At 65.6% G+C, this 57,671-nt stretch carries 42 protein-coding genes, 1 tRNA gene, 1 other RNA gene and 1 pseudogene (2 of these 45 cut by a window edge); 30 read left to right on the forward strand and 15 right to left on the reverse strand.

What is annotated here, in order from left to right:
• On the forward strand, positions 1–206 hold the end of the coding sequence (locus B9N93_RS16180; protein WP_085215294.1) for a UvrD-helicase domain-containing protein. It extends 1,804 nt beyond the left edge of the window; only the last 206 of its 2,010 coding nucleotides appear in the window; its start codon lies off the left edge, out of view; the stop codon is at positions 204–206.
• 23 nt (positions 207–229) lie between these two features.
• Positions 230–306: transfer RNA gene (locus B9N93_RS16185), tRNA-Arg, on the forward strand.
• A 66-nt stretch (positions 307–372) separates the two neighbouring features.
• Here B9N93_RS16185 and fcl read toward each other — a convergent pair.
• From fcl to B9N93_RS16205, 4 genes are read right to left on the reverse strand one after another with little or no spacing between them, the layout of a single operon-like run.
• Positions 373–1,317 carry a GDP-L-fucose synthase gene (fcl, locus tag B9N93_RS16190; protein ID WP_085215295.1) on the reverse strand — a complete coding sequence of 315 codons (945 nt, stop codon included), beginning with the start codon at positions 1,315–1,317 and terminating at the stop codon, positions 373–375.
• 13 nt (positions 1,318–1,330) lie between these two features.
• Positions 1,331–2,422, reverse strand: coding sequence for a GDP-mannose 4,6-dehydratase (gene gmd, locus B9N93_RS16195; RefSeq protein WP_085215296.1), 1,092 nt, complete (start codon positions 2,420–2,422; stop codon positions 1,331–1,333).
• Between the two features lie 35 nt (positions 2,423–2,457).
• Positions 2,458–3,822, reverse strand: coding sequence for an HlyD family type I secretion periplasmic adaptor subunit (locus tag B9N93_RS16200; protein WP_085215297.1), 1,365 nt, complete (start codon positions 3,820–3,822; stop codon positions 2,458–2,460).
• A complete protein-coding gene (locus B9N93_RS16205; protein ID WP_085215298.1) occupies positions 3,795–5,936 on the reverse strand; it encodes a peptidase domain-containing ABC transporter in 2,142 nt (713 codons plus the stop codon). The genes B9N93_RS16200 and B9N93_RS16205 overlap by 28 nt, the downstream gene beginning before the upstream one ends.
• 703 nt (positions 5,937–6,639) lie before the next feature.
• Between B9N93_RS16205 and B9N93_RS25600 the strand changes: the two genes are divergently transcribed.
• The 15 genes from B9N93_RS25600 to B9N93_RS16285 all read left to right on the forward strand — a co-directional run bounded on the left by B9N93_RS25600 (position 6,640) and on the right by B9N93_RS16285 (position 32,650).
• Positions 6,640–14,715, forward strand: coding sequence for a ribonuclease E domain-containing protein (locus tag B9N93_RS25600; protein ID WP_176225286.1), 8,076 nt, complete (start codon positions 6,640–6,642; stop codon positions 14,713–14,715).
• A 61-nt stretch (positions 14,716–14,776) separates the two neighbouring features.
• Entirely contained in the window at positions 14,777–16,621 is a 1,845-nt protein-coding gene (locus tag B9N93_RS16220; RefSeq protein ID WP_085215299.1) for an O-linked N-acetylglucosamine transferase, SPINDLY family protein, read from the forward strand.
• A 170-nt stretch (positions 16,622–16,791) separates the two neighbouring features.
• The gene (gene rfbF, locus B9N93_RS16225; protein WP_085215300.1) at positions 16,792–17,562 is read left to right on the forward strand and encodes a glucose-1-phosphate cytidylyltransferase; all 771 of its coding nucleotides are present in this window, start codon (positions 16,792–16,794) and stop codon (positions 17,560–17,562) included.
• Positions 17,559–18,659, forward strand: a complete 1,101-nt coding sequence (gene rfbG / locus B9N93_RS16230) for a CDP-glucose 4,6-dehydratase (RefSeq protein WP_085216303.1) — start codon at positions 17,559–17,561, stop codon at positions 18,657–18,659. Before rfbF ends, rfbG begins: the two co-directional genes overlap by 4 nt.
• The gene (rfbH, locus tag B9N93_RS16235) at positions 18,619–19,938 is read left to right on the forward strand and encodes a lipopolysaccharide biosynthesis protein RfbH (protein ID WP_085215301.1); all 1,320 of its coding nucleotides are present in this window, start codon (positions 18,619–18,621) and stop codon (positions 19,936–19,938) included. Before rfbG ends, rfbH begins: the two co-directional genes overlap by 41 nt.
• On the forward strand, positions 19,935–20,519 hold the full coding sequence (locus B9N93_RS16240; protein WP_085215302.1) for a dTDP-4-dehydrorhamnose 3,5-epimerase family protein: 585 nt from the start codon (positions 19,935–19,937) through the stop codon (positions 20,517–20,519). Before rfbH ends, B9N93_RS16240 begins: the two co-directional genes overlap by 4 nt.
• Entirely contained in the window at positions 20,516–21,397 is an 882-nt protein-coding gene (locus tag B9N93_RS16245) for an NAD-dependent epimerase/dehydratase family protein (protein ID WP_085215303.1), read from the forward strand. Before B9N93_RS16240 ends, B9N93_RS16245 begins: the two co-directional genes overlap by 4 nt.
• On the forward strand, positions 21,394–22,569 hold the full coding sequence (locus B9N93_RS16250; protein ID WP_085215304.1) for an FkbM family methyltransferase: 1,176 nt from the start codon (positions 21,394–21,396) through the stop codon (positions 22,567–22,569). The genes B9N93_RS16245 and B9N93_RS16250 overlap by 4 nt, the downstream gene beginning before the upstream one ends.
• A gap of 19 nt (positions 22,570–22,588) precedes the next feature.
• A complete protein-coding gene (locus B9N93_RS16255) occupies positions 22,589–23,626 on the forward strand; it encodes a radical SAM/SPASM domain-containing protein (protein WP_085215305.1) in 1,038 nt (345 codons plus the stop codon).
• A 47-nt stretch (positions 23,627–23,673) separates the two neighbouring features.
• Positions 23,674–25,311 carry a B12-binding domain-containing radical SAM protein gene (locus tag B9N93_RS16260; protein WP_085215306.1) on the forward strand — a complete coding sequence of 546 codons (1,638 nt, stop codon included), beginning with the start codon at positions 23,674–23,676 and terminating at the stop codon, positions 25,309–25,311.
• 20 nt (positions 25,312–25,331) lie between these two features.
• The gene (locus B9N93_RS16265; protein ID WP_085215307.1) at positions 25,332–26,627 is read left to right on the forward strand and encodes a glycosyltransferase family 4 protein; all 1,296 of its coding nucleotides are present in this window, start codon (positions 25,332–25,334) and stop codon (positions 26,625–26,627) included.
• Positions 26,624–27,775, forward strand: a complete 1,152-nt coding sequence (locus B9N93_RS16270; RefSeq protein WP_085215308.1) for a hypothetical protein — start codon at positions 26,624–26,626, stop codon at positions 27,773–27,775. The genes B9N93_RS16265 and B9N93_RS16270 overlap by 4 nt, the downstream gene beginning before the upstream one ends.
• A gap of 4 nt (positions 27,776–27,779) precedes the next feature.
• Positions 27,780–29,948 carry a glycosyltransferase gene (locus B9N93_RS16275; RefSeq protein ID WP_176225287.1) on the forward strand — a complete coding sequence of 723 codons (2,169 nt, stop codon included), beginning with the start codon at positions 27,780–27,782 and terminating at the stop codon, positions 29,946–29,948.
• Between the two features lie 27 nt (positions 29,949–29,975).
• Positions 29,976–31,922 (forward strand): glycosyltransferase family A protein, encoded by a 1,947-nt coding sequence (locus B9N93_RS16280; RefSeq protein ID WP_176225288.1) that lies wholly within the window; start codon positions 29,976–29,978, stop codon positions 31,920–31,922.
• Positions 31,919–32,650, forward strand: a complete 732-nt coding sequence (locus B9N93_RS16285; RefSeq protein WP_085215311.1) for a DUF5672 family protein — start codon at positions 31,919–31,921, stop codon at positions 32,648–32,650. The genes B9N93_RS16280 and B9N93_RS16285 overlap by 4 nt, the downstream gene beginning before the upstream one ends.
• 24 nt (positions 32,651–32,674) lie before the next feature.
• Here the strand turns inward: B9N93_RS16285 and ubiH are convergent, their stop codons facing one another.
• Genes ubiH through B9N93_RS16300 form a run of 3 tightly spaced genes read right to left on the reverse strand, consistent with a single transcriptional unit; the run spans position 32,675 to position 35,740 of the window.
• Positions 32,675–33,865: a 2-octaprenyl-6-methoxyphenyl hydroxylase gene (gene ubiH / locus B9N93_RS16290; protein ID WP_085215312.1), complete on the reverse strand. Its 1,191-nt coding sequence runs from the start codon at positions 33,863–33,865 to the stop codon at positions 32,675–32,677.
• Positions 33,862–35,178 (reverse strand): Xaa-Pro aminopeptidase, encoded by a 1,317-nt coding sequence (pepP, locus tag B9N93_RS16295; RefSeq protein ID WP_085215313.1) that lies wholly within the window; start codon positions 35,176–35,178, stop codon positions 33,862–33,864. Before pepP ends, ubiH begins: the two co-directional genes overlap by 4 nt.
• A gap of 13 nt (positions 35,179–35,191) precedes the next feature.
• A complete protein-coding gene (locus B9N93_RS16300) occupies positions 35,192–35,740 on the reverse strand; it encodes a UPF0149 family protein (protein WP_176225289.1) in 549 nt (182 codons plus the stop codon).
• 256 nt (positions 35,741–35,996) lie between these two features.
• On the opposite strand from B9N93_RS16300, the gene B9N93_RS16305 reads away from it, so the two are divergent.
• From B9N93_RS16305 to glnA, 6 genes are all read left to right on the forward strand, one after another.
• Positions 35,997–36,290, forward strand: a complete 294-nt coding sequence (locus B9N93_RS16305; protein WP_085215315.1) for a cell division protein ZapA — start codon at positions 35,997–35,999, stop codon at positions 36,288–36,290.
• A 45-nt stretch (positions 36,291–36,335) separates the two neighbouring features.
• A non-coding RNA gene (gene ssrS, locus B9N93_RS16310) (6S RNA) lies at positions 36,336–36,520 on the forward strand.
• Between the two features lie 71 nt (positions 36,521–36,591).
• On the forward strand, positions 36,592–37,197 hold the full coding sequence (locus B9N93_RS16315) for a 5-formyltetrahydrofolate cyclo-ligase (RefSeq protein ID WP_085215316.1): 606 nt from the start codon (positions 36,592–36,594) through the stop codon (positions 37,195–37,197).
• Positions 37,194–37,652: an EVE domain-containing protein gene (locus B9N93_RS16320; protein ID WP_085215317.1), complete on the forward strand. Its 459-nt coding sequence runs from the start codon at positions 37,194–37,196 to the stop codon at positions 37,650–37,652. Before B9N93_RS16315 ends, B9N93_RS16320 begins: the two co-directional genes overlap by 4 nt.
• A 104-nt stretch (positions 37,653–37,756) precedes the next feature.
• Entirely contained in the window at positions 37,757–38,743 is a 987-nt protein-coding gene (locus tag B9N93_RS16325; RefSeq protein WP_254899409.1) for a Nudix family hydrolase, read from the forward strand.
• Positions 38,744–38,891: 148 nt separating this feature from the next.
• Entirely contained in the window at positions 38,892–40,301 is a 1,410-nt protein-coding gene (glnA, locus tag B9N93_RS16330) for a glutamate--ammonia ligase (RefSeq protein ID WP_085215318.1), read from the forward strand.
• 123 nt (positions 40,302–40,424) lie between these two features.
• On the opposite strand, the gene B9N93_RS16335 is transcribed toward glnA, so the two are convergent.
• The 3 genes from B9N93_RS16335 to B9N93_RS16345 are packed head-to-tail and all read right to left on the reverse strand — an operon-like array spanning position 40,425 to position 43,525.
• On the reverse strand, positions 40,425–42,164 hold the full coding sequence (locus tag B9N93_RS16335; RefSeq protein ID WP_085215319.1) for a flotillin family protein: 1,740 nt from the start codon (positions 42,162–42,164) through the stop codon (positions 40,425–40,427).
• 48 nt (positions 42,165–42,212) lie between these two features.
• Positions 42,213–42,848, reverse strand: a complete 636-nt coding sequence (locus B9N93_RS16340; protein ID WP_085215320.1) for a YqiJ family protein — start codon at positions 42,846–42,848, stop codon at positions 42,213–42,215.
• Between the two features lie 2 nt (positions 42,849–42,850).
• Positions 42,851–43,525 carry a PspA/IM30 family protein gene (locus tag B9N93_RS16345; protein ID WP_085215321.1) on the reverse strand — a complete coding sequence of 225 codons (675 nt, stop codon included), beginning with the start codon at positions 43,523–43,525 and terminating at the stop codon, positions 42,851–42,853.
• A 238-nt stretch (positions 43,526–43,763) separates the two neighbouring features.
• On the opposite strand from B9N93_RS16345, the gene B9N93_RS16350 reads away from it, so the two are divergent.
• Entirely contained in the window at positions 43,764–46,025 is a 2,262-nt protein-coding gene (locus B9N93_RS16350) for a tetratricopeptide repeat protein (RefSeq protein WP_085215322.1), read from the forward strand.
• 14 nt (positions 46,026–46,039) lie between these two features.
• Here B9N93_RS16350 and B9N93_RS16355 read toward each other — a convergent pair whose 3' ends face one another.
• A complete protein-coding gene (locus B9N93_RS16355) occupies positions 46,040–46,702 on the reverse strand; it encodes a class I SAM-dependent methyltransferase (protein ID WP_085216305.1) in 663 nt (220 codons plus the stop codon).
• A 192-nt stretch (positions 46,703–46,894) separates the two neighbouring features.
• Here B9N93_RS16355 and B9N93_RS25605 point away from each other — a divergent pair, with 192 nt between their 5' ends.
• On the forward strand, positions 46,895–47,038 hold the full coding sequence (locus B9N93_RS25605; RefSeq protein WP_176225290.1) for a hypothetical protein: 144 nt from the start codon (positions 46,895–46,897) through the stop codon (positions 47,036–47,038).
• Here the strand turns inward: B9N93_RS25605 and B9N93_RS16360 are convergent.
• The gene (locus B9N93_RS16360; protein WP_085214819.1) at positions 47,030–48,685 is read right to left on the reverse strand and encodes an IS1634 family transposase; all 1,656 of its coding nucleotides are present in this window, start codon (positions 48,683–48,685) and stop codon (positions 47,030–47,032) included. The two genes, B9N93_RS25605 and B9N93_RS16360, sit on opposite strands and share 9 nt — an antisense overlap.
• A gap of 64 nt (positions 48,686–48,749) precedes the next feature.
• On the opposite strand from B9N93_RS16360, the pseudogene B9N93_RS16365 reads away from it, so the two are divergent.
• From B9N93_RS16365 to B9N93_RS16375, 3 genes and pseudogenes are all read left to right on the forward strand, one after another.
• A pseudogene (locus B9N93_RS16365) lies at positions 48,750–49,328 on the forward strand (pyridoxal-phosphate dependent enzyme); the annotation flags it as partial.
• A gap of 64 nt (positions 49,329–49,392) precedes the next feature.
• Positions 49,393–50,525, forward strand: a protein-coding gene (locus tag B9N93_RS16370) for an IS630 family transposase (protein WP_125468899.1) whose coding sequence is annotated in 2 segments (ribosomal slippage) — positions 49,393–49,825 and positions 49,825–50,525 — 1,134 coding nt in all. Because the reading frame shifts where the segments join, the coding sequence is not laid out codon by codon here.
• Positions 50,458–50,808: a pyridoxal-phosphate dependent enzyme gene (locus B9N93_RS16375; RefSeq protein ID WP_085215324.1), complete on the forward strand. Its 351-nt coding sequence runs from the start codon at positions 50,458–50,460 to the stop codon at positions 50,806–50,808. The genes B9N93_RS16370 and B9N93_RS16375 overlap by 68 nt, the downstream gene beginning before the upstream one ends.
• On the opposite strand, the gene pgaD is transcribed toward B9N93_RS16375, so the two are convergent.
• From pgaD to pgaB, 3 genes are read right to left on the reverse strand one after another with little or no spacing between them, the layout of a single operon-like run.
• Positions 50,789–51,229 (reverse strand): poly-beta-1,6-N-acetyl-D-glucosamine biosynthesis protein PgaD, encoded by a 441-nt coding sequence (gene pgaD, locus B9N93_RS16380; protein WP_176225291.1) that lies wholly within the window; start codon positions 51,227–51,229, stop codon positions 50,789–50,791. The genes B9N93_RS16375 and pgaD overlap by 20 nt on opposite strands.
• Positions 51,219–52,631, reverse strand: a complete 1,413-nt coding sequence (pgaC, locus tag B9N93_RS16385; RefSeq protein ID WP_254899410.1) for a poly-beta-1,6-N-acetyl-D-glucosamine synthase — start codon at positions 52,629–52,631, stop codon at positions 51,219–51,221. Before pgaC ends, pgaD begins: the two co-directional genes overlap by 11 nt.
• A 14-nt stretch (positions 52,632–52,645) precedes the next feature.
• Positions 52,646–54,583, reverse strand: a complete 1,938-nt coding sequence (gene pgaB, locus B9N93_RS16390) for a poly-beta-1,6-N-acetyl-D-glucosamine N-deacetylase PgaB (RefSeq protein ID WP_085215326.1) — start codon at positions 54,581–54,583, stop codon at positions 52,646–52,648.
• Positions 54,584–54,959: 376 nt separating this feature from the next.
• Here pgaB and B9N93_RS16395 point away from each other — a divergent pair, with 376 nt between their 5' ends.
• Both B9N93_RS16395 and B9N93_RS16400 read left to right on the forward strand, forming a co-directional pair.
• Positions 54,960–56,192, forward strand: a complete 1,233-nt coding sequence (locus B9N93_RS16395; protein ID WP_085215327.1) for an MdtA/MuxA family multidrug efflux RND transporter periplasmic adaptor subunit — start codon at positions 54,960–54,962, stop codon at positions 56,190–56,192.
• On the forward strand, positions 56,189–57,671 hold the 5' portion of the coding sequence (locus tag B9N93_RS16400) for an MdtB/MuxB family multidrug efflux RND transporter permease subunit (protein ID WP_085215328.1). Its footprint extends 1,628 nt past the window's final position; the window shows 1,483 of its 3,111 coding nt (coding positions 1–1,483); its start codon is at positions 56,189–56,191; the stop codon falls past the right edge of the window. Before B9N93_RS16395 ends, B9N93_RS16400 begins: the two co-directional genes overlap by 4 nt.

Genomic DNA, 57,671 nt, shown 5'->3' on the forward strand with positions numbered 1-57,671 from the left:
GCGCCCAGCGCACCCTGACCCTGAGCTATTGCAGCCACCGCAAGCGCCAGGGCGAATTGCAAAGCACCCAGCCCAGCCGCTTCCTGGACGAGTTGCCGCAGGACGACCTGGAATGGGTGAACCGCAAACCCCCAGACCCCCAACTCCAGCGCGAATACGGCATCGCAGCCCTGGCCCATATCCGCAGCCTGTTAAACAAGCCCTGAATGCGTTAGAATGGGCGTCCTCAGTGCCCGTAGCTCAGTTGGATAGAGTGTTGGCCTCCGAAGCCAAAGGTCGTGGGTTCAAGTCCCGCCGGGCACGCCAGATAAAACAAGGGGTTAGCGAAAGCTAACCCCTTTTGTTTTGCCCACGACACGCCCGGTTCTCTCCTCACATCCGCAATTCCGCCGCGTGTTGCAAATACCAACGGTAGGTCTTGCCGATACCTTCGGCCAAGGAAGTCCCCGCCCGCCAGCCCAGCGCCGACAAGCGCGACACATCGAGCAGCTTCCTGGGCGTACCATCGGGCTTGGTCGCATCGAAACGCAATTCGCCCGCGAAACCCACCTCGGCCCGGATCATATCGGCCAGTTCGCGGATCGACACATCCTCGCCGGTCCCGACATTGACGATGCCCTCCTCCGAATAATTCTCCAGCAAGAACACCACGGCCTCGGCCAGATCGTCCACATAGAGGAATTCGCGCCGGGGCGTGCCGCTGCCCCAGACCGTGACGGCGGCATCGCCGCGCTGCTTGGCCTCGTGGAATTTCCGCAGCAGGGCCGGCAGGACGTGGGATTTCTCCAGGTCGAAATAATCGCCCGGCCCGTAGAGGTTGGTGGGCATCAGGCTGATGGCGTCGAAGCCATATTGCCGCCGGTAGGCTTGGCACATTTTTATACCGGCGATCTTGGCGACGGCGTACCACTCGTTGGTGGGTTCCAAGGGGCCGGTGAGCAGATATTCCTCGCGCATGGGCTGGGGCGCGGCCTTGGGGTAGATGCAGGACGAACCCAGGAACACGAACTTGCGCACCCCGGCCCGGTAGGCGCACTCGATCAGGTGGCTCTGGATGAACAGGTTGTCGCGGATGAAATCGGCGGGATAGCTATCGTTGGCGAGGATGCCGCCGACCTTGGCGGCGGCGTCGATCACCACGTCGGGTTTTTCAGCCCGGAACAGGGTTGCGACGGCGCGGTAATCGGTCAGGTCCACCTCGTTCCGGTTACGGATCAACAAGTTACGATAACCCCGCCTTTGCAAACAGCGCACGACCGCCGATCCCACCAAGCCCCGGTGGCCCGCCACGAAAATCTTCCGATCCTGGGTGTCCATCTGCGCGCCTCGCTTATTCTTCGCTGCGGTCGGGGATGGCATAGCCTTCGCGGCGGCAGAGGGCGTCGCGCTCGGCGGCTTTCATATCCTCGCGCACCATTTCCTCGACCAGTTGCCGGTAGGAAATGCTAGGGGTCCAGCCCAGTTTTTCCCGCGCCTTGCTCGGGTCGCCCAACAGGGTTTCGACTTCGGCGGGGCGGAAATAGCGCGGGTCGATTTCGACCAGACAGCGCCCGGTGCCGACCTCGTAGCCTTTTTCCCCGACGCCTTCCCCGCGCCATTCCAGCCGGATATCCAAAAATTCCGCCGCCGTCTCGACGAATTCCCGCACCGTATGCTGGATGCCGGTGGCGATGACGTAATCGTCGGGCGTGGGCTGTTGCAGCATCAGCCATTGCATTTCGATGTAGTCGCGGGCATGGCCCCAATCGCGGCGGGCGTCGAGGTTGCCGAGATGCAGCCGGTCCTGCATCCCGGCCTTGATGCGGGCGAGGCCGCGGGTGATCTTGCGGGTGACGAAGGTTTCGCCGCGGAATTTACTTTCGTGGTTGAACAAGATGCCGTTGCAGGCATACATCCCATAGGCCTCCCGGTAATTGACCGTGATCCAATAGGCGTAGAGCTTGGCGACGGCGTAGGGCGAGCGGGGATAGAACGGCGTGGTTTCGCGTTGCGGGGTTTCCAGCACCTTGCCGAACAGTTCGGAGGTCGAAGCTTGGTAGAACCGGGTTTTGTCGGTAAGCCCCAAAATGCGGATGGCTTCCAACAACCGCAGCGTGCCCAGGCCGTCGGCGTCCGCCGTGTATTCCGGGGTCTCGAACGACACTTGCACATGGCTTTGCGCCGCGAGGTTGTAGATTTCGTCGGGCCGGACCTGCTGGACGATACGGATCAAGTTGGTGGAATCGGTCAGGTCGCCGTAATGCAGGATGAAGCGCCGGTGATCGACATGGGGGTCTTGGTAGAGGTGGTCGATGCGCTCGGTGTTGAACAGCGAGGCCCGCCGTTTCACCCCATGCACCTCGTAGCCCTTGCCGAGCAGGAATTCGGCGAGATAAGCCCCGTCCTGGCCGGTCACGCCGGTAATCAACGCCACTTTGGTCATGGTTGTTCTCCCTTCGTTTAAGGTTTTGGCGGCGGTCACGGTTCGCGCATCGATTCGTCCAGGGCGCGGGTCAAAGGCCACAGCAGATAGGACATCACCGAGCGCTTGCCCACCACGATTTCCGCCGTAAGGGTCATGCCGGGCAGCAGGCGGGCATGGGCGGGCAAGCGCCGCAAATGGTTGTCGCCCAGTTCGATGCGGCTCAGGTAATAGGCGTCCAAGCCGTCGGCCTGGGCATTGGCGTCGCGGCGGAAAGCGTCCTCGCTGAGGGTCCGCACCTTCGCCTCCAGCGTGCCATGGCGCTGGAAAGGATAGGCGTCGAGCTTGAGATGCGCGAGGTCGCCGGGTTTGACATAGCCCACGTCCAGGGAATCGATCTGGACCTCGGCCTCCAGCTGGGCATCGAGCGGAACCAGGGTGAACAAGGCTTCCGCCCCCCGCGCCACCGAGCCTTGCGAGAGCTTGGCGATTTCCAACACCACGGCGTCGGAGGGCGATGTGAGCGTCACCAACTTCTGGCGCTTGTCCGCCTTCTGCAATTGCTCCTTGATCGAATCGCGCTCCCGCGTGACCGCCAATAGCTCCTCCATGGTCTTTTGCCGCCAACCCTTCTCGAACGCCGCCTTTTCCGCCTGGGTCGAAGCCAGTTCCTTGCGTAGTTCCTGCTCGCGGTTGATCGCCAATTGCATATCGCGCTCCACTTCCAAGCGCCGCTCGCGGGCTTCCAGCAAGCCGGTCTTGGGACCGAGTTGGCGTTCAACCAGGCTTTGCTGCATGGTTTCCATTTCCCGCAACGGCTCGATGCGCTCGGCCAGCGCCTTTTGGTCGCGGCGGTCGGTTTCGATGGCGGCTTGCAGGCGGGCGAGGCTTTCGTCGAAATGGGTGATCTGGGCCGCGTAATTAGCCCGCCGTTCGTCCAGGAGTTCGGCTTGCAGCTGGGTGTCGGCATCGACCGGGGCGGCGGGCGACGGACCCAGCTTACCGGCCAGCTCGGCTTGGAGGCGGCGGGTCTCGGTGTCCAGGCTGTTGAGGCGCACCCGCAACTGGGCCTCGTCGGCGCTGGCGAAGGTCGGGTCCAGGGTCGCCAGCCGCTCGCCCTTCCGCACCACCTGGCCCAGGCGCACATCCAGGCTCTGGATGATGGCGGTTTCCAAGGGCTGGACCACGATATTGGGCAAGGGCGTGACCAAGCGCCCATGCGCCACCACCACCCGCTCGATCTCGGAAAAATAGGCCCAGGCCAGGAAGACCACCAAGACGGCGAACAGGACGTGCAAGGTCAGCCGGGCCACCCGCGGCAAGGGGGCGCGTTCGATCTCGTCGGCGTCGGGCAGGAAATCGACCGCCGTGGCCGGATGGGCCGGTTCCGGGCCTACAGGTGGCTGGTTTGTTGATGCCATAGTTGTTGATAAGTGGGGCAGCGGGTCAGCAATTCTTGGTGGCGACCGCTATCGACCAAGCAGCCCCGCTGCATGACCAGGATGGCATGGGCGTTGACCAGGGTGGACAGGCGGTGGGAAATCATGATGACGGTGCGGCCCACGGCGATGCGCGACAGGTTGCGGATAAAAATAGCCTCGCTTTCGGGGTCGAGGGCGCTGGCGGCCTCGTCGAGGATCAGGATGCGCGGCTTGGTGAGCAGGGCGCGGGCGATGGACAGGCGCTGTTTCTGGCCGCCGCTCAGGTTCGAGGCGTTCTCCTCCAATAAGGTGTCGTAACCCTGCGGGAAGCGCTCGATGAATTCTTCCGCCCCCGCCGCCTGGCTGGCGGCGACGATCTCCTCGAAACTGGCGTCGGGCCGGGCCACGGCGATGTTGTCGCGGATGGTGCCGCGGAACAGGAAATTCTCCTGCAAGACCACCCCGATCTGGCGGCGTAGGTGGGCCAGGTCGATCTCGCGGGCATCCACGCCGTCGAAACGGATGATACCTTCCTGCGGCGCGTACAAACCCTGGATCAGCTTGGTCAGCGTGGTTTTGCCCGAACCGCTGCGGCCCACGATGCCCACCACCTTGCCCGCCGGGATGACGAACGCGGCCCGGTCCAAGGCGGCGGTGTTCGATTCCGGGTAGCGGAACGTCACGTCCTCGAAGCGGATTTCCCCGACCAATTGCGGCCTGAGGTTGCCCGCGCCGGGACGGCTTTCCGGGGGCCGGTTCATCACCTCGCCCAACATCCGCACCGACAGGGCGGTCTGCTGGTATTGGTTGACCAGGGCCACGATCTGCACCAAGGGCGCGACCACCCGCCCGGAAATCATCTGGAAGGCGATCAGGGCGCCCACCGTGAGGGTCTGGTCGAACACGTCCTGGGCGCCGATGACGATGACCGTGACCGGCAACAGCTTCCCCAGGAAATCGGTGAGGGCGTTGCCGACGATGGCGAGCTTGCCGACCTTGAAATGCGAGGCGATCGACAACGCGGAGAGCTGGTCCCAGGCCCGGCGCTGGGCCGGTTCGATGGCCAACGCCTTGACCGTCCGCATGCCATGGATGGTCTCGACCAACAAGGCTTGGCGGCTGCCCTCGGCCCGGTACAGCGCATCCAGCAAGCGGCGGAAGGTCGGCATCAACAAGCCCACGGTGGCGACGATGACCGCGGTGAACCCCAGCACGATCATCGCCAGCTTGACCGAATAGGCGAACAGGATGGGCATGAAAATCCCCAGCGCAGCCAGGTCCAGGGTAGTGGTGAACAACTGCCCGGTGAGGAATTGGCGGATGATTTCCAATTGCTGCATATGGCGGACCACCACGCCCGCCGCCGCCGTCTCGAAATAGTCGATGGGCAAGGACAGCAAATGGCCGAACGCCCGCCGGGTGATCCGCATATCGATCTTGTTGGTGGCGGCCAGCGTCAGCAATTGGCGCAGATAGCCGAACACCGAATCGAACAACAGCGCCAAGGCGATCCCGACCGCCAGCACCCACAGGGTGGAAACGCTCTTGTGGACCAAGACCTTATCCACCACCAACTGGAAAAAGATCGGCGTCGCCAGCCCCAGCACATGCATCCCCAAGGCGGCGATGGCGATATCGCGGAAGGCGTCCTTCTGGCGCAGGATTTCCGGCACGAACCAGCGCAGGCCGAACGGCTGGTCCGGGTCGTTCAGGGCGTGACGGCGCTTGAGGAACACCACCTCCCCGCTCCAACGCTCGCGGAACTGCCCGCCCGGAGCCAAGATGACCTCGGCCTTGCCCGCCATGGGATCGATCAAAGCCACCCGCCCGCCCTCCTGGGGCTGGACCGCGACCACGATCACCATATTGCCGCCGTTCAGCCGGGCCATGAGCGGGAATACCCCGTCCTGCGCCAACAGCCCTTCCCAAGTGAGTTTTTGCAGCTTGGCCTTGAGCCCGATGTCCTGGGCCATGCGGAGCAATAAAGCGGGCCGGGGCTCCTCCGCGCCCAGGGCGTATTCGTCGATCAGCCGCTCCGGGTGGACCCGGAGTCCATGGTGCTGGGCGATGGCGGTGAGGCACTGGACGGCGGTATGCGGAAAAGCGGCGGGCATGGGCGTGTTCGGAAATGGACGGGTCTGGTGGGTGTCATGGATTGGCCGGGACAAGGCCGGCCTTGAGGGAAGTCTAGTGCCCAATCCTTCCGCGTGCGCGGTGGCGGACACAGGGTCCACCGATCCGGCTCCATGGCTGGATATGCGCCCTGCGATACGGGCGCGTCTGCCGATCAGGCCCGCGCCTTCCACATGAGCTTAGTAGTTTTAACAGTGTTCACAACCTCTACAGTATAAATACCGTTAGTTTTTATAAACATATTCCGCCCATCCAAACCAAAACAAGGCAGATTTAAATCCTTGAATATTTTACGTGAAAAAATTTCCAGGCTATCCAGCGGGCGATATCCTGCAGCGTCATCTCCTTAGACGCCTGACTCAAACTACTGTCTCTATAAAAAACATATATCAAATAAAAATTACACAAAAATAATACTAAAGTTTCACACAGCCCTACCGCTACATACTGAAAAATCTATCTGTAGACCCTGGCCCGCGACCAACCATCCCACTGCATCGATCCACATGGGACACCCAAACCCTGGGCCTGAAAACAGTATTTAAAGGTTTAACTATCTGGTGGCGAGCGTATCAATCTGAAAATGTTGTCTGCCTGATATTTCATTTTTATACCTGAATGAATGAATGAATACCGATGCCGGGTCATCGTGGACATTCCAAATAACTTGAAGAGGATACGAATATGAGCTCCATAGTCATTGGCATGACCACCGCCCAGATCGCTGCGCTCACGACGGTTCAGGTCCAATCGCTCTCCACTGCGGATTTCGCCGCACTCACTACCACTCAAATCGCGGCTTTCACCACCACCCAGATACAAATCATCGAGACCAGGGATTTGGCGGCGCTCTCGACGACCCAGATCAACCAAGGTCTGACCACCACCCAGGTCGCCGCGCTGACGACCGCGCAAGCGCTCAACCTGGGTACCGCCCAGGTCGCGGCCTTGACCACCGCCCAGGCGGCGGCGCTGGAAACCGCCGATCTCGCTGTCTTCAAGACCGCCCAGATCGCCATCATGAATACCGCCCAGGTCGCGGCCTTGACCACCACCCAGGCCGTCGCCCTCACCACCCTGCAAGCCGCGGCGCTGACCACCGCCCAGACGGCGGCGCTCACCACCGCCCAGGTCGCGGCCATGGAGACCGCCGACCTCGCCGCCTTCAAGACCCTCCAGGTCGCCGCACTCACCACCGCCCAGGTCGCGGCGCTCGCCACCGCCACCATCGCCGCCCTGAAAACCTCCCAGGTCGCCGCCTTGAAGACCGCCCAGGTCGCCGCGATGACCACCGCCGAAACCGTGGCCTTGACCACCGCCCAGGCCGCGATCCTCTCCGCCGCCCAGACGGCGGCCTTGACCACCGACCAAGTGGCGGCCCTCGAAACCGCCGACCTCGCCGCCTTCAAGACCCTCCAGGTCGCGGCGCTCACCACCGCCCAGGTCGCGGCCTTGACCACCACCCAGGCCGTCGCCCTCACCACCCTGCAAGCCGCGGCCCTGACCACCGCCCAGACGGCGGCGCTCACCACCGCCCAGGTCGCGGCCATGGAGACCGCCGACCTCGCCGCCTTCAAGACCCTCCAGGTCGCCGCACTCACCACCGCCCAGGTCGCGGCGCTCGCCACCGCCACCATCGCCGCCCTGAAGACCGCCCAGGTCTCCGCCTTGAAGACCGCTCAAATCGCCGCCCTCACCACCGCCGAAACCGTGGCCTTGACCACCGCCCAGGCCGCGATCCTCTCCACCGCCCAGACGGCGGCCTTGACCACCGACCAAGTGGCGGCCCTCGAAACCGCCGACCTCGCCGCCTTCAAGACCCTCCAGGTCGCGGCGCTCACCACCGCCCAGGTCGCGGCCTTGACCACCACCCAGGCCGTCGCCCTCACCACCCTGCAAGCCGCGGCCCTGACCACCGCCCAGACGGCGGCGCTCACCACCGCCCAGGTCGCGGCCATGGAGACCGCCGACCTCGCCGCCTTCAAGACCCTCCAGGTCGCCGCACTCACCACCGCCCAGGCGGCGGCGCTCACCACCGCGGCCATCGCCGCCTTGAAGACCGCCCAGGCGGCGGCGCTCACCACCGCCCAGGTCGCGGCGCTCACCACCACCCAGGCCGTCGCCCTCACCACCGCCCAGGCCGCGATCCTCTCCACCGCCCAGACGGCGGCCTTGACGACCTCGCAGGTCGCCGCCATGGAAACCACCGATCTCGTCGCCTTCAGGACGCTCCAGATCGCGGCGCTCACCACCGCCCAGGTCGCGGCCTTGACCACCACCCAGGCCGTCGCCCTCACCACCCTGCAAGCCGCGGCCCTGACCACCGCCCAGACGGCGGCGCTCACCACCGCCCAGGTCGCGGCCATGGAGACCGCCGACCTCGCCGCCTTCAAGACCCTCCAGGTCGCCGCACTCACCACCGCCCAGGTCGCGGCGCTCGCCACCGCCACCATCGCCGCCCTGAAGACCGCCCAGGTCGCCGCCTTGACCACCGCCCAGGTCGCCGCGATGACCACCGCCGAAGCCGTGGCCTTGACCACCGCCCAGGCCGCGATCCTCTCCACCGCCCAGACGGCGGCCTTGACCACCGACCAAGTGGCGGCCCTCGAAACCGCCGACCTCGCCGCCTTCAAGACCCTCCAGGTCGCGGCGCTCACCACCGCCCAGGTCGCGGCCTTGACCACCGCCCAGGCCGTCGCCCTCACCACCACCCAGGCCGCGGCGCTGACCACCGCCCAGACGGCGGCGCTCACCACCGCCCAGGTCGCGGCCATGGAGACCGCCGACCTCGCCGCCTTCAAGACCCTCCAGGTCGCGGCCCTCAGCACCGCCCAGGCGGCGGCGCTCACCACCGCGGCCATCGCCGCCTTGAAGACCGCCCAGGCGGCGGCGCTCACCACCGCCCAGGTCGCGGCCTTGACCACCGCCCAGGCCGTCGCCCTCACCACCGCCCAGGCCGCGGCGCTGACCACCGCCCAGACGGCGGCGCTCACCACCGCCCAGGTCGCGGCCATGGAGACCGCCGACCTCGCCGCCTTCAAGACCCTCCAGATCGCGGCGCTCACCACCGCCCAGGTCGCAGCGCTCGCCACCGCCACTATCGCCGCCCTGAAGACCGCCCAGGTCTCCGCCTTGAAGACCGCCCAAGTCGCCGCGCTCACCACCGCCGAAACCGTGGCCTTGACCACCGCCCAGGCCGCGATCCTCTCCACCGCCCAGACGGCGGCCTTGACCACCGACCAAGTGGCGGCCCTCGAAACCGCCGACCTCGCCGCCTTCAAGACCCTCCAGGTCGCGGCGCTCACCACCGCCCAGGTCGCGGCCTTGACCACCACCCAGGCCGTCGCCCTCACCACCCTGCAAGCCGCGGCCCTGACCACCGCCCAGACGGCGGCGCTCACCACCGCCCAGGTCGCGGCCATGGAGACCGCCGACCTCGCCGCCTTCAAGACCCTCCAGGTCGCGGCCCTCAGCACCGCCCAGGCGGCGGCGCTCACCACCGCCACCATCGCCGCCCTGAAGACCGCCCAGGTCGCCGCCTTGAAGAGCGCCCAAATCGCCGCGCTCACCACCGCCGAAACCGTGGCCTTGACCACCGCCCAGGCCGCGATCCTCTCCACCGCCCAGACGGCGGCCTTGACCACCGACCAAGTGGTGGCCCTCGAAACCGCCGACCTCGCCGCCTTCAAGACCCTCCAGGTCGCGGCGCTCACCACCGCCCAGGTCGCGGCCTTGACCACCACCCAGGCCGTCGCCCTCACCACCCTGCAAGCCGCGGCCCTGACCACCGCCCAGACGGCGGCGCTCACCACCGCCCAGGTCGCGGCCATGGAGACCGCCGACCTCGCCGCCTTCAAGACCCTCCAGGTCGCCGCACTCACCACCGCCCAGGTCGCGGCGCTTGCCACCGCCACCATCGCCGCCCTGAAGACCGCCCAGGTCTCCGCCTTGAAGACCGCCCAGGTCGCCGCGCTCACCACCGCCGAAACCGTGGCCTTGACCACCGCCCAGGCCGCGATCCTCTCCACCGCCCAGACGGCGGCCTTGACCACCGACCAAGTGGCGGCCCTCGAAACCGCCGACCTCGCCGCCTTCAAGACCCTCCAGGTCGCGGCGCTCACCACCGCCCAGGTTGCGGCCTTGACCACCACCCAGGCCGTCGCCCTCACCACCCTGCAAGCCGCGGCCCTGACCACCGCCCAGACGGCGGCGCTCACCACCGCCCAGGTCGCGGCCATGGAGACCGCCGACCTCGCCGCCTTCAAGACCCTCCAGGTCGCGGCACTCACCACCGCCCAGGTCGCGGCGCTCGCCACCGCCACCATCGCCGCCCTGAAGACCGCCCAGGTCGCCGCCTTGACCACCGCCCAGGTCGCCGCGATGACCACCGCCGAAACCGTGGCCTTGACCACCGCCCAGGCCGCGATCCTCTCCACCGCCCAGACGGCGGCCTTGACGACCTCGCAGGTCGCCGCCATGGAAACCACCGATCTCGTCGCCTTCAGGACGCTCCAGATCGCGGCGCTCACCACCGCCCAGGTCGCGGCCTTGACCACCACCCAGGCCGTCGCCCTCACCACCCTGCAAGCCGCGGCCCTGACCACCGCCCAGACGGCGGCGCTCACCACCGCCCAGGTCGCGGCCATGGAGACCGCCGACCTCGCCGCCTTCAAGACCCTCCAGGTCGCCGCACTCACCACCGCCCAGGTCGCGGCGCTCGCCACCGCCACCATCGCCGCCCTGAAGACCGCCCAGGTCGCCGCCTTGACCACCGCCCAGGTCGCCGCGATGACCACCGCCGAAGCCGTGGCCTTGACCACCGCCCAGGCCGCGATCCTCTCCACCGCCCAGACGGCGGCCTTGACCACCGACCAAGTGGCGGCCCTCGAAACCGCCGACCTCGCCGCCTTCAAGACCCTCCAGGTCGCGGCGCTCACCACCGCCCAGGTCGCGGCCTTGACCACCGCCCAGGCCGTCGCCCTCACCACCACCCAGGCCGCGGCGCTGACCACCGCCCAGACGGCGGCGCTCACCACCGCCCAGGTCGCGGCCATGGAGACCGCCGACCTCGCCGCCTTCAAGACCCTCCAGGTCGCGGCCCTCAGCACCGCCCAGGCGGCGGCGCTCACCACCGCGGCCATCGCCGCCTTGAAGACCGCCCAGGCGGCGGCGCTCACCACCGCCCAGGTCGCGGCCTTGACCACCGCCCAGGCCGTCGCCCTCACCACCGCCCAGGCCGCGGCGCTGACCACCGCCCAGACGGCGGCGCTCACCACCGCCCAGGTCGCGGCCATGGAGACCGCCGACCTCGCCGCCTTCAAGACCCTCCAGATCGCGGCGCTCACCACCGCCCAGGTCGCAGCGCTCGCCACCGCCACTATCGCCGCCCTGAAGACCGCCCAGGTCTCCGCCTTGAAGACCGCCCAAGTCGCCGCGCTCACCACCGCCGAAACCGTGGCCTTGACCACCGCCCAGGCCGCGATCCTCTCCACCGCCCAGACGGCGGCCTTGACCACCGACCAAGTGGCGGCCCTCGAAACCGCCGACCTCGCCGCCTTCAAGACCCTCCAGGTCGCGGCGCTCACCACCGCCCAGGTCGCGGCCTTGACCACCACCCAGGCCGTCGCCCTCACCACCCTGCAAGCCGCGGCCCTGACCACCGCCCAGACGGCGGCGCTCACCACCGCCCAGGTCGCGGCCATGGAGACCGCCGACCTCGCCGCCTTCAAGACCCTCCAGATCGCGGCACTCACCACCGCCCAGGTCGCGGCGCTCGCCACCGCCACCATCGCCGCCCTGAAGACCGCCCAGGTCGCCGCCCTGAAGACCGCCCAGGTCGCCGCGCTCACCACCGCCGAAACCGTGGCCTTGACCACCGCCCAGGCCGCGATCCTCTCCGCCGCCCAGACGGCGGCCTTGACCACCGACCAAGTGGCGGCCCTCGAAACCGCCGACCTCGCCGCCTTCAAGACCCTCCAGGTCGCGGCGCTCACCACCGCCCAGGTCGCGGCCTTGACCACCACCCAGGCCGTGGCCCTCACCACCCTGCAAGCTGCGGCCCTGACCACCGCCCAGACGGCGGCGCTCACCACCGCCCAGGTCGCGGCCATGGAGACCGCCGACCTCGCCGCCTTCAAGACCCTCCAGATCGCGGCACTCACCACCGCCCAGGTCGCGGCGCTCGCCACCGCCACCATCGCCGCCCTGAAGACCGCCCAGGTCGCCGCCCTGAAGACCGCCCAGGTCGCCGCGCTCACCACCGCCGAAACCGTGGCCTTGACCACCGCCCAGGCCGCGATCCTCTCCACCGCCCAGACGGCGGCCTTGACCACCGACCAAGTGGTGGCCCTCGAAACCGCCGACCTCGCCGCCTTCAAGACCCTCCAGGTCGCGGCGCTCACCACCGCCCAGGTCGCGGCCTTGACCACCACCCAGGCCGTCGCCCTCACCACCCTGCAAGCCGCAGCCCTGACCACCGCCCAGACGGCGGCGCTCACCACCGCCCAGGTCGCGGCCATGGAGACCGCCGACCTCGCCGCCTTCAAGACCCTCCAGGTCGCGGCACTCAGCACCGCCCAGGCGGCGGCGCTCACCACCGCGGCCATCGCCGCCTTGAAGACCGCCCAGGCGGCGGCGCTCACCACCGCCCAGGTCGCGGCGCTCACCACCGCCCAGGCCGTCGCCCTCACCACCGCCCAGGCCGCGATCCTCTCCACCGCCCAGACGGCGGCCTTGACGACCTCGCAGGTCGCCGCCATGGAAACCACCGATCTCGTCGCCTTCAGGACGCTCCAGATCGCGGCGCTCACCACCGCCCAGGTCGCGGCCTTGACCACCACCCAGGCCGTCGCCCTCACCACCCTGCAAGCCGCGGCCCTGACCACCGCCCAAACGGCGGCGCTCACCACCGCCCAGGTCGCGGCCATGGAGACCGCCGACCTCGCCGCCTTCAAGACCCTCCAGGTCGCGGCACTCACCACCGCCCAGGTCGCGGCGCTCGCCACCGCCACCATCGCCGCCCTGAAGACCGCCCAGGTCGCCGCCTTGAAGACCGCCCAGGTCGCCGCGCTCACCACCGCCGAAACCGTGGCCTTGACCACCGCCCAGGCCGCGATCCTCTCCACCGCCCAGACGGCGGCCTTGACGACCTCGCAGGTCGCCACCATGGAAACCACCGATCTCGTCGCCTTCAGGACGCTCCAGGTCGCGGCGCTCACCACCGTCCAGGTGGCGGCGCTCACCACCGCCACTATCGCAGCGCTCACCACCGCCCAGGCGACGGCGCTCACCACCGCACAAGTCGCGGCCCTCACCACCGCCCAGGCCGTGGCCCTGACCACGGTCCAAGCCGCGATCCTCTCCACCGCCCAAACCACGGCGCTCACCACGACCCAGGTCGCCGCCCTCGAAACCGCCGATCTCGCCGCCCTCAGGACCGCCCAGATCGCGGCCTTGACCACCGCCCAGATCGCGGCCCTGACCACCGCCGAAGCGGTCGCCCTGACCACTCTCCAGGCGGCGTCCCTGACCACCGCGCAAGCGGCGGCTTTGACCACCGACCAAGTGGCGGCCCTTGAAACCGCCGATCTGGTCGCACTGGGCACCACCCAAATCGCCGCACTCACCACGGCGGGTATCGCGGCGCTCACCACCAACGCCATCGTGGCCCTGACCACCCGTCAGGTCGTGGCCCTGACCACCCAGCAGTTGGTGAACCTGACCACGGTACAAGTGGCCGCGATGGAAACCGGCGACCTCACCGCCCTGACCACCAGCCAGATCGTGGTATTGACCACCCACCAGATCGCGGCCCTGACCACCTTCGAGGTGGCCGCGCTCAACACCGCCCAGGTCATGGCGCTGACCACCACCCAGATCAGTTCCTTCAACACCATCCAGATCAGCCATTTGCAGATCGGGAGTCCGGTGGCGCTGGACCTCAACGGGGATGGCGTCAAATCGCTGGGAATCGACGCCGGCACGCGCTTCGACCTGTTCGGCAGCGGGCAGGACACCGCCACCGGCTGGATCGACCGGGAAGATGGCCTGTTGGCGCTGGACCGCAACCACGATGGCGTGATCGGCGACGGTACCGAGTTGTTCGGCGATGCCACCCCGCTGCCTTCCGGCGGCACGGCGGCCAACGGCTACGCGGCCCTGGCGGCCCTGGACCAAGACCACGACGGCCAGCTCAACGCCCAGGACGCGGCCTTCCAAGACCTCCGGGTCTGGGTCGATGCCAACTCGGACGGCGTCAGCCAATCCGGGGAACTGCGGACCCTCGCCGCCTTGGGTATCACGCAAATCGGGGTGAATGCCGAGCAGACTTCGATCAAGGACCAAGGCAACTGGATCAACCTGATTTCCACCTACCAGACCCAGGACGGGACTACCCATCAAACGGCGGATGTCTGGTTCGTGGCCGACAAATCGCAGCAGACCCAAGGCGACGCCCAAGACTTGCGGACCCAGGTCAGCGGCATGGCCCAGGCCATCGCGGCCTTCGCCGAGTCCCAGACCCAGCCCGCCGGCGGCACGCTGCCGGGACTCGACGCCCCGTCCGGCAACCAGACCGGCACCGTGGCGGCGAACGTCTCCCGCATCAGCGGCTTGTTGGACCGCTTCGACGCCAACGGCAACCCGCGCTCCGCCGTGCCGGGATTGGGGCAATCGACCGCCACGCCGCTCAACGTCGCGGACGCGCTGGACCCGGCCAAAACCGGCTTCCTCTCCATCGGCGGCGACAAGGGAGGCAAATAGCTTGGCAAACGCGGACCGAAGCCGATAGGCTGCGCCGATTGCAATCCAGGAGGTGGGTCAATTGGTCACACAAAGCGGAAAACTGGTACAAGCCATAGCGTTACAGAACCAGGGCGACTGGGCCACAGCGGCCCGGTTGTTCCGGGAAATCCTAGAGGACGAACCCAGCAATGGTGCCGCCCTCTATTCCCTAGCCGTCATCGCCCTGAACCAGGGCGATCCGGCGGAAGGTTTGGCCTATTGCGAGCGGGGCACGCGGGCGGCTCCGCATTTCGCTCCGCTCTGGTTCGCGCAGGGTTCGTTGCTGCAAACCCTGGGGCGGCGACAGGAAGCCCTGGCCAGCTACGACCAAGCCTTGGCGATCCAGCCCGATTATGTGGAGGCGCTGGTCAACAGCGGTGCCCTGCTGCGGGATTTGCTCCGCCACCAGGACGCCCTGGCCCGCTTCGACCGGGCCTTGGCGCTGAATCCCGACTATCTCCCAGCCCTCGCCAACAGCGCCATCCTGCTGACCGAATTCAAGCAAGGGGAACAAGCCATCGCCCGTTTCGAGCGGCTGTTGCAACTCAATCCCGGCTACGACTACGGGCCGGGGCTGTTGCTGTATGAAAAGATGCATTGCGCCGACTGGAACGGCTTCGAGTCCGCCCGCGCCGCCATCGTCGAGGGCATCCGGGCCGGGCGCAAGGTCTGCAAGTCCCTGGCTTTCATGGCCTTGTCCGATAGCGCCAGCGACCAATTCCTCTGCGCCCGTTTGTTCGCCCATTACTACTGCCCGCCGCCCGGCCCGCCCTTATGGCGCGGCGAGCGCTATACCCACGACCGCATCCGGCTGGCCTATGTGTCGCCGGATTTGCGCGAGCATCCGGTCGGGCATCTGATGGCCGGGGTGTTCGAGCATCACGACAAAAGCCGGTTCGAGACCTTCGCCATCTCGCTGGGACCGGACGACGGCAGCCGTCTACGCGGACGCATGGTGCAAGCCTTCGACCATTTCATCGACGCCCGCGCCCTGGGCGCCCGCCAAATCGCCGAGCAGATGCGGGCCATGGAAGTGGATATCGCGGTCGATCTGGCCGGTTATACCTCGGATTCGCGCATCGAAATCTTCGCCCACCGCCCGGCCCCGGTGCAGGTCAATTTCCTGGGCTATCCGGGCACCTTGGGCGTCGGCTTCATGGATTACCTCCTGGCCGACCGCCAGGTCATCCCGCCCGAACACCAGCCGTTCTACAGCGAGCGTGTGGCCTATCTGCCGGATTGCTACCTGCCGACCGATGCTTCCATCGCAATCGGTCCGACCCCGACCCGCGCCGACTGCGGCCTGCCGGACACGGGGCGGGTGTTCTGCTCGTTCAGCCAGGACTACAAAATCTCGCCGCCGCTGTGGGCGGTATGGATGCGGGTCTTGGCGCAGGTGCCGGACAGCGTGCTATGGCTGGCCTCGCGCGGTGACACCAACCGCCGCAACCTGCAAGCCGCCGCCCAAGCCCAGGGCATAGCCCCCGGACGTTTGGTCTTCGCCGGACGGGTGCCGAGAGTCGAGGACCATCTGGCCCGCTACCGCCTCGCCGACCTCTTTCTCGACACTTGGCCTTATAACGCCCATAGCACGGCGGCGGACGCGCTCATGGCCGGTTTGCCGGTGGTGACCTATATGGGCGGGGCGTTCCCGGCACGGGTGGCCGGGAGCCTGTTGCACGCCATCGGCATGCCCGAATTGATCGCCACCTCGCTCGACGGCTATGCCGATTTGATTATCGAATTGGCCCATGCCCCCACCCGCATCGCCGGCCTGAAGGAACGGCTACGCACGGAACGCGGCCACTGGCCCTTGTTCGATACCGCGCGTTTTTGCCGAAATCTGGAATTGGCCTATGCTTCCATGCTAAGCCAGGGCTATTAATAATTGGCTCCATGGCCGCCGCCGGGCGGGCCGGGAATCCAAGACCAGCCGCTGGAACATGGCCCACCGTAAGCTTGTAGTAGGCACGGCAAGGTGGGCCTGGGTACATGCCCACCCTACGTGGCGCACACTAGGGATGGCGACTAGGCAAGCCTCCCGGAGGTTGTGACATGAAAGCCGTGATCCTGGCGGGTGGCCTGGGCACCCGGATTTCCGAGGAATCCCACCTACAGCCCAAACCGATGATCGCCATCGGCGGCAAGCCCATCCTGTGGCACATCATGAAGATTTATTCCAGCCACGGAATCAACGACTTCATCATCTGCCTGGGCTACAAGGGCTATCTCATCAAGGACTACTTCGCCAATTATTTCCTGCACATGTCGGACGTGACCTTCGATGTGGCCGAGAACCGCATGGAAATCCACGACCGCCACGCCGAACCCTGGCGCGTCACCCTGATCGACACCGGACCCGACACCCAGACCGGAGGCCGCTTGAAGCGGGTCCGCCGCTACCTGGGACCGGAGGATTTCTGTTTCACCTATGGCGATGGCTTGGCCGATGTGGATATCGGCGGCTTGGTGGATTTCCATCGCAAGCACGGACGGCTGGCGACGGTGACGGCGGTGCAACCACCGGGGCGCTATGGCGCTTTGCGGCTGGAAGGCGGCGATGTGCTGGGCTTCGAGGAAAAACCCCGTGGCGATGGCGGCTGGATCAACGGCGGCTTCTTCGTGCTGGCCCCCGGCGCGGTCGATTTCATCGAGGGCGACGACACCTCCTGGGAACGCCAACCCCTGGAACAACTGGCGCGGGAAGGCCAATTGCAAGCCCACCGCCATGTGGGATTCTGGCAGCCGATGGACACCTTGCGCGACAAAATCCTATTGGAAGAACTCTGGCAAACGGGCAAAGCCCCGTGGAAGGTATGGTCATGACTCCCGATTTCTGGCGCGGCAAAACAGTCTTCGTGACCGGGCACACCGGTTTCAAAGGGGCTTGGCTTTGCCTGTGGCTACAGCGGATGGGGGCGGAAGTGGTCGGCTACGCCCTGTCGCCGCCGACCGAGCCTAGCTTGTTCGAGCTAGCCAATGTCGCCCGCGATATGCATTCCATCGAAGGCGATATCCGCGACGACGACGCCCTGGAACGCGCCTTGCGCCTGGCCCGGCCCGAGATCGTCATCCATATGGCGGCGCAACCCCTGGTCCGCCATGCCTACGCCCATCCGGTCGAGACCTATTCCACCAATATCATGGGCACGGTCCACCTGCTGCAAGCGGTGCGCGGCGTGGCCTCGGTGCGGGCGCTGGTCAATGTCACCAGCGACAAATGCTACGAGAACCGGGAATGGTCCTGGGGCTACCGCGAGAACGAAGCCATGGGTGGCCGCGATCCCTATAGCAGCAGCAAAGGCTGCGCCGAACTGGTGACGGCGGCTTTCCGCCAATCCTATTTCGGGCCGGGCGGACATCCGGCGGCCCTCGCCACCGCAAGGGCCGGCAATGTCATCGGCGGCGGCGACTGGGCCGAAGACCGGCTGATTCCCGACATCCTGCGCCATATCGAGGCCGGGAAAATCCTCAAAATCCGCAATCCCGCCGCCATCCGGCCTTGGCAACACGTCCTCGAACCCCTGGGCGGCTATCTGACCCTGGCGGAGCGGCTGTACCAGGACGGCGCGGCCTTCGCCGAAGCCTGGAATTTCGGCCCGGCCAAATCCGATGCCAAGCCGGTGCGCTGGATCGTGGAACGGCTGCGGACCGTATGGCCAGACCGGCTGCGCTGGGAATTCGATGCCCACCCCCAGCCCCACGAAGCCACCCACCTCCGGCTGGACTGCGAAAAAGCGGCGGACCGCCTGGGCTGGCAACCGCGCTGGCACCTGGCACGGGCGCTCGACGCCGTGACCGAATGGCACACGGGCCACTGGTCGGGAGCCGACCCCCGCAGCCTGAGCCTGCGCCAGATCGACACCTACATGCAGGAAGACGATGACCGCGAGCAAAGCTGGGATCAGGCAGCAAATTCTTGAACTGGTCGCCCGCTACGCCGCCGCCGAAGCCCCGGCGGCGTTCGTGCCGGGCCGGACGCCGGTACCGCCGTCCGGCAAGGTGATCGGTGCCCCCGAGATGCAGGCCATGGTCGAGGCCGCGCTGGATGGCTGGCTGACCACGGGCCGCTTCAACGCCGCTTTCGAGCAACGCCTGGGCCGTTTCCTGGGCGCGAAACACGTCCTCACCGTCAATTCCGGTTCATCCGCCAACCTGCTGGCGTTCTCGGCCCTGACCTCGCCCAAACTGGGCGAACGCGCCATCCGCCCCGGCGACGAAGTCATCGGCGTCGCCGCCGCCTTCCCGACCACGGTCAACCCCATCCTGCAAGCGGGTGCGGTGCCGATATTCGTGGATGTGGAGCTTCCCACCTACAACGCCCATCCCGCCCAGGTCGAAGCCGCCATCGGACCCAAGACCAAGGCCATCATGCTGGCCCATACCCTGGGCAACCCATTCGACCTGGACGCCATCGCCGCGCTGGCCGAAAAGCACGGCCTCTGGTTGATCGAGGATTGCTGCGACGCCCTGGGTTCGACCTACCGGGGCCATCCGGTCGGGACTTTCGGCGCGGTCGGCACCTTGAGCTTCTATCCCGCCCATCACATCACCATGGGCGAAGGCGGGGCGGTATTCACCCAAAGCGGCAAGCTGAAACCCATCCTGGAATCCTTCCGCGACTGGGGCCGGGATTGCTTCTGCGCCCCCGGCCAGGACAACACCTGCGGCAAGCGCTTTTGCTGGCAACTGGGCGACCTGCCCCCCGGCTACGACCACAAATACACCTATTCCCACCTGGGCTATAACCTCAAGATCAGCGATATGCAGGCCGCGTGCGCCCTGGCCCAGATGGACCGGCTGAACGGGTTCATCCAGGCCCGCAAGGATAACTTCACCCATCTCAAAACCCGGCTGCGCGAACTGGAAGAATTCCTGATCCTGCCCGAAGCCACACCGGGCAGCGACCCGGCCTGGTTCGGTTTTCCCATCACCCTGCGCCAAGGCGGACGCCTGGAACTGCTGCGCCACCTCGACCGCCACCGCATCGGCACCCGTTTGTTGTTCGCCGGCAATTTGACCCGGCAACCCTATATGGCGGGACGCGACTACCGGATATGCGGCGATCTCGCCAACACCGACCGGATCATGCACGACACTTTTTGGATCGGCGTCTATCCCGGCCTCGACCGGGATCAACTGGACTTCGCCTGCGATACCCTGGCCGCTTTCTTCAAGCGGACGGAAGGGGCCGGACCATGAGCGCCACGCGCTCCGATCCGGCGGGCTTGTTCGAGGCGCGGGCGACCGCCCTGCCCGGCTGCCTCGAACTCAGGCCACGGATCATCGGCGATGGACGCGGGCGCTTCGTCAAGGTGTTCCATGCCGGGGCTTTCGCCGCCTTGGGGCTGGCGACCGAATACCCGGAAGAGTATTACTCGGTCTCCAAGGCCGGGGTCATCCGTGGCCTGCATTTCCAGGTGCCCCCCATGGACCATGCCAAACTGGTGTTTTGCGTGGCGGGCAGGATACAAGACGCGGCGCTGGATATCCGCCGGGGTTCGCCGACCTATGGCCGCAGCCTGACCCTGGAACTCTCCGCCGAACTGGGCAATATGCTCTATCTGCCGAGCGGTCTGGCCCATGGCTTCTGCGTCCTCGATGAAACCGCCGTGGTGGTCTACCAGACCAGTCGCCCGTATTCCCCGGCGCACGATAGCGGACTGCGCTGGGATTCCGCCGGTATCCCCTGGCACACCGCCAAACCCATCCTGTCGGAGCGCGACCAAGGGCATCCACCCTTCGCGGACTACGTCAGCCCCTTCGTATTCACGCCGCCATGAAGATTTTCGTGACCGGCGCGACCGGCTTTATCGGTTCCCATCTGGTGCCCCACCTGCTCGGCCTGGGACACGAGGTCGGCTGCGCTTCGAGGAGCGCCGAGCCGCCCAGGAACACCCGCACCTGGAGCGTCGGCCCGGACGGCCTGGGGTTCCGCGCCGCCTTGGCGGAGTTCCGGCCCGAGGTGGTGGTCCATCTGGCGGCGCTCTATATCGCCGAACACCGCTACGAAGAGGTCGGCTCCTTGGTGACGGCGAACCTCCAATACGGGGCTTATCTGCTGGACGCCATGCGGGACAGCGGTTGCGGCGCGATGGTCTATGCCGGGACTGCCTGGCAGCACTACGAAAACGCCGACTACCGGCCCGCCAACCTCTATGCCGCGACCAAGCAAGCCTTCTCCACCCTGGCCGAATACTATCTGGACGCCCTGGGAATGAAGCTCCTGGAACTGCACCTCTACGACAGCTATGGCGAGGGCGACCCCCGGAAAAAGTTGATCGATTTACTAAAGTTCTACGCCGGATCGACCGATACACTGGCCATGTCACAAGGAAATCAACGCCTCCATCTGGTCCATATCGACGACCTCGCACGGGGTTTCGCGCTGGCTTGCGAGCAAGTACGGCACTTCGGAGCGGGCGAGCGGCGGGTCTACCGTCTACCCTCCAAGGGCGCGGTATCGCTGCGCGCACTGGTGGACGCCTTCAACGCCGCCGACCCGGCGCATCCCGTCCGCGTGGCCTGGGGCGCACGGCCCTACCGGGAGCGCGAGGTGTTCGAGCCTTGGGAAAACACCGCAATCTTGCCCGGATGGTGGCCGGAAATCGATCTGGCGACAGGGTTGTCCCGGCTCCGCCGCCAGGAAAGCCCGCCATGAACCAGGATTACCGCGCCCGCCTGTTTCCCGAGATTTGCAAGGCCGACACGCCCGCAGGTTTGCTGGCCGTGGCCCGCGCCGCCGCAGCCCTGCATCCCTGGGCGGCGGACGGTACGGTGGACCCGAGCGAACTCCTGGGCGGGGATTTACCGCTCGCGCTGTACGGCGCGGGCCGGTTCGCCCAATCGGTGCTGGCACACTGGCTGCCCTTGGGCATCCGGCCCGCGTTCTGCGTGGACAACAACCCCAAGTTCTGGGGCAAGGCACTATTGGGCATCCCCATCGCGCCCGTGGCCGCGCTCTGGGAACACCGCCCCACGCCACGGGTGGTGGTGGCGGCGATGATTAACGGCGGGATCGCGGCGGAACTGGCCGCGCACGGCCTCCCCTGCCTGTTCGCCGAACGCGACGGCCAAGTCGGCTATTTGCCGGGTTGGCATTTGCTGCAGGCCGGGGCGGACCTGGAACGGCTCTGGCCAGCGCTCGCGGACGATCATTCCCGCCGGGTTCTGCTGGCGGCTGGCAAGGCGCGGCTGTTCCAGGACATCCATTTCGAGATGGTCGGCAGCCCCTTCCTGCATCAGGTCGCCAGCGCCCCGCAATATTTCCAGGCCGATCTCCTGGATTTCGCGGACGGCGAAACCTGGGTGGATTGTGGCGCTTTCGACGGCGATTTCGTGGTGGGGGGGCACGCCTTCATGCACGCGGCGGGACGGAAAGTGCCGGGCATCCACGCCTTCGAAGCCGACGCGGACAATCTGGCCCGGTTGCGGCGGACGGTGCGCGATTACGGCCTGGAGAATGTCCAGCTACACCATGCGCTGGTGGGCGACGCGGACGGTTGGTGCGCCGAACCCGATTTCAACAACTGCCGCGCCGACGGAACCAGCGCCCCGGTGCGCCGGGTGACGCTCGATTCGGCATTGGCAGGCCGGGAAGTGCATTTCGTGAAAATGGACATCGAGGGCGCGGAACCGGACGCCCTGCAAGGAGCGCGGAGCCTCATGGGCCAGTGGCATCCCAAGCTGGCGATCTGTGTCTACCATGAAACCCGACACCTGTTGGATATTCCGTTGTCGCTCTATGACCTTCATGCGGGATACCGGATATACCTCAGGCACCATTCCACCCACACCCTGTGGGAAACCGTTTGCTATGCCGCTCCCGGCTGATGCTCCAAGGAGGTTCCGAATGAAGGCCCAGGTCAAACCCAGGATCAACCTGGACAACCGCACCCCGTTGCAAGAAGTGATCCCCCTGTCCACGCCCTTCGTGCTGTTCGTGGACCCCGTGAACACCTGCAATTTCCAGTGCAAATTCTGCCCCACCGGAGATCGGGAACTGATCCGCTCGACCGGACGCTGGCAAGGGCGGCTGGACTTCGAGGTCTACCGCAAGCTCATCGACGACCTGGGCGAATTCGACCAGCCGTTGAAAGTGCTGCGCCTCTACAAGGAAGGCGAACCCTTGCTGCATACCCGCTTCGCCGATATGGTCGGCTACGCCAAGCGCAGCGGCCATGTGCAATACATCGACACCACCACCAACGGCTATTTGCTGACGCCGGACCGGGTGGGACCGATCCTGGACGCCGGCATCGACCGCATCAACATCTCCGTCGATGGCATGTCCAGCGCGCAATATTGGGAATTCACCCAGACGCGGGTGGATTTCGACCGCTTCGTCGATAACATCCGCCAGCTTTACCAGCGCAAGGGCGATTGCGAAATCTGCGTCAAGATTCCGGGCGATATCCTCGGCGAGACGGACAAACAGCGCTTCTACGACATCTTCGGCGAGATCGCCGACCGGGTGTTCATCGAAAACTTCGCGCCCTGCTGGCCCAGCTTCGACGTGGAGGAACGCACCGGGATCGAAATCACCGAAGGCATCTACGGCAACACCATCCACGATATCGAAACCTGCCCGTATATCTTTTATTCCATGGCCGTCAACACCGACGGCAGCGTCAGCCTATGTTTCCTGGACTGGGCGCGCAAGCTTTCCATCGGCGATGTCCGCACCGAATCCCTGAAAGCCATCTGGAATGGTGAAGCCATGCGCCGCCACCGCATCGCCCATTTGAGCGGCTGCCGCAAGGACGACCCCACTTGCGCCGCCTGCGGCCAATTGAGCCATTGCCTGCCCGACAACATCGATCCCTATCGCTGGCAACTCCTGGAGCGGATCGATCCGGGCACCCGCCCCCCGTTGGGAAAAGTGGCCTAGGCTTAGCCCATCACTGTGGATCGACGCAACCCGGAGGCCGGAACATCATGACCGCGGAAACCGTGAACATCCCCCATCAAGCCGGACAGGAGCGCGAATTCAGCCTGCTGTTCGTGATCCTGCCCTACCGTGTCTATGCCAACGAGGCGAAATCCAGCAAGACGCGGAGTTTCACCGCGATGCCCTACGGCGTGCTGTCCATCGCCTCCTACCTCAAGAAGCACAGCCGCCGCCCGCTGGACATCCGCATCTTCGACATGAACCTCTACGACCGGGACGAATGGCATAGCGCCCTGGCGCAAACCCTGGCCCAGCGGACCCCGGATGTCGTCGGCCTGTCGCTGATGTTCGATATTTCCTACCGCTACGTGGCCGAGATCGCGGGCGCGGCCCGGAAACTGTCGCCCGAAACCTTGATCCTGCTGGGCGGAGCGGCGGCCACCACCTCCTGGGAAGCCATCCCCCGCGAGCAGCCCGATATCGACGCGGTCTGCTACGCCGAGGGGGAAGCGGCCCTGCTGCGTTTGGTGAACGCGCCCGAACCCAGGGCCGAACTGGCCCGCCATCCCGCCTGGGTCACCCGCCACAAGCTCGATCAACGGGTGCCGCCGGTTGCCGATTATCTGAACGACCTGGACGAACTGATCGACATCGATTACGGCCTGATCGAATACTGGAAATACGGGATGAAAGAGGCGTTCTCGCCGTTCTCCTCCTACGGGGACGACCATGAGAACCGGCAATTCTTCATCGTGACCTCCAGGGGCTGCCCATTCAAATGCGTCTTCTGCGCCGAGCCTTCCTTCCACGGCAAGAACATGCGCTATGCCAGCGTCGATGCGGTGATCGCCCATGTCGGCCAGTTGGTCGAGCGCTACGGCATGAACGTCCTGACGTTCTATGACGACCAGCTCTTGCTGGAACGGGACCGGGCCAAGGAATTGTTCCGCCGCTTGGCACCGTTCGGGCTGCGGGTGGAAACGCCCAACGGACTCACCGCCGCCTTCATCGACGACGAAATGGCCATGCTGATGAAAGGGGCGGGCATGGACACCGTGCCCCTGGCCATCGAATCGGGTTCGGACCACGTCCTCAAGCACATCATCCACAAGCCCCTGCGCCTGGACAAGCTCAAGGGCATCGTCGATACGCTGAAGAAGCGCGGCTTGTTCGTGCAGGGCTTCTTCGTCAGCGGCCTGCCGGGCGAACTGGAGGAACACCGCGACGAAACCGTCCGCTTCATCAAGGAGGTCGGGCTGGACTGGGGCAGCTTCAGTCTGGCGACCCCGCTGCGCGGCACTCAGCTTTACCACCTGTGCGTCGAAAACGGCTGGATCGACAAGAACCTCGGCATCGGCGATATCGACCTGAACCAGTACATCATCCGGGTACCCGGTACCGACCCCGACCACATCATGCGCAAGACCTATTTGATGAACCTGGAAGTGAACTTCGTCTACAACCACCGGATGTCGGCGGGCGATTACGCGGTAGCGGCCCGCTGTTTCGAGGACGTGATCCAGCGCTATGGCAACCACGCCTTCGCCTACTATTACCTGGCCCAGGCGCAACGCGCCATGGCGGCGGACGACGGCGGGGACGCGCTCGAACACTACTTCCACATCGTCGAGACCGATCCCACCTGGAAAAGCTACGCCCAGGCGTTCGACCTACCCGTCCATTAACCCCTTCCCGGTCCGCCGCCATGCCGCCCTGCCGCATCCTCCATATCACTGCCCACCTGGGCGGCGGGGTGGGCAAGGTGCTGTCGCGGCTGACGGCGGAATCGGCCCGGCGCGGGGAGGGTTGGACCCATGTCATCGCCTGCCTGGAAGCCCCTGAAAAATCCCAGTTCGTGGACCATGCCCAGGCTCATGGGGCCGAAGTGCTGGTCTGTCCCGACCCCGCCGCGCTGGCCGCGCGGATCGCCGCCGCCGATATCGTGCAACTGGAATGGTGGCATCATCCCAAAGTCGCGGCCTGGATGGGTGGCGATCCTTGGCCCGCCATGCGACTGGTGGTCTGGAGCCATGTATCGGGGCTGAGTCCGCCCGAGATTCCGCCCGAATTCGCGGCCCTACCCCACCGTTTCCTGTTCACCTCGCCCTGCTCCTGGGAACATCCCCGCCTCGCCGCGTTGGACGGGGAAGCCCGGCGACGGATCGGCGCGGTGTTCAGTTCCGGCGGCTTCGACGACCTGCCGCCACCGCCCCGGCGCGACCCCGCCGCCCCGGTCAAGGTCGGCTATGTCGGCACGCTGAACTACGCCAAACTGCACCCGGACCTGTTGGATTACCTCGCGGCGGTGCGCCTGCCCGGTTTCCGCCTAGCCATGGTGGGCGATCCGACCCCGGCGGACGCGCTCATGGCCGCAGCCAAAGCGCGGGGGCTGGCCGGGCGGCTCCATCCACTCGGCTATTCCACCCAGGTCGTGGCGGAACTGGCGACCTTCGATATTCTGGCTTATCCACTCAACCCCCGGCATTACGGCACGACCGAGAACGCCCTCTTGGAAGCGATGGCCATGGGCGTGGTCCCGGTGGTCCTCGACAATCCCGCCGAGCGGCATCTGGTCCGCCAGGGCGAAACCGGCCTGATCGTGGATTCGCCCCGCGCCTTCGCCGACGCCATCCAGTATTTGGCCGAAAACCCCGAGGCAAGACAGCGCCTGTCCGCCAACGCCGCCCGCGCCATCCGCCAGGATTTCGCGGTGGGCCGCACGGCGGACCGGCTCCATGCCCATTACCAAACCCTGCTGGCCGAACCCAAGCGCGGCTTCGATTTCAAAGCCGTGTTCGGCGCGGAACCCGCCGACTGGTTCCGCGCCTGCCAGGGCAGGGAGGCTTGGCGCTTCCCCGACGGAGCCACCACCGAACCCCTGCCTCCCGGTCCCCATTGCCTGTACGAGCGGACCAAAAGCTCGGTTTTCCATTACCGCGATTGTTTCCCCCAAGACCCCCGTTTGGCCCGCTGGGCCGGACGGCTGGAAGCCAGCCGATGAACCTGACCGCCTTGCCCACGCCGTCGGCCGCCCTCGGGCTACTGGAACGCCTGCCCGCGCCGCCGCCCGGACTTGGCCCCTGTCCGGTAGACCGGCCCTTGGTGCTATACGGGGCCGGCAAACTGGGGGAACTGGCCGCCGATATGTTCGCCGCGCTGGGCATCGACATCGCCTATGCCGTGGACCGTGCGCCGCCGCCTTCCGGTTTGCTCGGCGGGCGGATTCCGGTGCTGACCCCGGACCAAGTGCCTTCCCGGCACAAGTCCAGCGTTCTGCTCGCGGTCTGCGTCGTGACCGCGCCCTATCGACCCCTCCATGATGTCCTGGCGGCATCCGGTTGGCGGCGCATCCGGCCCGTCTATGATGTGTTGGAGGCTTATGCCGACCGCCTGCCGATGGGCAATGGTTGGTTCGCGGGACCGCTGTCGGCGATGGACCGGGCGTGTATCGTGCCGGTTTTGGCACAGTGGGAAGACGACACCTCCCGCGCCGCCCATCTGCAAATCCTGGCCTGGCGCTGCTTACGCCAGGAATGGACTTTCGACGGCGCACCCGTCCAACTTGACGACCGCTATTTCATCCCGCCCATGCTCGCCGCCTTGGGTCCGCAGGAACATTGCCTCGACGCGGGCGCTTGGGACGGGACGGCCAGCCAGCAGTTCCTACGCAGGACCGGCGGCGCTTGCCAAACCCTCACGGCCATCGAACCGGACCCGGATAACGCCCGGCGCTTGCGTGGATGGGTGGCCGGATTGCCCGCCGAGTTGGCGGCGCGGGTCCGGGTGCTGGAATACGCGCTCGGCGCGGAAGACGGGGCATGCGCCTTCGCCCAAGGCCATGGCATGGCTTCCCGATTGATGGCGGGCGCTGCGGGCACGACCTGCGTCCGCGCCCTGGACGGCCTGGACCTCCCTTGCACCTTCGCCAAGCTCCATCTCGAAGGTGGCGAACTGGCCGCGCTGGCGGGCGGCCTGGACTTCCTCCGCCGAAACCGGCCTAAACTTGCGGTGACGGTCTACCACAGCCGCGACGGACTGTGGCGCATCCCTGCCCTGCTGATGGAAGGGCTGGGAAATTATCGTTTTTATCTGCGCTTGCATGGCTGGTGCGGCACCGGAGCCGTGGCCTATGCGATCCCCCGCGAGTGAACCCATGGCCGAAGCCCAAGAACCCCGCAAACCGCTCTTGTCCGTACTGGTCCCTTCGCACCGGAACTGCCTGGAGGCGATGCCCATCATCAGCCGCTTGGCGGCGCTGCGCAACGAGCGGGTCGAGGTACTGGTCGCGGACAACAGCGGCGATCCGCATAAGCAAAAAGTCTTGGATATTCTGCTCGGGATCGCGCCCCGGCTGAAAGTCGTCAAGAACCCGGACCATCTACCGCCGCATGAGAATTATAAAACCATCATCGATATCGCGTCCGGGGATTATATCCTCGCCTGCGCCGACGACGATTATCTCGACCCCGATTTCATAGACGCTGCGATCAAACTCATTATGGGCGTGGAACACGAGATTTGTGTCATGCCCGCCCTCTACCAATATATAGGCCAAGGCCAACTTTATCCCACCCAAAGGATTCAAGAGCCCGCTGCCCCGGAATGGACCCACAGGGTCATCGGCCATTTCGAATCCAAAATAATGCCGGTGCTGACCTATTCGGTGGTCCCGAAGCGCTTGCTCGCCGCCTTCCTCAATTATCAAAGATACCATCCCATGATCGGGAGCTTCTTGGACTGGAGCTTTGAATATTTCGCCCGCGCCTGGTGCCCTTGTTTCTATGCCGATAATGGCTTTTATCTTTACGATTCCCAGCGCTGGATGAATATAGACTCGGCCACCGAAGCGGACGGCAGGCAGTATCGGAACGGTGGCCTGCCATTTTGGTTCGTGGCTTTCCATAAACTGCATTGGGCGGTGGAATTATCCAGTTTCCTGTACAGCGGCTATTTCCCCGGCACGCCCCAGGAACGGGAGCCCCTCATCAAAGCCTTGATCGCGCAAAACATGGGCTTGTTCCGCTATGAATCCTGCCTCAGCAAACGGGAACGCTTTGAAAGCGCACCGGTTTCCGCTGGAATCAAACGGGAAATCATGACTTTATTCCTGCAAAGCGAATGGTCTTACCCGGAAATCCTGGCGATATTCCTCCGGCTGCTCGGCGAGGTTGCGCCCGGCAAGGCGTTGAGATACGAAAAATTCATCCATGCCATCCAAACGCCCCGGCCTGGATATACCGGGTTTCCCGATCCAGCGGCCATCGATGGCGTGAGTGATAATTACTTGTGCCCGGAAGCCAAACCGCAAGACCGGGAAAACTTGATCAGTATCGTGGTATCCCTCGGCCCATACACCGATAAATTATTGGAAACCCTCGACAGCCTTGTCGGCCAAACCTGCACGGACTGGGAAATCATCCTGGTTGGCGACCCTGGCTCCAAGGATACCGATCATAGTATCGACGAGGTGCTGGCCTATTTTCCAGGCCGGGCCATCCGGGTCATCGCGACGGCGGGACTGGGCTGGTCGGAAAGCCGTAATGCGGGCATCCAAGCGGCGCTGGGAAAATATATCCTTCCAGTCAATTGCGGCGATAAATTACACCCCAGGGCGCTCGAAAAACTGTCCGGGCTATTGCAAGCAGAACCCTTCGCCATCGCCTATAGCGATATTCAGGAATTCGGCACCGCCTCCCGCTATATCGAAACCTGGGGCCCCAGCGCCGGAAACCCGCCTTTGACCCACCCTTATCCCTATTGCGCCCTGTACCGGCGGGAAATGTGGGCAACGGCGGGTGGTTATAACCTCGATATGGCCCAGGACTACGCGGATTGGGATTTCTGGCTTTCCTGCGCCGGGCACGGCTACCGGGGGCGACACCTCCCCGAAGCGCTGCTGTTCCGCCGAACCGGGGAGGCCGATAGGGTCGCCGGATCGCCACAGCGCGAGACCGAATCCAGGGCGCGGTTGGTACTGAACCATCGGGCGCTGTACGACCCGTCCATGCTGGCCCAAGCCGAAGCCCTGCTGGCGGAACCACCCTCCCAGGGCGGCAAGCAGGAAGTCCTGGCCGTGATCGCCGAAGCCGAGCGGCTGACCGCGACCGAAGGCTTGGCCGCGGCGGTGGCGCATTACCGGCGTTGGCTGTGGTTCCGTTCCGCGGCTTCGCCCTTGGCCTACGCGGTCCAGTTCAACCTCGGGGTGGCGCTCCAACAATTGGACGATCCAGCGGGCGCGGCCCGGGCCTACCGGCAGGCGCTGGAGAACAACCCCGGTTTCGCGCCCGCCCGCAACAACCTCGCCTTGCTGCCGGCCCCTTGAACTTCCGCCATGGATAAACCCAACCCGATGAATCCCGCATCCTCCCAGCCGCCCTTGGTCTCGGTGGTGATTCCTTGCTACAACCAAGCCCAATACCTGCGCGAGGCGGTCGAGAGCGTGGCCGCGCAAAGCTATCCCCAACGCGAGATCGTGATCGTCAACGACGGCAGCCCGGACGACACCCGGGCCGTGGCCCAAGCCTTGATCGCCGAATTCCCGTCCCTGCCCATCTTCCTGGTCGAGCAAGCCAACGGCGGGCTATCGCGTGCCCGCAACGCCGGGATCGCCCAGGCCAGGGGCCGCTATATCCTGCCCTTGGACGCCGACGACAAAATCCATCCCGAGATGTTGGCCAAATGCGTCGATCTGCTGGAATCGCGCCCGGACCTCGCCATCGCCTATACCGATTACCAGCACTTCGGCGATGTCGATTTCGTCCAGCAGACCCCCGAATACGATTTCACCGTACTCAGCACCCAGAAATGCCTGCACACCGCCACCGCCCTCTACCGCAAAGCGGCCTGGACCGCGACCGGGGGCTATAAGGCCAATATGGTCTGGGGCATGGAGGATTGGGAGTTCTGGATTCACTGCGGCAAGCTCGGCTATTTCGGCCACAGGATTCCCGCAGTGTTGTTCTATTACCGGGCCAAGCTGGCCGGCAGCATGATCCAGGTGCAACGCGCCCATTTCGAGGAACTCTGGGCACGGATCGTATTGAACCATCCCGACCTCTATCCCGGCGAAATCCAAGGCTGGGCCGGCCGCGTCTGGGCCAGGGCGCTGGCCGAAATGCTGGCCGGGGGCGGGCGCTACCTGAATTATCTGGCCCGGCTGGACCTGGTCGCCTTGATCGGCGATGCCGAATGCCTCAGCGCCCAGGACGATTTCGCCCATGTCGCCGCGCTTTACCAACTGTGGCTGCAACACAACCCGCAACAGGAACTCGGCTACGCCATCCATTTCAACCACGGAGTGGCCTTGGCCCAGGCCGGGGACGCCGCCGGAGCCGAGCGCAGCTATCTGAGGGCGCTGGAACTCAAGCCCGATTTCGCAGCCGCCGCCACCAACCTGGGCCTGATGCGGGCGCGTTCGGCCCAGGCGCGGGGTGGCGAGGGCGCACCTATCCCGGCCCAGACCTTCGGCGTCGATTGGCTGGCGATGGACCTGCCCTTTTCCTGCGAATTGCACGCCTTTTTCCCGCGCACGGAAACCCCTGCCGCCGGGGCCAAGCGGGTGTTGTTGATCTTCACCGAACCGCCCAGCCGCATGGCCAGCGCCGCCTGGGTGCGCGAACACCACCACCAATTCGACCTGATCGTGACCTATCAGCGGGAATTGGCCGATTTGCCGAATGTGCGGCTCTTGGAATTCGGCTCGTGCTGGTGCGGCTACGACGATCCACCCGCCGCCAAGGATTTCAGCGTGAGCTTCATCCTCTCCACCGGCTGCGACGATGGCCTGGAAGGCTACGCCCTGCGCCGCGCCATCGCGACCGGGGCGGAAACCGGTGGGCCACCCTTCAAGCTCTGGCTGTCGCGCAAGGGCATACGGCTGGCCCCGGAAGACATCCCGCAAATCCAAGAGCGGGAACGGCTCGGGCAATATCTGGTGCAGGGGTTGGGCGACTCGAAAGTCCCGGTCTACGCCAGCATGTACAACCTCGCCATCGAGAACACCGACGCCGATTATTACTTCACGGAAAAGCTGATCGACTGCTTCATCAACTTCAGCGTGCCGCTCTACTACGGCACCGGCAAGATCGCCGAAATCTTCGACATGGACGGCGTCATCCCGGTGCGGGATATCGGGCAGGTCAACCAAGCGCTGGCCGGACTCGACCCCGCCGATTATTGGCGCAGGATGCCCGCCCTGCTGCGCAACCACGCCATCGCCCGCCGCTATGCCAAGCCAGTCCAAAAACTACAGGAATTGCTGGCCGCGGAATTCGGACCTGCCGGGGCAAGGCCGTGAACATCGCCGTGCTGACGCCGATTTACAAACCCAGGCTCAGTGACAACGAACTGGCCTGCCTCAAGCATTCCCACGCCGTGCTGCGCGGGCACGACACTTTCCTGGTGGGACCGGGTGGGCTGGCGCTGGATTTCTACCTGGAACAGTTCCCGGCGGCGAAATACGCCTTCTTCCCCGCGCACTGCTTCGCCTCGCCCCAGGCCTATAGCGACCTGCTGCTGTCCCAGGAGTTCTACCGGGCTTTCGCCCATTACAGCCATATCCTCATCCTGCAACAGGATTGCATCGTGTTCCGGGACGAGCTCGCCGACTGGGCCGCGACGCCCTACGACTATATCGGCGCGCCCTGGGCCCATGTCTGGACCTATCAATTCCCGCCGCTGGGCAGCCCCTACGACGGCATGGGCTACCCGGTGGTGGTCGGGAATGGCGGGTTGTCCTTGCGGCGGGTGGCGGCGTTCCTGGCGGTGCTGGAAGAACTCGATTGGCTGAAACGGCGCTATGACGCCGTGGTGGAGGATGCCTTCTATTCCCTGGCCGGGCTGGTGTCCGAACGCTTCCTGGTGCCGAATATCACGGTGGCGGCGCGGTTCTCGGTGGAATGCGAACCCCGCCGGTTCGTCGAAATCGCCGGACGCCTGCCCATGGGCGTCCATGCCTGGGAGAAATGGGACAAGGCCTATTGGCTGGAGATTTGTGGGCAACAGGGCATCGGCGGCTTGGTTTGAAACCCTGGGGCTTGGGCCTCCGGCCTACAACCTCACCCCGTAACCCATGGCGTGGCGGGCCAACAAGCGCTTGGCTGGAGGCAGCCGGTCCAGGGCCAGCAAGGCCAGATTGCGGGCCAGGGCCAGGGGCGGGAAACCGTTGGAGAAAATCCGCACCAAGCTGTCGGTGAAGCGGATCACGTTGGCAAGATCGCGGCGGCGCGCTTCGGCATAGCGGGCCAGGAACCCGGCCTCGCCGATATCCTCGCCGAACCCCGTCTGCGCCCACAGCCGATCCGCCAGCAAAGCCGCGTCCCTAAGCCCCAGGTTGAACCCCTGGCCCGCGACGGGATGGATTTGGTGCATGGCGTTGCCAATCAGGATCACCCGTTCGTCCACCATCTTTTCCGCCCGGACCAGCTTGAGCGGGAAGCCCTGCCGCACCGCCGCCGGTTCGATCCGCCCCAACCAATAGCCGAACACCGCCTGCAAACGGGCGGTGAATTCGGCCTCGGACAAGGCCAAGACCTCCTCGGCGTCGGCGTCCTTCAAGGTCCACACCACCGAACATTGCTTGCGCCCCAAGGGCAGGAAAGCCAGGGGACCGGAAGCGGTGAAGCGTTCGTAAGCGGTGAAACGGGTGTCCTTTTCGGTGCGGACTTCGGTGACGATGGCAGTCTGGCCGTAATCACGCACCTCCTGTTCGATGCCCAATAGATTCCGCACGCTGGAATTGCCGCCATCGGCGGCCACCACCAGCTTGGCGTTCAATCCCAGGCATTCGCCATCGCGCTTGAGGGTGACGCACACGCCCTCCGCGCCCGCCTTTAGCCCGATGATGCGGGCCGGACACAGCCGGTCGATGGGTAGCCGTTCCAGGCCGCGCTCGATGGCGTCCTCCAACACGCGGGCCACGGCCACATAGCCCAGGGCATCGACGCCCTGATCGGCGGCGTGCAGCCGGGTCTTGCCGAAATGGCCCCGGTCGGACACATGGATATGCCGGATCGCCATGGCCTCGGGCGCGACCTCCCGCCACACGCCCAGCCCGTCCAGCACTTGCGCCGTGCCCCGCGACAAAGCCAGGGCGCGATGACCCGCCGGGGAGCGCCGCCGTTCCTCCGGGGTCAGGGCTTCCACCACGCCGACCCGCAAAGGCGCGTCCTTGAGGGCCAGGGCCAGACTGCCGCCGACCAGCCCGCCGCCGACGATCAACAGGTCGTAGTCGTAATTCATGCCGCCTCCGCCATCAGGGCTTCGATGTCCGCCACGGTCTTGGGTACGGCGGCGGTGAGGATTTCGCAGCCGTCCTCCGTCACCAGCACATCGTCCTCGATCCGCACGCCGATCCCGCGCCAACGCGGATCGACCTCGGTGCAATCGGGCGCGATATACAGCCCCGGCTCCACCGTCAACACCATGCCGGGTTGCAGTTCGCGCCATTTGCCGCCGATCTTGTACGCTCCGACATCGTGGACATCCATCCCCAGCCAATGGCCGGTGCGGTGCATGTAGAACTTCTTATAAGTCCCTTCCTTGATGAGCTTGGGCACCTTGCCTTCCAACAAGCCCAGATCGACCAAACCCTGGACCAGGGTTTTCACCGCCGCCTCGTGGGGTTCGATCCAGCGCTGGCCGGGACGGACCTCGGCGATGGCGGCGGCCTGGGCTTGCAACACCAGTTCATAGACGAGGCGCTGGCTAGGGCCGAACTTGCCGTTCACCGGGAAGGTGCGGGTGATATCGGCGGCGTAGTTTTCATATTCCGCACCAGCATCGATCAGCAGCAAATCGCCATCGCGCAAGGCTTGGTCGTTGGCGGTGTAATGCAAGACGCAGGCATTCTTGCCGCCCGCGACGATGCAAGGATAGGCGGGCGAACGACAGCCCTGTAGGCCGAATTCGTGCAGCAATTCCGCCTCGACCTCGTACTCGTGGCGGCCCGGACGCGCCACCCGCATCGCTCGCCGATGGGCCTTCACCGAAGCCGCGGCGGCTTTCCGCATCAGGTCCAGTTCGGCGGCGGTTTTGAACAAGCGCAGTTCGTGCAAGACCTGTTCGAGCGCGACGAATTCATAGGGTGCTTGCACCCCGGTCCGGGCGCGGCCCCGCACCACATTGACCGCCGCCATCACCTGCGCGTCGAATCCGGCCTCGTGGCCGATGTGGAAATACAGCCGGTCGCGGTCGGCGAAGAGATCGGGCAGTTGCGTCGCGAGTTCGGCGATGGGAAAAGCCTCGTCCGCGCCGAAATGCTCGCGGGCGCCTTCCAGCCCCGCGTGCTGGCCGGTCCAGATCGCCTTCTCGGGATCGAACTCGCGGCAGAACAGCACGAACTCGCCCTGCTTGCGGCCCGGCACGAACACCGCCACCGCTTCCGGTTCGTTGAAGCCGGTCAGGTAGAAGAAATCGCTGTGCTGGCGGAACGGATATTCGGTGTCGCGGTTGCGGTGGTGGTGGGGGGCGCTGGCGATGAGGGCCACGCTGTTCTTCTTGAGCCGCTTCATCAATTGCTGGCGGCGGTGCTGGAAATCGCTGGGTTGAAGCATGGAATTCCGGGAATCAATGGAGGCGGATGGGTTGGGAGGGCCGCGCCTTGAGTTCGCGCTGGACGACCTGCACGCCGACGCGGACATATTCGGCCAGTTCGGCGTAGGCGGTTTCATCGGTTTCGCTGTCGCCGGAACTGGCGGGATCGAGTTGGGTGATTTCGGCGAAATCGCGCAGGATTTCGGTACATTCGCCGGGCCAATCCGAGACGTTGGAGCCATAGCCCAGCCCCAGCAGAAAACCCCGGCACCATTCGCCCAGGGCGTCGGCGCGTTCTTCCAGGGTGCCGTCGTCGTCGTCCGGCAACAGCGGCGTGAAGGAAAAATCGAAGTCCTCCAACTGCCGCCGGGTTTCCTTGAATAATTGTTGCCACACGGACGAGGCCACGGGGTCCAGGGGTTCGGCGTCGGGGCCGAGGGTCAATTCCAGCCAACGGCTGGAGTCGGCCCCGCCATCCATGCACAAGAGGCCGGACAACAACCCATGGGCCTCGGCGGCGCTGCCGCACTCGGAATCCTCCGGGAGCGTATCCTCGATATCGGACCAGGTGATCTTAGCCATATTAAGCGGTGGGGTTGGGTTGAAGGGGTCGGTGGGCGGAAAGCGTCGTCCGGTCCCGCGCTGGCCGGGCTTCCGTCCGGGCATTATACGCCTCGCCTTCCCGGTCATGGGTGGGCCTGGCCGGTTTTCCAGCCCACCGATGGCCGCGGACTCGCCTTGTGGACGCTCAACCAATTCCTTTATCCTAAACGCCGCCCGCAGCCCTGCGAAACCGCCCACCCCCGCGCCTGAACCCGCCTCCCTGGAACCCGAAATCATGAGCGAACCCAATCCCCTGATCAAAGTGCAAATCCTCGGCAAGGAATATCCGATTTCCTGCCCGGAAGAAGAGCAGCACGACCTCTTGCTCGCCGCCCGCTACCTGGACGAGAAGATGCGCCAAATCCGTAATACCGGTCGGGTGATCGGCACCGAACGCATCGCGGTGATGGCGGCTTTGAACATCGCCCATGAATTGCTGCAAGCCCACCGCCGCAGCGTTCCGCAAGAGGCGCAGGGCGAATATCCCGAGCGCCCGGCCCGGGGCCGCGGCAACCGCCCCCCCGAATAAACCGGTGTTGCGGTCCCGGCCCAACTCCGCTAAATTGGACCCGCGTATTCCCTGCGGCGTACGAAGCCCACTGGGTTACTTCTTGAGCCTAATCCAAAACCCCGGGTCCATTAGAGTTCGCGATGTGCGCAAGTCCGCCCCGAGCGGAAAGCCTGATTCGGTACTTCTTGGTCCCACCTGAACCATTTGGTTCAAGGGCGAAAGTGAGTTACGGCGCAGGCGGGGAATACATTCCTTCCCTCGTCTGGCGGTTAGGAACCGGCGCTAGCCTCCGCATCCCAAGCTCCCAGCATTCTCCCGCATGATCCTCCCCCGAACCTTCCGCAGCCAAGCCCGCGCCCATCGCCGCGCCTTGAGTCCCGAAGCCGCGCTCCGCCATGGCGAAAGCCTCGCCCTGCAACCCGGTTTGCTCCACCTGCTCGAATCGGCCCGCACCATCGCGGCCTATCTCCCCAGCGATGGCGAAATCGATACCGGCCCCTTGATCGCCCTGCTCTGGGAACGGGGCAAGCACGTGTTCCTGCCCTTGCTCCGCTTCGCCCCGCACAAGCATCTCGCCTTCGGTCTTTACCGCCCGGACACCGCGCTGCTGCCGAACCAATACGGCATCCCCGAACCCGTCGGCACGCCCGTCCTGGATCATCCCGGCCAACTCGACTTGGCCCTGGTGCCGCTGGTGGCCTTCGACAGCCAAGGCCATCGCATCGGCATGGGCGGCGGTTTCTACGACCGCACTTTCGCCTATCTCAAGGCACCCGGCGCGGCCCCTGCCCCGCTGCTGGTCGGGCTGGCCCATGAATGCCAGCGATACCCGAACCTCCCCGCCGAACCTTGGGATGTGCCGCTGGATGGCGTGGCGACCGAACGGGCTTTCTATTCCTTCAATGACAAGGCAAACGCACCGTGAATTATTGGCTGATGAAATCCGAACCCGGCGAATTCGGCATCGACGACCTGGAACGCCGCCCCGGCCAGACCGAACCTTGGGACGGGGTCCGCAATTACCAAGCCCGCAATATGATGCGCGACCAGATGCAACCCGGCGACCGGGTGTTCTTCTACCATTCCAACTGCGAGCAACCCGGCATCGTCGGGCTGGCCGAAATCGCCAGGGCGGCCTATCCCGATCCCACCGCCTTCGATCCCGAGCATAAACACTACGATCCCAAAAGCCGCCCCGAGCAACCGGCTTGGCTGATGGTCGATGTGCGCTTCGTCCGCAAGCTCAAGCGCACCCTCACCCTGGCCGAACTGAAGGAGCGCCCGGAACTCGACGGACTGGCCCTGTTACGGCGGGGCAACCGGCTGTCGATCCTGCCGGTCAGCCCCGAACAATGGGATTTCATCCTGGCCTTGGAATAGCCCCGCCCCAAAGCACACACGGGCAAGCCAGCCGCGAAACAGTTTGTTAAAATGCCGCGCCCTCGAATGGTTTTGACCCCGAACCCCGCGATTCCCCAAACCCCATGCCCAATCAGCGTCCCGCCCCCGCGATGACTCCAACCGCGCCCATCCTGGAAGTCGCCGCCGGGGTGATCCACGACCGCGAGGGCCGCATCCTCATCGCCAAGCGCCCGGCCCATCTGCACCAGGGCGACTTATGGGAATTCCCCGGCGGCAAGCTGGAACCGGGCGAAACCGCCGCCGAAGCCCTCCGCCGCGAACTGCGCGAGGAACTCGATATCGACGCCGAAGCGGCGATGCCCCTCATCGACCTGCGCCACGACTATCCCGACCGGCGGGTCCGGCTCTCGGTCTGGCGGGTCGAGCGCTTCACCGGCACCCCCAAGGGCTTGCAGGGCCAGCCGATCCGCTGGGTCCGCCCGGACGAACTGCCCCATTTCGATTTCCCCGCCGCCAACCGGCCCATCATCACCGCCGCCCGCTTGCCCGACCATTACGCCATCCTGGACGGCGACGGCTTGGCGGGTTTGAAAACCCGGCTGGACCGGCTCGTTGCCACGGGCATAAGCATGATCCAACTGCGGGCCAAGGGTTTGGAGGCACGTGACTTCGCCGCGCTGGTCGATTACACCGTGCCGTTGTGCCGCCGCTCCGGGATTCGCCTGCTGTTGAACGCCGCCCCGGAACTGGCCCGGAACAGCGGTGCCGATGGCGTCCACCTGACGGCGGCGCGGTTGCTGGCCCTGGACGCACGGCCCTTGGACGCACCGTTTTGGGTCGCCGCCTCCTGCCACAACGCCGCTGAACTGCGCCACGCCGAGCGCGTCGGCGTCGATTTCGCCGTGCTGTCCCCGGTGCGGCCCACGGCTTCCCATCCCGGTGCCGAGCCTTTGGGTTGGGATGTTTTCGCCGATTGGGTGGACCGGGTCGCGTTGCCGGTCTATGCCCTGGGCGGGCTGCTGCCCGCCGATGTGGGAGAGGCCAAACGCCGGGGTGCCCAAGGCATCGCCGGTATCCGAGGATTCCTGGAAGGATTCGCGCCACAGTAGTGCGCCGATGGGTCGAACACGGTGCGTAGCGATGCCGCGCCGACTTCCAGGCCGGAAGAATCGACCCCCACAAGGATTGGTGTGAATTTTGTATCGCAGCCCGCTTCCGGTTTTTGCAACCCTAGCTCTTACCCCTGAGGAGATAAGAATGACGCCACAAGACGTACTGAAACTGATCGAAGAAAAGGAAGTCCGCTACGTGGACCTGCGCTTCGCCGACACCAAGGGCAAAGAACAGCACGTCACCATCCCGGCCAGCACCGTGGACGAGGACATGTTCGAGGACGGCAAGATGTTCGACGGCTCCTCCATCGCCGGTTGGAAGCACATCAACGAATCCGACATGATCCTGATGCCGGATGCCAGCACCGCCGTCATCGATCCCTTCTTCGACGATGTGACCCTGATCTTGCGCTGCGACATCATCGAACCCGCCGACATGCAGGGCTATGAGCGCGACCCGCGTTCCATCGCCAAACGCGCCGAGGCTTACCTGAAGTCCACCGGCATCGGCGACACCGCGTTCTTCGGCCCGGAAAACGAATACTTCGTGTTCGACGACGTGCGTTGGGGTACCTCCATGCAGGGTTCCTTCTACAAGGTCGATTCCGAGGAAGCCGGCTGGAACTCCGAGAAGGTCTACGAAGATGGCAACATCGGCCACCGTCCGGGCATCAAGGGCGGTTATTTCCCGGTGCCGCCGGTCGATTCCATGCAGGACCTGCGCTCCGCCATGTGTAATACCCTGGAGGACATGGGCTTGGTCGTGGAAGTCCACCACCACGAAGTCGCCACCGCCGGCCAGTGCGAAATCGGCGTGAAGTTCGGCACCCTGGTGCAGAAGGCCGACGAAGTGCTGACCCTGAAGTACGTGGTGCAGAACGTGGCCCACGCCTTCGGCAAGACCGCGACCTTCATGCCGAAGCCCCTGGTCGGCGACAACGGCAGCGGTATGCACGTCCACCAGTCCATCGCGAAGGACGGCGTGAACCTGTTCACCGGCGACCTGTACGGCGGCCTGTCCGAAACCGCGCTGTTCTACATCGGCGGCATCATCAAGCACGCCAAGGCGCTGAACGCCTTCTGCAACGCTTCCACCAACAGCTACAAGCGCCTGGTGCCCGGCTTCGAGGCTCCGGTGATGCTGGCCTACTCGGCCCGCAACCGTTCCGCGTCCATCCGCGTGCCCTATGTGCAGAACCCCAAGGCCCGCCGCATCGAAGTCCGTTTCCCGGACTCCACCGCCAACCCGTACCTGGCTTTCGCGGCCATGCTGATGGCCGGTCTCGACGGCATCCTGAACAAGATCCATCCTGGCGATGCCATGGACAAGGACTTGTACGACCTGCCCGCCGAGGAAGCGAAGGCGATCCCGCAGGTTTGCCATTCCTTCGACATGGCGCTGGAAGCCCTGGACGCCGACCGCGAGTTCCTGACCCAGGGCGGCGTGTTCACCAACGACATGATCGACGCCTACATCGACCTGAAGATGCAGGAAGTCACCCGTCTGCGGATGAGCACCCATCCGGTTGAGTACGATATGTACTACAGCCTGTAATCCGAACCTTTCTCTTCGGATTGGAAAACGCCCCGTGAGGGGCGTTTTTTTGTGCGCGGTATTTGGCTTGATTTCAAATCGCCCGATACCGTGGCTTTCGTACTCAAGCACCACCCCACCCCATCAACCGCCCGGTTTCGATCCCACCCTGCCATCGGCGGGACTCGCCTTCCCCGCAACATCGGCCTGCAACACCCCCTGCGCCAAGCCCGCCAAACTCCCCCCCTTCATCCCCAAATCATTCAGCAAGGCATCCACCAAGGGCTGTTGCACCCGGTAGCTCAGGGCGGCGCTCACCGCCTGCTCGGCCAGATTGCCACCGCCACCGGCTTGGCCCTCGCCGCCACCACCGGCCACCCGGCCCAGCCCATCCACCTGGATGATCTTGATGCCGTCGATCCGCTGCATAGGCTCGACGCTCTTGGCGATGATGCCCGGCAGGGCTTGGATCAAGGCCAGCCTGACCTGCATGGCGATCTGCTCCGCCGACAGGGTGTTGATGGCCTCGTTGATCTGGCGCTTGCCCATGGCCTCCACCTCGTAGGCCACCCGGTCGGCTTCCGCCTTGATCTTCACCGCCTCGGCCTGATCTTCGGCGGCTTGCTTCTGCGCCTCGGCGGCGATTTTCACGCCGATGGCCTGTTGCTCGGCCTCGCGGCTGGCCTCGACCAGGGCGATGGCCTTGTCGCGCTCGGCCACGGCGGTCTCGCGGGCGGTCTTCACGGCCTCCTCGGCGGTGACCGCCTCGGCCCGCGCCTTGTTGGCCTGGGTGTCGGCCTGGGATTGCTCCTCGGATTTCTTGGCGACGGACACCGCCTTGTCCTGTTCGGCGATCTGCATCACCTTCTGCTGGTTGATACGGGCCACCTCGACCTGTTGTTGGGCGTCGATTTCCTTCTGCTTGATGAGCCGGTCGCGTTCCACCTCGGCTTCCTTGACCTGGCGCTCGGCGGCGATGCGGGATTGGTCGATCTGCTGCTGGGAAGTGATCTTGGCCTGTTGCGCCTCGCGGTTCTTCTCGGCCTCGGTGGCGGCGATCAAGGCGGCTTGCTCGGCGCGGGTCTTGGCGACATTGGCGGCTTGTTCGGCCTGTTGGCGGGCGATGGCCTGCTGTTGTTCCAGGCGCAGGAATTCCTGCTGGCGGTCGATCTCCAGCTTTTGCTGTTCGGCGGCGAGGTTCTTCTGGCGTACCGCCATCTGGGTGTCCTGCTCGATCTCGTTGCGCTCCTTGCGGCGGCGCTCGGTTTCCTGGGTCAGGCGGGTCAAGCCCTCGGCGTCGAAGGCGTTGTTGGGGTTGAAGAATTCCTTGCCGGTCTGGTCCAGGCTGGTGAGCGACACGCTTTCCAGTTCCAAGCCGTTCTTGAGCAAATCCTCGCTGACCGCGTTCTGCACGCCCTGCACGAAATCCTGGCGGGCGTCCTGCAATTGCTGCATGGTCATGGTGGCGGCGGTGGCGCGTAGCGAATCGACGAATTTGTCCTCCACCAATTCCTTGAGGGCCATGGGGTCGAGGGTACGCTGGCCCAGGGTCTGGGCGGCGTTGGCGATGGCCTCGGCATTGGGCATGACCCGGACGAAGAAGGCGGCGACGATATCCACCCGCAGCCGGTCCTGGGTAATGAGGCTGGCGCTGCCGCCCCGGTGGACTTCCAGCTTGAGGGTGTTCATGTTGACCGCGATGGTGTCGTGGAAGATCGGCAGCACCAAGGCGCCGCCGTCCATGACGACCTTCTGTCCGCCCAGCCCGGTGCGGACGAAGGCGACTTCCTTGGTCGCCCGCCGGTATAGGCGCGCCAGCACCAGGCCAATGGCGAACAATCCAGCGAGGCAAAGGCCGATGAGGATGGAGATTTCGACCAGCATAGGGGTTCTCCGGGGATATTGTTGAGGGAGGGAAAAAGGCGGCGGGATTCAAGACCCGAGCAAGCCGGGCCGGGGATTGGCGATGGCGCGGAACCGGCTGCCCCCGGCCCGCCGCACTAGCAAGACTTCGGTGCCCGCCGGGAATTCGGTGTCGGCGGCGTCCGGCTCCACCATGACGTAATGGGTACGGCCCAGGGCATCCCGTACCCGCGCCTGGGCAGGGTGGCCCAGGCGGGCGGTGCCGGTGACGACGATAGCGATACGTCCCGCCAGTTCGTCCAGCGACACCGCGAAGGTTTCGTCCTTGGGCAAGATCCGGCCCAAGGCTCCGCCCAGGGTCCGCACGGCGGGCACGGCCAGCACCAAAGCCCCCGCCGCCACCAGCGGCAAGGGCAGGAATCCGCCGAGCCAGTGCCGCGCCACCATCTGGGCGGCGAAACCGGCCACGCCGAACGCGGTGAGGAACACGATCAAGAGGATGGTCAAGGGCACTTTGCCGAGGTGCAGCCAGCCCAACCAACCCTCGGCATCGGGTCCGTGTAGATCGGGCAGCCAATGTTCGGCCCAACCGGACAGCCCGCCCTGGCCCAGCAACAGGCCGAGGCTCTCGACCACGGCCAGTCCCAGGACCAAACCAATGGCGGCGGTGAATAGCCAAGTGGCCGGATCGAAGAATAGGTCCATGCCTAGCCTTCCCGCCCGGCCTTGAGTTGGGCGAGGCGCTCATCGATGGCGTGGTTGCGGGCCAGTTCGGCGAGTTCCTTGAGCTTGGCCGCTTCCGCCGCGTCGGCCCGCGCCGCCGCCGGGACCACGCCGGTTTCCCGCGCCAGTATCCGCCCGAACACGGCCTCGGCTTGTTCCACCCGGCCCGCGCTGGTGTCCGCGCCACCGCCGCCGACCGGGCCGCGCTGTTGGGCGGCGCGGGCCGCGATGAAATCGCGCAGGGCGTCTTCCATGTCGCGCTTCTTGGCTTGCAGGGCCAGCAGATAGCTTTCCAATTCCTGGCCGTCGCGGACGGCGGCGGCGATGGCCTGGTCCAGCACCGGCTGCTGGGCCTCGATATCGAGTTGCTTGGCGATACCGGCCCGCGATAATCCGTCCTCGCCCCGTGCCACCGCCACCGCGATTTGCGCCGCGAGTTCGCCGTGCCGGGTTTCCAGCCGGGCCCGGTTGGACTCCGCCAGATGGCGGTGGGCCAGCGCCTTGCCCAGTTCGGCGCGGACTTCGTCGATGGCCAGGTCCACCTCGCGGATGGCCTGGGCCATGGCCGCTTCCGGCGCGGCCTGTTCCATGGCGTCCAAGAGCCCGTGTAGGCTGCCACCGACGATGCGGGTGACGCGGGTCGCAATCGATTCTTTCATGGTCGCTCCTCCTGTGGTGGGAAAACACCGGGTCGGCGCTGGCTCGCGCCAAACCCGGTAAAGCATAGCGCCATTCCGGTCGGAACCCCTGGACCTGTCGCCCATTCCGGCCATTGAGCGGCGCTCTTGCGGCATCGCCACGCTACGCCACCCGGTTCGGCAATGCCGGTGGCAGGCGTCCACGCCTAACCAGTAAGATGAACCGACCTGCCCGAACTTTCCCGACCATGGAGACGGGATGCCCATAAAACACACCCGTTTCTTCTGGCTCCCGGTCGGGGCGCTCGCCCTGGCCGTGATCCTGGCGCTTTATTGGGCGATTCCAGGCCGACAAGGCCCGGCCCCGAATCCACCGGCTTCCTCAAACCCCAGCGCTCCTCCCGCCCCGCCGGAGTTCGTGGGCCGCGCCGCCTGCGCCGCTTGCCACGCCGAACAGGACCGGCTCTGGCAAGGCTCGCACCACGACCGCGCCATGCAGGCAGCGGACGAACAAACCGTGCTGGGGGATTTCAACGGAGCCATATTCAGCAAGGATGGCGTCACTTCCCGCTTCTTCCGCCGCGATGGCCGGTTCTGGATCAACACCGACGGGCCGGATGGGCAGCTCGCCGATTTCGAGATTCAATACACCTTCGGCTTCACCCCGCTACAGCAATATCTGGTGGCATTACCCGGCGGACGGCTGCAAGCCCTGTCCATCGCCTGGGATTCCCGGCCCCTGGCCCAAGGCGGCCAGCGCTGGTTCCATCTTTACCCCAACGAGAAGATCGACCACACCGACCCCTTGCACTGGACCCGGTTTTCCCAAAACTGGAACTACATGTGCGCCGAGTGCCATTCGACCGACTTCCAGAAGCACTACGACCCGGCCAGCCACGGCTACCACAGCACCTGGTCGGAAATCGACGTATCCTGCGAAGCCTGCCACGGTCCCGGCTCGCGGCATGTGGCCTGGGCCGGGAACAAGGACGGAAACAGCCCGCCGGACGATGGCACCCTGGGTTTGGTGTTCCACTTGGACGAACGCCGGGGCGTCCACTGGAACATCGACCCCGCCACCGGCCAAGCCACGCGCAGCCAGCCCCGCGCCACGGCCCAGGAAATCGAAACCTGCGCCCGCTGCCATGCCCGGCGCGGCCAATGGTTCGCCGATTATCGACACGGCCAGCCCTTGCTCGATACCCACCTGCCCGCTTTATTGCAAGCCGGGCTTTACCATCCCGACGGCCAGATCGACGGCGAGGTCTACGAATACGGCTCCTTCCTGCAAAGCCGGATGTACCGGGCCGGGGTGACGTGCAGCGATTGCCACCAACCCCACAGCCTCAAGCTCCGGGCCGAAGGCGACGGGGTTTGCCTGCAATGCCACGCCGCCGGGAAATACGCCAGCACCGGCCACCATCATCACCGCGAAGATTCGCCGGGCGCTCGCTGCGTCGAATGCCACATGCCCGCCAAGACTTACATGGGGGTCGATCCCCGCCGCGACCACGGTTTCAGGATTCCCCGGCCCGCCCTCTCGGCCAAGCTGGGCACGCCCAACGCCTGCGCGAACTGCCATGACAAGCGGCCCGCCCGCTGGGCGGCGGACCCACTGCGCCACTGGTACGGGCACGATCCCCAAGGCTATCAAACCTATGCCGCAGCCTTATCCGCCGCCCGCCGGGGCGGGGTGGAGGCCGAAGCCGGACTAATCGCCCTGCTCGGGAAGCCGGACCAACCCGCCATCGCGAAGGCCACGGCGGCGGCGGAACTGGGCCGCTGGCTAAGCCCCGATTCCTTGCCGTCGTTGCTGGACGCCCTGGGCCATGCCGATCCGTTGGTGCGGGCGGGAGCGCTGCAAGCCCTGGAACCCTTGCCGCCGGAGCAGCGCTGGCAGGTCGCCCACGGCTTGCTGCGCGATCCGGTGCGGGCAGTCCGGGCGCTGGCGGCGGAAGCCCTGGCCGGTATGCCGGTCGATCAACTGCCACCGGAAGACCAAGCGGCCCTACGCAGGGCGAGCACGGAATATCTGGCCTCGTTGCGGCTCAACGCCGACGAGCCGGGCGCACAGGTGAACCTGGGGAATTGGCACGCCGCCAAGGGCGAGGTGGAGGAAGCCGAACGCGCCTACCGCGAGGCGCTGAAACTCGATCCGGGCTGGGTGCCCGCCTATGTCAATCTGGCTGATTTGTACCGGCAGACGGAGCGGGACGGCGCAGGCGAGGCGGTATTGCGGGAAGGGCTGATGCAACAGCCGGAAGCCGCCGCCCTGCATCATAGCCTGGGCTTGCTGGCCATCCGCCGCCACGATCTTGCGGCGGCGCTGGCCTCGCTCAAGCGGGCGGTGGCACTGGCCCCCGGCGACACGGCTGCGATCTATGCCTATGCCATGGCCTTGGATAGTTCGGGCCAGCACCGCGCAGCGGAAAAAATGGTCGAAGCGGGCTTGAAACAAGCGCCCGGCGACCGCGCCCTGAACCAATTACGCTCGCTCTGGAAAGCGGCGGGAACACCATGAATCCCGTGGATAGATCAAAGCTTCAGCGCCAAGGTCAAGCCATCGGCCAGCGGCAACAGGCTGGGCACGACCCTGGGATCGGCATGTATCTTGGCGTTCAGTGCGCGCAGGGCCAGGGTGTCGGGGTCGCTGACGGCGGGGTCGGCCACCTTGCCGCCCCACAACACATTATCCAGCAGCAGCAAACCGCCGGGCCGCAGCAGTTCCAAAGCCCGCTCGTAATAAGCGTCATAATTGGTCTTGTCGGCGTCGATGAAGGCGAGGTCGTATTGCCCGGCCCGGCCTTCGGCGATCAAACCGTCCAAGGTTTCCAAGGCCGACCCCAAGCGGAAATCGATCTGGTCCGCGACCCCGGCCCGTTCCCAATAACGCCGCGCCACCTGGGTATATTCCTCGCTGATATCGCAGGCGGTGATGCACCCCTCCGCTGGCAGGGCCAGGGCCAGCCGGATCGAGCTATAGCCGGTGAACACGCCGATTTCCAGGAGGTTCTTGGCACCGGTCAAAGCCACCAACAGCGCCATGAACTGGCCTTGCTCGGGGGCGATCTGCATACCGCCCCGCGGGTGCCGGGCGGTTTCCTCGCGTAGTTCCCGTAAAACCTCCGGTTCCCGCAGGGAGTTGGCCAGGAGGTAAGCATAAAGTGTGTCGGTGACCGGGACGGTTTTATTAGACATGGTTGGATTCCGCAAAAAAGTGGGGGATGGAAAGCGGCCCACCCGCTTCCGCCGGACCGGGTCCGGGCCGGTGTGGGCGAACATGGCGGACCCATCCTGCCCGTTCGCACCCCGCCCGTCCATCAGCATCTCTTGCCGCCGTGCCGATATTGCCGAAAATCGGCGTTGAAACCCAACCCTCCAGGAACCCCGATGCCCGCGCCGCCCCCACCCCTACGTACAGTGGTCCGCCCCACCACCGTCATCGAATCCGAACCGCTCTCGCGCCAACTCGGCCTGCGGCTCACCCTGGTCAGCGAAACCTTCCAGCCGTCTTTCCGCACCCCTTCACGCTGAATTGGCATATAGCTCGGCGTAGCGGTTGCCGAGCAGGTCGAGGATTGTCCTGTGGTGGAGGTTGAGGCCAAGAACGAGGGTTTGGGAGTCCATGACTTTGAGCAGGCGGATGCCGGAAAAGTACTGGAAGACCCAGCGTGCGGTGGGGCACTGAGTGGCCTGGCCCTTCTGGTCGGGGAAGGATCGCTGGCTGATTTGCAGGGTCTGGCGGATCCGCCATTCGATGGCGGCGTAGATCAGCAAGCACAGGGTCATCACCATGAGCAAAGCCATCAGGCGGCGGGGCGATTTCAGGAACAGCGTGGAGGCAAGAAAGAGTGGGTCCTTCAAAAAACGGAATCCACGCTCGACCTTCTGTTGGCCCTTTTTGTAGAGGTCGATGACCCGGCCGTCGGGGAGCGCCTGGCCGTCCAGTTCGTTGGTGGCGACGATGAAGCAGCTTTTGCGGTCCAGCGCCTGGCGGTGGAGATCGATCCGGGAAGCCAGGCCCCCTTGGACGAAGTATTGGTGGGCGTCCGGTGGCTGGCCCTGGGCGGGACGCCCCTGCTTGGCGTAGCGGGGACGGGCGAGGACCTGGGCGTCGTGGACCGAGGTGAGCTTGTGCTGCTTGCGGAAGGCGCACAAAGCGGCTTCGGCGTCCGCCGCGCAGGCGAAGGGGGTCCTTTGGAGCCGGTCGAAGGCTTTCCACTCGGCCTCGCCCTGGGCCAGGTGCCGTTTGCCCAAGGCCTTCCCCGCGCGGTGGCGGGCGGCCTGGGTATGCACGACCAGCCAACGCTGCCGGATGCCGCCATGCGTAACGCACAGGCTCCGGAAGGCCAGTTCCTCCGGGCTCCGCGCCAGGTCGCCCGCCACCGCCAGGGTCAACTCGCGCGCCAGGCCGACGGTCTCCGGCACCCGGCTGATCCAGCCGAAGCCGTCCAATTCCCGCAGGGTTTCCCCGGTGTAGAGCGCGCTGTCGGCCACCAGATATTCCAGCCCCACGTCGGTCCGCAATTGCCCAACATGGGCCGACACCGTCTGGCGGAAGTCGGCCTGGTCGCTGCTGTTCCCGCCGAGCGCCTTCATGAGCAAGGGAATCCCGGCTTCGTTCTCGCAGATGAACTGCGCCACCACCTGGTTCAAATCCGGCCGGTGGTCGCGGCTGTACCCCTGGGTGACGCGGACGACTTCCGGCTCCTCCCCACCCTTGGGCTGGCCGTCGGTGTGCAGGCTGGTCGCGTCCAGGTGCCCCGTCCGGCACGCCAAGCCCAGCCGCTTCACCGCCTGCGCCGCCAGCGCGGCGAACAGTTCCGTGGGGCCGTACCGGTGGATGGCGTCCAGGGCGCGGCCCAACGCGTCGTCGTTCAGGTGCTCCGCGAGGACGCCCGGCCCCAGCAGCCGTTCCACCGGCTTGTCCTGGAAAAACCGGGGCATCAGGTACAGCGTCCTCTGCACGAACCCCAGGCCGTTCAGGATCATCGCCTTCACCAACACGCCCACCGACAGCTTGCGCTGTCCATGGTCCTGCGGAACCAGGCGGTCGATCAGTTCCACCAACCCCAGTTCATCGACCATCCCCGCCACCAAGCCCAGGTGATCGAGGTCCTGGACGGCATAGTCGGCGGCACCTCCTTCACCCGCCGCCGGGATCGAAACCGTCGAAGTCATGCTCCCTCACTCAGAAAAGGCCAAAGTGTAGGGCATGGGTGCGGAATGACGGTTCCAGCACACCGGCAGCTTCAAATTCCGCGCGGCCTATGGCTTGGCCGCAGCGGTACCGCATCCCGTCATCGTCGCCGCGTCCTCCGGCAATTTCGGGCAAGGGCTGGCCTATGCCTGCCGTTTGCTGGGGAAAAGCTGCGTGGTGGTGATGCCGACCACGTCGGCGCAAGTCAAGGTCGAGGCGGTGCGGAGCCACGGCGGGCGGGTGGAATGGGTGGACGTGGCGGTCACCAGCCGGGCGCAACGGGTGGCCGAACTCGCCGCCGAATCCCCGGAGGCCTATGTCGCCAGCGCCTACGACGATCCTTGGGTGATCGAGGGTAATGCCAGCCTGGGCGAGGAAATCGCCGGCCTGGGCAGGGAGTTCGATGTGGTAGTGGCCCCGGTCGGAGGCGGCGGACTCACGGCGGGCTTGATTACGGGATTGCGGCGGGCGGGGTGCGGGGTGCCGGTGTGGGGCGCGGAACCGGCCCTCGCCAACGACGCCGCCCGCTCGCTACGGGCGGGCCGGATCGTCGCCAACGACAGCGAGCCGCCCACCTTGGCCGACGGTGCCCGCACGCTCAGCCTAGTGCAGCATCACGCCTAGGTTGCCGGGTCTAAGGCTTGAAGGTTTGGCGGGCATTGCCAAACCGAGGGACCGGAGGTGTGAGATGGCGAAGCGATACCGGGTGACGCTCACCGCCGAGGAGCGGGGCGATTTGAAGGGGTTGATCGGGAGTGGCAAAGGCGCGGCGCGGAAGCTGGCCCATGCCCGCATCCTGTTGCAGGCCGACGAGGCCGAGGGCGGTCCGGGCCGCACCGACGCCGGGATAGCGGAGGCGTTGAACGTGGACGTCCGCACGGTGGAGCGGGTACGGCAACGTTTCGTGGAGCAGGGCATTGAAGCCGCCTTGGTGCCCAAACCGACCGACCGGGTGTACGCCCGCCTGCTGGACGGGGAGCAGGAGGCGCGGCTGATCGCGCTGGCCTGTTCCGAGCCGCCCGGGGGCAAGCCGCGCTGGACGCTGCGGTTGCTGGCGGACCGGATGGTCGAACTGGACTACGCCGAAACCGTGTCCTACGAAACCGTGCGGCGCACGCTCAAAAAAACGAGCTCAAGCCCCACCTCCGCAAGATGTGGGTCATCCCGCCCAAGGCCTCGGCCGAGTTCGTAGCCGACATGGAGGACGTGCTGGAGGTCTACCGGCGGCCCTACGACCCCAGGCTGCCGGTGGTCTGCTTGGACGAGTCCTTCGTCCAGTTGGTGGGCGAGGTGCGCGAACCCCTGCCGATGGGGCCCGGCCAGCCGGAGCGCTACGACAGCGAGTACGTCCGCAACGGGGTGGGCAGCCTGTTCATGGCCTTCGAGCCCCTGGCGGGATGGCGCGAGGCCCGGGTCACCGAGGGCCGGACCCGCAAGGACTTCGCCGGAATCGTCCGGGACCTGGTCGATGGACGCTACCGGGACGCGGACAAGGTCGTGGTGGTCATGGACCAGTTGAACACGCACTCGGCGGCCAGCCTGTACGAGGCCTTCCCGCCGGAGGAAGCCCGGCGGATCGCCGAGCGCTTGGAGATCCACCACACGCCCAAGCACGGCAGTTGGCTGGACATGGCCGAGATCGAACTGAGCGCCCTGGCCCGCGACCTGCCCGAGCGCGTCGGCCAACGGGACGACCTGGTCCGCCACGTCGCCGCCTGGACAGAGCGCCGCAACCAAACCCAGGTCAAGGCCAATTGGCAATTCACCACCGCCGACGCCCGCATCAAGCTCCGCAAGCTCTACCCCACATTCGACGGGTGACAGAGCACTAGGACGGCATAACTGGGAAATCTTGCGGGAAGGGCTGGCCGGTATCGTCGAAGTCCCGGAAGCCTGGATCGCGGAGGCGGTGCGGCTATTGTTCGCGGTAGCCCATCTCAAGGCCGAGCCTACCGGCGCTTTGGGGCTTGCGGCCTTGTTGGCGGAACCGGGACGGTTCCGGGGCGCGTCCGTGTGCTGCGTGGTCAGCGGCGGCAATGTGGACCCGGAGGTCTACCGCCGCCTGTTACAACAGCGGGTCCGTGCTAACGCACCTCCAATTTGAGAATCCGCCCGGCGCTATCGAAATGGACCGTGGTATGACGGCTGTTCCGGGCCAGGGCGAGTTGCCGTCCGCCCACGCCGAATTCGCGCCGCAGGTCTTCCTGCGGCACGGGCAGCGGACAGGGGGCGGGCCGCCGCCGCTCCCGGCGGTCGTTATAAACTGTCCAGGCGCACCAGCCGCCCAGGAGGCCGGCCAGGGTCTTGCCGTACAGGAACAACAGGATGCGCAGGCTCAAAGAGCCGCCCGACAGGTTGACCCACCAGGAGCAAACCCGCACGTCCAGCCACCAGCCGCACAATTCGACGAAAGGAAAGGCGAAATATAGCCACAAGGCCCAGCCGCACAGCAGCAGCGCCCAGGAAGCCAGCCGTTGGCGCGGATTCTGCCAAGCGGGCTGGTCGATGACGAGTTCAATCGTCACGTTTGAAAACTCCTCTATCCAAAGTAACCCACACCGCCCGTTGTCCCCGGCGCTTGCGCAAGGCCCGCGCCATCCCGGCCACGGTGGTGCCGACATTGATGAGCCAGTAGGCCAGGGGGTACCAGATCATCCAATAATAGTAGCGGCCCGGCTGGCCGTTGCCGTAGGCTTCGTAGCGGGCGTCGATGGCCATGCTGACCGCGAACTGCGCCAAGCAGGTCACGCTGAGCAGCATCCCGGTCCAGTCGGGCACCAGGGCATCCCAGAAGTCGCGGGATGGATGCAGCGCCCAGCCCAACAGCGCCAACACCATCAGGTGCGCCCAAACATAGCCCGCCAGGCATTCGAGATAGATCGGCCACAGCCGCCGTGCCGACCAGCGCCACACCGACCGGCCATAGCGCAGCAATACTTCCGCCCCGCCCTGCGCCCAACGCACCCGCTGCCGCCACAGCCCGGCCAGGGTTTCCGGCATCAGCACCCAGCACAGGGCGCGGGGTTCGTAGCGCAATTGCCAACCGTCCAATTGCAGCTTCCAACTGATATCGATGTCTTCCGTCACCATGTCCGGGCTCCAATAGCCGACCCGGTGCAAGGCGCTGCGGCGGAAGGCCGCGATCACCCCCGATACCGTGAAAATCCGCCCATAGACCCGCTGGGCGCGTTTGATGAGGCCGATGATGGCGGAGAACTCGCCGACCTGGAGCTTGCCCAGCAAGGTCGAACGGGTGCGGATGCGCGGATTGCCGGTCACGGCCCCCACGCGGGGATCGTCCAGGAAATGGCGCAGCAGCCAGGGAATGGCGTCCGGGTCCAACAGGGCGTCGCCGTCGATGCAGATGAGATATTCGCTGTTGGCGAGCAGGGCGGCGGTTCGGAGCGCCACCGCCTTGCCCTGGTTCGAGGCCAGGTTCAACACCCGCAGCGCCGGGAAATCGAGCGCCAATGCCTCCAGGATCGCCAGGGTGTTGTCGCGGCTGCCGTCGTTGATGGCGATGATTTCGTAGTGGGGATAATCCAGCCGCCGCAGATAGCCGAGGGTTTCGTGCAAGGTGGCCCCCTCGTTGTAGCAGGGGATCAGGATGGAGACCGGAGGCTGTTGCGGCAGGTCGGGCACGCGCCGCCCGGCCCGGTGTTGGGGCCGTTCCCAGCGCAGGTAGAAAATCCCGGCCCCGATCATCCAGGCATAGGCCATGAACAAGGGATAGTAGAACACGAAGGCCGAAATCCCCTGATCCAGCACAGGCCAAGGCAAGCCGGCCAGCCAATCCAGGGCGGCGGCGGCTTGGCGTTCCAAAGCCGCCTCGAACATCAAGAAATCCGACCCGACCGCCGCCAGCGGTGCGGGCAACCCGTCCAGGCAGGGGATGAAGCCGTCCAGGACGGTGGCGCAATGGTTCATGGCAAGGTCCGGGTTCAGGGCGCGGGTGGCAAGGCGAAAACGGCTTCCAAATCCTGGGCGCGGGGCTGGTCGCGGAACGGGTTGTCCGGGTAATAGCCGAGATGCACAGCCCCCAGTTCCTGCACCCGCCGCATCTGCTTGAGGAACACGTCCATGGGAATATCGCTATGGTTGCGCCAGTCCACGCTTTGCAGCTCGAACACGGTTTTGCGGAGACCATCGGGATATAAGGCGGCTTTCAGCACCAGCTCGGTCAGCCAGGCGTCGGGATTGTCCGCCTCCTCCATGAACGGCATCGCCTCGACCGCCACATAGTCGTAATCGGCCAGGGCGGCGGCGTAGGACTGGGCGAACCATTCCTCCGAATACGGCTTGAGCAAGGGCAAGGCGTAGAGGTTGCGGGCGGTCTTGAGCGTGGGCCGGTAGCGCCGCGCCCGTTCCGCGAGTGCCTGGGTGAAGGCGTCGAGGGCGGCGGTCTTATGTTGGGCCCAGCGCATCCGGGTGTCGGGACTGGCGTGCAGCGCAGCGAAATCCTGGGGCAGGCCGCGGACTTGGCGCAGGTCGGCCAGCCCCGCCGGACCCACATCCTCGTAATCGGACAGCAAGGCATCGTCGTGGAACAACAGCCCGGCGAAATTGGCGTGCTTGGCGAGGTCTTCGTAAATTTCGCCGATCAGCTGGCGGGCCTCCGGCTGGAAGGGTGACAGGCGCTTATAGACATGGCTGGACAAACGCGGCTGGCCGTCTTTCCACTCGTGGACGAACCAATCCTCCGGGCGGGCGACCCGGAACGCCAGCACCGGCATCCAGGCATAGACCTTGGCCCGCACCCTGGTCTTGATCTGCCACGCCACCCGGTTGAACAAATCGGCCCGCACCGGCAGGTGGCGGTTGGGGAAGTACAGGGCTTCGGCGTTGCCATCGCCATCGGGATCGGCATAGGCTTGCAGGAATACGGTATTGGCGTGCATCGTCCGCAGCCGGTCCAACAGCAAGCCCAGGTTATGCTCGGTCTGGGCCGGGTCGGGATCGTAGAGATAGTCGATATCGACATGCGCTACCCGCAACGGGCGGTCGGCCCGGAGGCGGGTCATCATCTGGGCGAAGCCGTCGATATCCGGGTTCTCGGCCACCAATAGCCGCTTCACGGCGGGCAGGTCGGCCAGGGTATTGCGGCCATCGGCCAATCCCAGGGTGATGGGCATTCCGGCGTCCCGCGCCGCGTCGAGCAGGGCTTGGTTGTATTCGCCGTAGGGCCAGGCCACCACCCTGGGCCGTTGCCCGGTGCGCTGGCGCAAGGTGTCGGCACTGCGCCTTAGGTCGCCCTGGATGCGCTGGTTATATTCGGCATCGTTTTCGTAGCGCCCGGATGCGGCATCGTAGCGGCGGGTGGTCAAGGCCGGTTGGGTATTGCCCTGGGGATTGCCAATCAAACCATGATGGCTGTCGTGGCTGTGCGAAGCCACCTCCACCAGCCCGGAGCGGACCACTTCGCGCACCTGGTCCCACCCCAGGAAATCGCTGCGGGCCCAGGGTTCTTCCTCGCCGTAGGGCACCTTGCCGCCGGGCGGCACATCCAACCAGGAATCCACCAGGGCGATCAGGGCCGGATAGTGGTACTGCTTGAGCAAGGGGAAGACCTTGCGGTAGAAATCGGCATAGCCATCGTCGAAAGTCAGCAAGACCGCCTGGTCCGGCAAGTGCTTGCGGCCCGCCTGGGCATCGACCAAGTCCTGGACGCTGACGACCCGGTAGCCATTCTGTTTGAGCCAGGCGAACTGGGCCTTGAGATTGGCGAGGCTGACCACGGTGCGGCCCAGCGCTTCCGAGGGCGGCACCTCGTCTTCGACTTCGTGGTAGGACAGCGCGATGAACGTGTCGGCGGTCCAGCCCTGGGCGCTGGCACCCAGGCATAAACAGAACAACGTGAATAGCAAATATTTCTTGAACATAGGCCCATGGATGGACGGAGGCCGGGAGGGGCGGCTTTAATCCTAGGCGGGATTTCGACACGCACAAGTCGCGGCGACCCCGGAAATCTACCATCCCATGAAAACCCATAGCCGTTCCCCCAATCCGGCGGGTGTCCGCTGGCTCGCGGGGCTGGGGCTGGCCACGTCCTTCCGGCGCAGCAACGTAAAAAAATGTAAAAGCAACGCACTTCATCAACCCCATGAATTAGCATAGGTCCAAGACGCCGTACGCCACCCCGACATTCGGGCGACGTCGACTTGCAGCGGTCGGGGCATTAAGCCGGACCGCCCCATGCAACCCCCAGCCCGCGCCCCATAGATCGATGCCTCCAAGCCGCCTGTTCCCGCCATCCCGATGAAAGCCACAGAGACCCCCCAATCGGCGGCAATCCCGCCGGGATTTTCCAAGCTGCGCTGGCTGGCCTTGTTGCCGCTGGCCGCGCTGGCGGCCTGGACCTATCAATACTTCGCCGCCACCCCGCCCCCAGCGCCGCCCCCGGCCAGGATGGCCCCGGCGATACCGGTCGCCGCCGCCACCACCACCCGCGAGGATTTCCCGGTCTATCTGAACGGACTCGGGACCGTGACGGCGCTGCATACCGTGACGGTGCGGCCCCGCGTCGATGGCGAATTGATCCGGGTGGCCTACCAGGAAGGCCAGAAGGTCAAGCAGGGCGAACTCCTGGCCGAGATCGACCCCCGGCCCTTCAATGTGCAATTGCAACAGGCCGAGGGCCAACTGGCGCGGGATGAAGCCCTGTTGCAGAACGCCGAACTGGACCTACAGCGCTACCGGACCTTGTTAACCCAGGATTCCATCGCGGCCCAGCAGGTCGTCACCCAGGAATCCCTGGTCAAGCAATACCAGGGCACGGTCGAAACCGACCGGGCGCAGGTGGCGAACGCCAAGCTGCAACTCACCTATGCCCGAGTGACCGCCCCGATCACCGGGCGGGTCGGGCTGCGCCTGGTCGATCCGGGCAATATCGTCCAGGCCAGCGATACCGGCGGGCTGGTGGTCATCACCCAGACCGAACCCATCGCCGTGGTCTTCACCCTGCCCGAGGACGAGTTGCGGCCCGTGATGCGGCGCTGGCATCCCGGCCAGGAAATCCCCGTCACCGCCTACGACCGCCAAGGCAAAAACCGGCTGGCCGAGGGCGTGGTCTACGCGGTGGACAACCAGGTCGATCCCACCACCGGCACCTTCAAGCTCAAGGCCCGCTTTCCCAACCCGGACCAAGCGCTGTTCTCCAACCAGTTCGTGAATATCCGCATGACCCTGGACACCCTGGCCGCGGTGGCGGTGGTGCCTTCCGCCGCGATCCAGCATGGGGTCAATGGCAGCTTCGTCTATGTGGTGCGGGACGACCGGACGGTGACGGTGCGACCCGTGGCGACCGGACCCGCGGAAGGGAACAAGACGGCGGTGCGACAAGGTCTCGCGCCCGGCGAGCGGGTGGTGGTGGACGGCACCGACAAGCTGCGGGAAGGCACCCAGGTGGAACTGGTCCAGCGCGACGGCCAGCGCCAACCGGAACCGGCGGAACCCAAACCGGAACCCCCCCAGCGGGGCCAGCGTCCATGAACGTGCCCGAAGCGTCCGCCGCGCCCGCGTCCTTCAATCCTTCGCGCCTGTTCATCCTGAGGCCGGTCGCCACATCCTTGCTGATGTTGGCCCTGCTGCTGGCGGGCTTCCTGGCCTACCGGACCCTGCCGGTGTCGGCCCTGCCCCAGGTGGATTATCCGACCCTCCAGGTGGTGGCGCTCTATCCCGGTGCCAGTCCCGAAGTCGCGGCCTCGGCCATCACCGCGCCCTTGGAACGCCAGTTCGGCCAGATGCCGGGACTCAACCAGATGTCGTCCACCAGTTCCGGCGGCGCGGCGGTCATCACCCTGCAATTCGCCCTCGATCTGAACCTGGATATCGCCGAACAGGAAGTCCAGGCGGCCATCAACGCCGCCACCAGCTTCCTGCCCACCGACCTGCCGATGCCGCCGGTCTATAGCAAGGTCAATCCCGCCGACGCGCCGATCCTGACCCTGGCCGTGCGCTCGCAAAACCTGCCCCTGCCCAAGGTGGAGGATTTGGTCGATACCCGGCTGGCCCAGAAGATCGCCCAATTATCCGGCGTGGGGCTGGTGTCCATCGCCGGGGGCCAGCGCCCGGCGGTGCGTATCCAGGCCAATCCGGCGGCGCTCGCCAGCTATAACCTGGGATTGGAAGACCTCCGCGCCGCCCTCGCCGCCGCCAATGTGAACCAACCCAAGGGCATGTTCGACGGCCCGGCCCGCGCCGCCACCCTCGCCGCCAACGACCAATTGCATTCGGCGGCGGAATACCGGGAATTGGTCATCGCCTACCGCAATGGCCGTCCGGTGCGGCTCTCCGATGTCGCCGACACGGTGGACGCCGCCGAGAATATCCGGCTGGCGGCCTGGGCCAACGACAGCGCGGCGGTCATCGTCAATATCCAGCGCCAGCCGGGAGCCAATGTCATCGAGGTGGTGGACCGCATCCAGCGCTTGCTGCCGGAGTTGCGGGCGGCGCTGCCCCCCGATGTGGAGGTGGTACCGCTGACCGACCGCACCGCCAGTATCCGCGCCTCGGTGCGGGACGTGCTGGCCGAGTTGGTGCTGGCCGTGGTCCTGGTGGTGGCGGTGATTTTCGTGTTCCTGCGTAGCGCCGCCGCCACCACCATCCCCGCCGTCGCCGTGCCGCTGTCCTTGGTCGGGACGTTCGGGGCGATGTATTTCGCCGGGTTCAGCCTCAACAACCTGACCTTGATGGCCTTGACCATCGCCACCGGCTTCGTGGTGGACGACGCCATCGTGGTGATCGAGAACATTTCGCGCCATGTCGAGCAAGGCGAATCGCCGTTGCGGGCCGCGCTCAAGGGGTCGGAGCAGATCGGCTTCACCATCATTTCGTTGACGGTATCGCTGGTGGCGGCTTTGATCCCGCTGCTGTTCATGGGCGATGTGGTGGGGCGCTTGTTCCGGGAATTCGCCGTGACCCTGGCGGTGGCGATTTTGATTTCCGCCGCGGTGTCGCTGACCTTGACGC

This window comes from Methylomagnum ishizawai (genome assembly GCF_900155475.1).
Taxonomy (GTDB): domain Bacteria; phylum Pseudomonadota; class Gammaproteobacteria; order Methylococcales; family Methylococcaceae; genus Methylomagnum; species Methylomagnum ishizawai_A.

Coding starts and splice junctions, on each gene's coding strand:
- fcl (WP_085215295.1), bottom strand. CDS start 1,317: ATGGACACCCAGGATCGGAAGATTTTCGTGGCGGGCCACCGGGGCTTG.
- gmd (WP_085215296.1), bottom strand. CDS start 2,422: ATGACCAAAGTGGCGTTGATTACCGGCGTGACCGGCCAGGACGGGGCT.
- B9N93_RS16200 (WP_085215297.1), bottom strand. CDS start 3,822: ATGGCATCAACAAACCAGCCACCTGTAGGCCCGGAACCGGCCCATCCG.
- B9N93_RS16205 (WP_085215298.1), bottom strand. CDS start 5,936: ATGCCCGCCGCTTTTCCGCATACCGCCGTCCAGTGCCTCACCGCCATC.
- B9N93_RS25600 (WP_176225286.1), top strand. CDS start 6,640: ATGAGCTCCATAGTCATTGGCATGACCACCGCCCAGATCGCTGCGCTC.
- rfbF (WP_085215300.1), top strand. CDS start 16,792: ATGAAAGCCGTGATCCTGGCGGGTGGCCTGGGCACCCGGATTTCCGAG.
- rfbG (WP_085216303.1), top strand. CDS start 17,559: ATGACTCCCGATTTCTGGCGCGGCAAAACAGTCTTCGTGACCGGGCAC.
- rfbH (WP_085215301.1), top strand. CDS start 18,619: ATGACCGCGAGCAAAGCTGGGATCAGGCAGCAAATTCTTGAACTGGTC.
- B9N93_RS16240 (WP_085215302.1), top strand. CDS start 19,935: ATGAGCGCCACGCGCTCCGATCCGGCGGGCTTGTTCGAGGCGCGGGCG.
- B9N93_RS16245 (WP_085215303.1), top strand. CDS start 20,516: ATGAAGATTTTCGTGACCGGCGCGACCGGCTTTATCGGTTCCCATCTG.
- B9N93_RS16250 (WP_085215304.1), top strand. CDS start 21,394: ATGAACCAGGATTACCGCGCCCGCCTGTTTCCCGAGATTTGCAAGGCC.
- B9N93_RS16255 (WP_085215305.1), top strand. CDS start 22,589: ATGAAGGCCCAGGTCAAACCCAGGATCAACCTGGACAACCGCACCCCG.
- B9N93_RS16260 (WP_085215306.1), top strand. CDS start 23,674: ATGACCGCGGAAACCGTGAACATCCCCCATCAAGCCGGACAGGAGCGC.
- B9N93_RS16265 (WP_085215307.1), top strand. CDS start 25,332: ATGCCGCCCTGCCGCATCCTCCATATCACTGCCCACCTGGGCGGCGGG.
- B9N93_RS16270 (WP_085215308.1), top strand. CDS start 26,624: ATGAACCTGACCGCCTTGCCCACGCCGTCGGCCGCCCTCGGGCTACTG.
- B9N93_RS16275 (WP_176225287.1), top strand. CDS start 27,780: ATGGCCGAAGCCCAAGAACCCCGCAAACCGCTCTTGTCCGTACTGGTC.
- B9N93_RS16280 (WP_176225288.1), top strand. CDS start 29,976: ATGAATCCCGCATCCTCCCAGCCGCCCTTGGTCTCGGTGGTGATTCCT.
- ubiH (WP_085215312.1), bottom strand. CDS start 33,865: ATGAATTACGACTACGACCTGTTGATCGTCGGCGGCGGGCTGGTCGGC.
- pepP (WP_085215313.1), bottom strand. CDS start 35,178: ATGCTTCAACCCAGCGATTTCCAGCACCGCCGCCAGCAATTGATGAAG.
- B9N93_RS16300 (WP_176225289.1), bottom strand. CDS start 35,740: ATGGCTAAGATCACCTGGTCCGATATCGAGGATACGCTCCCGGAGGAT.
- B9N93_RS16305 (WP_085215315.1), top strand. CDS start 35,997: ATGAGCGAACCCAATCCCCTGATCAAAGTGCAAATCCTCGGCAAGGAA.
- B9N93_RS16315 (WP_085215316.1), top strand. CDS start 36,592: ATGATCCTCCCCCGAACCTTCCGCAGCCAAGCCCGCGCCCATCGCCGC.
- B9N93_RS16325 (WP_254899409.1), top strand. CDS start 37,757: ATGCCCAATCAGCGTCCCGCCCCCGCGATGACTCCAACCGCGCCCATC.
- glnA (WP_085215318.1), top strand. CDS start 38,892: ATGACGCCACAAGACGTACTGAAACTGATCGAAGAAAAGGAAGTCCGC.
- B9N93_RS16335 (WP_085215319.1), bottom strand. CDS start 42,164: ATGCTGGTCGAAATCTCCATCCTCATCGGCCTTTGCCTCGCTGGATTG.
- B9N93_RS16340 (WP_085215320.1), bottom strand. CDS start 42,848: ATGGACCTATTCTTCGATCCGGCCACTTGGCTATTCACCGCCGCCATT.
- B9N93_RS16345 (WP_085215321.1), bottom strand. CDS start 43,525: ATGAAAGAATCGATTGCGACCCGCGTCACCCGCATCGTCGGTGGCAGC.
- B9N93_RS16350 (WP_085215322.1), top strand. CDS start 43,764: ATGCCCATAAAACACACCCGTTTCTTCTGGCTCCCGGTCGGGGCGCTC.
- B9N93_RS16355 (WP_085216305.1), bottom strand. CDS start 46,702: ATGTCTAATAAAACCGTCCCGGTCACCGACACACTTTATGCTTACCTC.
- B9N93_RS25605 (WP_176225290.1), top strand. CDS start 46,895: ATGCCCGCGCCGCCCCCACCCCTACGTACAGTGGTCCGCCCCACCACC.
- B9N93_RS16360 (WP_085214819.1), bottom strand. CDS start 48,685: ATGACTTCGACGGTTTCGATCCCGGCGGCGGGTGAAGGAGGTGCCGCC.
- pgaC (WP_254899410.1), bottom strand. CDS start 52,631: ATGAACCATTGCGCCACCGTCCTGGACGGCTTCATCCCCTGCCTGGAC.
- pgaB (WP_085215326.1), bottom strand. CDS start 54,583: ATGTTCAAGAAATATTTGCTATTCACGTTGTTCTGTTTATGCCTGGGT.
- B9N93_RS16395 (WP_085215327.1), top strand. CDS start 54,960: ATGAAAGCCACAGAGACCCCCCAATCGGCGGCAATCCCGCCGGGATTT.